This is a genomic window from Metapseudomonas cellulosilytica (assembly GCF_049334135.1).
GTDB lineage: Bacteria > Pseudomonadota > Gammaproteobacteria > Pseudomonadales > Pseudomonadaceae > Metapseudomonas.
In genome coordinates, this window is record NZ_JBHZGN010000007.1 from 54181 (window position 1) to 110485 (window position 56305).

A 56305-nucleotide genomic window follows, 5' to 3' on the forward strand; every position below is an offset into this window, starting at 1 on the left:
TCTGGTCTGCAACGACCCCGAAGCCGTGCACAAGGCCGGCATCTCCCAGTCCGGACGCATGCTCAGCGAAAACAGCGTGGCGGAGGACGATTGGGAGGACTACCTGATTTTTCGTGCGGGTTGAGCCCGGGCAGGGATCAAACCGCCGCCTTTCTAGTCTCAGGGACTGACTGTCACACCCACCAAGGAAGCCATCCTCGATGTCCGCCCGCACCCAGCTGCTGCTGTCCTCCCTCCTGCTGACCCTGAGCGCCCCGCTGTGGGCGGCCAAGCGGGTCGATCTCGACTATCAGGTGCGCTTCTTGCCCGAGAGCGACCAGGCCGAGGTCAGCCTGGTGCTGGAGAAGGGCGAGGTGGTGCGCAGCCTGCGCTTCGACCTGGGCGACAAGGGTTATTACAGCGACTTCAAGGCCAGCGGCGGCTGGACTCAGGAAGACCCGGCCCACGGCACTTGGACCCCTACCAGCGGCAAGGCCAGCCTGAGCTACAAGGTGCGCATCAGCCACCCGCGTGGCGACGGCCGCTTCGACGCGCGCATGACCCCGGACTGGGCCCTGCTGCGCGGCGACGACCTGGTGCCCAGTGCCCGCCTGGACTCGCTGGAAGGCGTCGAGCTGGTCGCCCGCCTGCAGTTCGAGCTGCCCAAGGGTTGGCAGTCGGTCGAAACCGGTTGGCCACGTATCGGCAAGAACCGCTTCCGCATCGACAATCCCGAGCGGCTGTTCGACCGCCCCACCGGCTGGATCCTGGCTGGCAAGCTGGGCAGCCGCCGCGCCAGCCTGGGCACTACCGACGTCACCGTCAGCGCGCCGGTGGGAGAGGGCATGCGTCGCATGGACATCCTCACCCTGCTGACGTTCGTCTGGCCCCACGCCCAGGAGGTCTTTCCCCGCGAGCCGGGCAAGTTGCTGATAGTCGGGGCCAACGACCCCATGTGGCGCGGCGGCCTGTCGGCGCCCAACTCCTTCTTCATGCACTCGGCGCGCCCGCTGGTGAGCGAGAACGGCACCAGTTCGCTGGTGCACGAACTGGTGCACGTGCTCAGCCGGATCAGTGACACCGACCGCAGCGACTGGATCAGCGAGGGGATCTCGGAGTACTACGCCATCGAATTGATGCGTCGCGCCGGTGGCATGGGCGACGACCGCTACGAGGCGATTCGCAAGCAACTGCGCGAGTGGAGCAAGAAGGTCGACAGCCTGCGCGGCGAGCATGCCAGCGGCGCCGTCACCGCCCGCGCGGTACTGCTGCTGCAGGACCTGGACAAGGAAATCCGCCTGCGCACCGACGGCAAGCATTCCATGGACGATGTCGCCCGCGGCCTGATGCGCCTGGACAAGGCCAGCACCAAGGACTTCATCGAGATCACCGAGAACATCATGGGCAGCGCGTCGCAAGTGCTGGATACCAAGCTGTTGAAGTAACGCGTTCAGGCCTCTTCGGAGGCCTTTCGCTTTTCTGTGGGGGCGAATTCATTCGCCAAGCAGGCCGAAGGTCTGCCAATGGGGTTCGAAGGGGGACGCTGCGCGTCCCTTGGCGAATGAATTCGCCCCTACAGGGATTCAATCACGGCCGATTGGCCTACATCTCCCCCCGCCGTCCGCTCAACAGCTCCAGCAACGCCGCCGCCGCCGGCTCGGATGATGCCGGGTTCTGGCCGGTGATCAGGTTGCCGTCGCTGACCACATGGGCTTGCCAATCCGCCACCTTGGAGTAGTGGCCGCCTTTCTCCTTGAGCGCATCCTCCAGCAGGAAGGGCACGATCTCGGCCAGGCCCACGGCGCTTTCCTCCGAGTTGGCGAAGCCTGTCACCGCATTGCCCTGGACCAGGGGCGCGCCGTCGGGGGCCTTGGCATTGAGCAGCGCCGCCGGCGCGTGGCACACGAGGCCCACCGGCTTGCCGGCGGCGTAGAAGCTTTCGACCATCACGATGGAATGCAGGTCGTCCACCAGGTCCCACATCGGGCCATGGCCGCCGGGGTAGAAGAGGGCGTCGTAGTCGCCGGGCGCCAGGCCGGCGAGCATATGGGTGTTGGCCAGGGCGCGCCGGGCTTCGTCGTCTTCATGAAAGCGGCGGGTGGCGTCGGTCTGGAACTCCGGTTCGTCGCTCTTGGGGTCCAATGGTGGTTGGCCCCCCTTGGGCGAGGCCAGCACCACCTCGGCGCCGGCGTCGCGGAAGGCGAAGTAGGGCGCGGCGAACTCTTCCAGCCAGAAGCCGGTCTTCTTGCCGGTGTCGCCCAACCGATCGTGGGAGGTCAATACCATCAGGATCTTCATCGTGATCTCCTTGCGGACTTGGCAGCGAATGGCCCGGGCGGGCTATTCATCGCGCTTCAACAGGTCGCCGATGGCGGCGAAGGCCTTGTAGGTGGCGCGTGGTGCCGACCCCGCGCCGGGTTTTTCCTCGCTGTGCCACTGCTGGTCGGTGTAGCGGGAGTGCTCGTTGTCGTGGCAATAGAGGCAGAGTAGCTCCCAGTTCGACCCGTCCGGTGGATTGTTGTCATGGTTGTGATCGCGATGGTGCACCGTGAGTTCGGACAGGCGTTTGCCACTGAACTCGCGGCCGCAGCGGGCGCAGACCCAGGGGAAGAGCTTGAGCGCCTGCTCGCGGTAGCTCTTCTCGCGGCGCTTGCGTTCGTCGGCGAGCAGCCGGTCCAGCTTGCTCGCGGGGCGTGCCGAGGGTTCCGTGCTCATTGGCTGCGCTCTCGTCCGGGGTATCGAGGAAAGTCTAGTCCGGGTGTCGGTGGCCGCCGGCATCCCGTCGTGAGAGGCACCGCACGGGCAGGGCGGGTTTAGACTGAAACCGTCTGTGAGCAGGAGGCCCGCACCATGACGATTTTCCGAATTCCCCTGCTGTTGGCGTTGGCGCTGCTGGCCGACGAGGTGGCGGCGCAGAATCCGCCGCTGTTGCGTGCGCCGCTGCAGGCGCCGGCCGGAGCGCCCGGCACCGTCACGCCCCAGCCTTATCCGCAGGTGGTGCCCCGTGCGGTCACCAGCCCGGCACCGCAGAGTGGCAGCCCGCAGCTGATGAAGCGTCCGGACCAGCAGCAGCGCCTGCGCGAATCCCTGGAGCAGCGCGACCAGCCCATCCCGGTGCTGGAGCAGCAGTTGGAGCGCAACACCCGGGGGCTTGGCACCGGCACGGGAAACCCCTGATCAGCGCTGGGGCAGGCCCAGCACCTTGAGCAGGAAGGCATATTCCAGGGCAACGTCGCGCAGCGCCTGGTAGCGGCCGCTCATGCCGCCATGGCCGGCGCCGAGGTCGGTCTTGAGCAGCAGCGGATGGGTGTCGGTCCTGCTGGCGCGCAGGCGGGCCACCCACTTGGCGGCTTCCCAGTACTGCACGCGGCTGTCGTTGTAGCCGGCCACCACCAGCATCGCCGGATAGGCCTGGGCGCGCACGTTCTCGTAGGGCGCATAGGCGCGGATGCGTTCGAACACTTCGGGATCGGACGGGTCGCCCCATTCGTCGTACTCGGTGACGGTCAGCGGCAGGTCCGGGTTCTGCATGGTGTTGAGCACGTCGACGAAAGGCACTTCGGCGATGGCCGCGGCGAAGAGCTCGGCGCGCAGGTTGAGCACCGCGCCGATCAGCAGTCCGCCGGCGCTGCCGCCGCTGATGGCCAGTTGCGTCGAACTGGTGTAGCCCTCGGCGATCAGGTGCTCGGCACAGGCGATGAAGTCGCCGAAGCTGTTGGTCTTGTGCTCCAGCTTGCCGGCGCGGTACCAGGCTTCGCCCAGTTCGCCGCCGCCGCGCACATGGGCGATGGCGAAGACGAAGCCGCGCTCCAGCAGGCTCAGGCGGGCGTGGGAGAACCAGGGATCGAGGCTCTCGCCATAGGCCCCATAGCCATAGAGATAGAGCGGTGCGGGCTGGCCGAGGGTCTCACGACGGGCCACCAGGCTGATGGGGATGCGGGTGCCGTCCGCCGCCGTGGCCCAGAGGCGCTGGCTGACATAGGCATCGGCATCGAAGGGGCCTTCCACCGGGGTTTCCTTGAGCACCTGCTGGGTGCCTGTGGCCAGCTCCAGCTGGCGCACCTGGGCCGGGCGGTTGAGGGCTTCGTAACGCAGGCGGATCACCGGGCTGTCGAACTCCAGGCTGTCCTGCACGTAGAGGCTGTAGGCGGCGTCCGGCAGTTGCAGCGGGTAGGGCGCGGCGCCCTCAGGGTGCACCTGGATGATCGGCAGGCCGCCTTCACGCAGGCTGAGGACGTAGCCTCCGGCATTCAGGCTGACACCCTCCAGCATGCGCGCCTCGTCATGGGCGAGCAGTTCGCGCCAGTGGGCGCGGCCGGGTTCGGTTTCGGTGGCCTGGTAGAGGGCGAAGTTGATGCCGGTCTGGTTGCTGCGGATCAGCCAGGTCCATTGCCCGTGCAGCTTGCCGTGGTCGGCGTAGTACTCGTGGTTCTCTTCCCGCGGCGCCAGGCAGGTCCAGGCGCCTTCGGGGGTATCGGCGTCCAGCACCCAGGTTTCGCTGGTGGTCTTGCTGTTCAGCAGCAGGATCAGCTGGCGCTCGGAACTGGCGCGGTAGCAGCTGAGGAAGAAACGGCCGTCGCCCTCCTCGAACACCAGCTCGGCACCGTCCTGGCCGAGGCGATGGCGGTAGAGGCGGTGTGGACGGTGGGTGTCGTCCAGCTCGCCGAAGAACAGGGTGGCGCTGTCGTTGGCCCAGGTCATGCTGCCGTCGCACTGGGCGAAGGGCAGGGTGTGGATTTCACCGCTGGCCAGCTCCTTGACGTAGAGCTGGTAGGTCTCGTCGCCGCTGGTGTCCAGGCTGTAGGCCAGGCGCGCATGGTCGGGGCTGATGCTGAAGGCGCCGATGGAGAGGAAGCCGCCGGCCGCCAGTTCGTTCGGGTCCAGCAGCAGTTCCTCGCGGGCTTCGTCCAGGGCCAGGGAGCCGTCGTCCGGGCGCGGGCAGCGATAGTGGCGCGGATACTCGTCGCCGGCGGTGGTGCGCTGGTAGTAGAGCCAGGGGCCCCAGGGCACCGGGAGGGACAGGTCGGTCTCGCGGATGCGGCCCTTGATCTCCTGGAACAGTGTTTCACGCAGCGCCTGCTGGTCGGCCAGTTCGGCTTCCAGCCAGGCGTTCTCCGCTTCCAGGTGGGCAAGCACTTCGGGGGCGTCGCGTTCCTCCAGCCAGCGGTAGGGGTCGTCACCGGATTGGATGCGGGCGATGGGGGCTTGGGGCATGGGCGATCTCGAAGGCTGGGCGGTGTGGCGACGGCAGGAGCGCCGGAACCGTGAAAAGCCGTTATCATAAGCGCCCTTTCGCCAGCCTTGCCACGGACGCCAATGACTGAACACGACTACCTGCTCGCCTGGGCCGCCTACGGACTCGCCGCGCTCGGCTGCCTGCTGGTCTGGTTTCGCCTCACCGGCTGGATGTGGCGCTGGCTGCGCGAGCCGTTGCGGCTGCTGGTGGCGGTACTGCTGCTGACCCCCACCATCGTCGACCCGGCCAAGGACATGTTCGCCCCGGCCGTGGCCATCACCGCGCTGGATCTGCTGTTCAAGGTCGGCAACAACGCCTGGAAGGCGACGCTCGACCTGACCATGTACAGCATCATCGCCTTCACGCTCTACCTGGTGTTCGCCAGCATCCGCTGGCCGATCGAGAAAAAGGTCAAGGCCATCCGTGCCGAGCGCGAAGCCGCCCAGAAGGCCGAAGAAGAGCCGACCCTTCGCGAAGTCGTGCGCGAGCGCAAGCCGGAAGCGGATACCCGCTACGACCAGAACGGCGACCGCCGCCTGCGCATCGAACCCCGCCTCTGACTCGCCGGGCCTTGCAGCCCGGCCCTGGGGCGTTCAGCATGAGCCGTTCCCGGCTCGGAGACGCCCCGATCCACTCCCCGGCACCCGCCCCGGCACGTCGTCCATCCCGAAAAAGCCTGACGCCAGAGTCCTGAACCATGTGTGAACTGCTCGGCATGAGCGCCAACGTCCCCACCGACATCGTCTTCAGCTTCACCGGCCTGATGCAGCGCGGCGGCGGCACCGGCCCGCACCGCGACGGCTGGGGCATCGGTTTCTACGAAGGGCGCGGACTGCGCCTGTTCCAGGACCCGTCGGCCAGTGTCGAATCCGAAGTGGCGCGCCTGGTGCAGCGTTACCCGATCAAGAGCGAGACGGTGATCGGCCATATTCGCCAGGCCAACGTCGGCAAGGTCTGCCTGTCCAATACCCATCCCTTCGTCCGTGAGCTCTGGGGCCGCAACTGGTGCTTCGCCCACAATGGCCAACTGGCCGGCTTCGAGCCGCCGAACGGCTTCTACTGGCCGGTGGGCGACACCGACAGTGAAGCGGCGTTCTGCAACCTGCTGAATCGCGTGCGCGGCGCATTTCCCGAGCCGGTCATGGCGGAAATCCTCCTGCCGGTACTGGTCCAGGCATGCGTCGAGTTTCGCCAGAAAGGCGTGTTCAACTGCCTGCTGAGTGATGGCGACTGGCTGTTCAGCTTCTGCTCCACCAAGCTGGCCCACATCACCCGGCGCGCACCTTTCGGCCCGGCACGCCTGAAGGACGCCGACCTGACGGTGGACTTCCAGTCGGAAACCACACCGAACGACGTGGTCACGGTGATCGCCACCGAGCCGCTGACCGACAACGAAACCTGGAACATCTACCAGCCGGGCGAATGGATTCTCTGGCGCCGTGGCGAGATCGTCGACCAGGGCCGCACCTGAGCCGGCTGCCGGCTGGCTCCCGTCCGGCGGGAGCGGATCAGCCGGGTATCAGATCCACTGATCGTTGCGCTTGCGCTTTACCCGCAGCAGGGTCGGCAGGATCAGCCCGGCGAGCAACCCGGCGCCGGCGATGCCGCCGCCGTAGACCATGTAGCGCATCAGCACCTGCTGGCTCTCTTCGCCCAACTGGGCCTGCACGTCGCGCAACTCGGAGCGGGCCTGGGTCAGTTCGCTATCCAGCGCGGTGCGCGCCGCCTGCAACTCGTCGATCAGCACCTTGCGCGAATCCAGCGTTTCCTGCATGCCCTGTACGCGGCTTTTCCAGGTGTTGTCGATGCCTTCCAGTTCGGCACTGAGCTCGGCCACTTTCTGCTCCAGCTGCGGCAGGCGCTCGGCCTGGCCTGGCACTTCCTGCAGGTCGCGGCTGGGAATCCATACGGTGTTGCCGTTCTCGCCACGCACCTGGCTGTAGTCCCCCTGGGTGCTCAGCAACTCGACCTTCTGCCCGGAGGTGAGGGTGCCGACGATGCGGTAACCGTCGGTCGGTCCGCTGCGCACATAGGTACTCAGGCTATCGCTCACCCAGCGCTGATTGCCGGCGGTCTCCTCGGCCTGCGCCGGGGCGGCCGCGGCCAGCAGGCCACTTAGCAGGCAGGCACCGAGCGCGCGGGACTGGAGCGGGGAAACGTGAGCGGAGAAATGGCGGGTCAGGGGCATGGGCAATCTTCACATGGCGATGGAACGGAACCCGGCAAACGGGTGCGATAAGAGCCGGCCAAGCCAACTGGCGTGGGCGGGAGCGCGATAGGCATGGATCAGGGACAGCGTAGTCGCCCAGGTGGCGAATGGCCATGCAATCCACCCGATGGGCCGACCGGAGACAGACAGCGGGTAGGCGAGAGGAGTTCACTCGGTGTTATCGGTGCTGGATGGACGGTGATGCCGACACATTCCGTTGCAGCTGGGCTCAGCGAAATCCATCGATCAAGGGCGGGCGCTCTTCGTCTGGGCGAAGCATCAGATTGGAAGAGCAGGTGATTCCCATTTTGATTTACAATGGCCGCCCTTTGATGGAGGCCAGCCTTTCATGGATGTTCTCTCATATGTCCATGAGCGTCTGGCCAAGTGGGCAATCGAGCCGGTCGCCGACCAGTTTGCTGGCATTTTCGATCCGAACGGCCGCTTCGGCGTGCTGTTTCTCTGCATTTCCTATGGCATTGCCTACGGCCTGTTCCGCTTCAGGAGGCATCGCGGGCTGACGGACGCGCCCTCGTTCTGGCGGTTCATCGGCGGCCGCCGGGTGTATTTCCATCCCTCGGCGCTGCTGGATTACCGCTACTACTTCGTGCGGGCCATCCTGAAAGTCGCCCTGGTGCTACCCATCGTCGGCCTGGTGGACCCTTACATCCTGCGCTCCGGGGATTACCTCGCCTTTTTCACCAACCTGTGGGGCGCGCGCCCGCGACTGGGTGAAAACCTCTCTCTGTCGCTGCTCTACGGGCTGGGGGTGTTTCTGCTGAAAGACTTCGTGCATTACTGGGGCCATCGAGCCTTTCATTCCAAATGGCTGTGGGCGTTTCACAAGGTCCATCACTCGGCGCCCGTCCTGGTGCCGGCGACGGCGAGCCGGGTTCACTTCCTGGAAAAGATCGTCGAGAAGCTGGCAATCGCCGTTTGCCTCGGCTTTTACGCCGGGGTCTTCTGGTATGCCTGTGGCGGGGAAGTCAGCCGTTACACCCTGTTCGGCGTGACCTACCTGGTGTTCATCTTCAACGGGCTGGCGGCAAACCTGCGTCACAGCCATGTGTGGCTTTCGTTCGGGCCGGTCATCGAACATGTGCTGAACAGCCCGGCGCAGCACCAGATTCACCACAGTGACGCGCCGCGGCACTTCAACAAGAACTTCGGTACCAACCTGTCACTCTGGGACTGGATGTTCGGTACGCTCTATGTCACCACCTCGAAGCCCGAGAGCATTCGCTTCGGTACCCGGGAAAAGGATGACGATCGCTACCTGACGATCTATAGCCTGGTCGTCACGCCCTTTGTCGAGACGGCCCGCAAGGTCATCGCGGCGAAACGTCCGCAGCCGGTTCCGTCCGCAACGTCCAAGACGCCCTTCCCGCAATGAGAACAGGCCCCGCAAGGCCCGTAGCTGACAAGGTAGGGTGCGCCGTGCGCACCAGCGCTTGAGCGAGGCGCAGGGGCTGATCCCGCGATCGGTGCGCATGGCGCACCCTACGGTCAGGCAAGTGCAGGACTTTCGCCCCAGATGAAGTTCGTGGATGGGTCGGGCTGTGCGGCAGTTGGTAGCCAGCTCCAAGATGCCCCCTTACAGGGGGCAATCCAGGTTCTACGGATGTGGATGTTTACTTGGACAGGAACTTCATTCCGTCTTCCAGCCCTTGCAGGGTCAGGGGATACATCTGGTCGTTGATCAGTTCGCGGACGATGTTGGTGGAGGCGGTGTAGTTCCAGGTGTCCTTGGGATAGGGGTTGATCCAGATGAGCTTCTTGTACTTGTCCATGAAGCGTTTCATCCAGCCGTAGCCCGGCTCCTCGTTCCAGTGCTCGACGCTGCCGCCGGCCTGGGTGATTTCGTAGGGGGCCATGGCGGCGTCGCCGACGAACACCACCTTGTAGTCCGGGCCGTACTTGTGCAGCAGGTCCAGGGTGGAGGTGCGTTCGGAGGTGCGGCGCAGGTTGTTCTTCCACACCGACTCGTAGATGAAGTTGTGGAAGTAGAAGTACTCCAGGTGCTTGAACTCGGTCTTGCAGGCCGAGAACAGCTCCTCGCAGACCTTGACGTGGGCGTCCATGGAACCGCCGATGTCCAGCAGCAGGAGCAGCTTCACGGTATTGCGGCGTTCCGGGCGCATCTGGATGTTGAGCAGGCCGGCGTCGCGGGCGGTGTGGTCGATGGTGCCGTCCAGGTCCAGCTCTTCCGCCGCGCCTTCACGGGCGAACTTGCGCAGGCGGCGCAGGGCGACCTTGATGTTGCGGGTGCCCAGTTCCACCTGGTCGTCGAGGTTCTTGTACTCGCGCTGGTCCCAGACCTTCACGGCGCGGCCCTGGCGCTTGCCGGCATCGCCCACGCGAATGCCCTCGGGGTTGAAGCCGCCGGAGCCGAAGGGGCTGGTACCGCCGGTGCCGATCCACTTGTTGCCGCCGGCGTGGCGTTCCTTCTGCTCTTCGAGGCGTTTCTTGAATTCTTCGATGAGCTTGTCCAGGCCGCCCAGGGACTGGATCTGCGCGCGCTCCTCGTCGGTGAGCATGCGCTCGAACTCCTTGCGCAGCCATTCCTCGGGAATCAGCGCCTGGAGGTAGTCGTCGAGCTTCTCCAGGCCCTTGAAGTAGGCGGAGAAAGCACGGTCGAACTTGTCGAAATGGCGCTCGTCCTTGACCAGTACCGTGCGGGCGAGGAAGTAGAACTCGTCCATGTCGGCGAACACGACGTTGTGTTTCAACGCGTTGATCAGGTCGAGCAGCTCGCGGACCGACACCGGTACCTTGGCGGCGCGCATTTCGTTGAACAGGTTGAGCAGCATGGCTGCACCCTCGTTATCTTTCGGTTCTCAGTAGCGGGCTTCCTGGGGCAGGCCGTCGGCAATGGTGTACCAGTCGGCCTTGGACTCCGCGTAGATGTGCTTCTGCGGGATTGGCCCCAGTGGCGAGTCCAGGGTGCCCAGCGCCACCGATACCCAGTCGGGGTAAGGATGGTCGGCGAACCATTGCAGGTTCGAGCCGCATTGCCGGCAGAAGGTCCGGGTCACGCCGGGAGACGAGTGAAACTCGGCCACCGAATCCAGCCCCTGGACGAAGCGGAAATGCTTGCGACGCACGTTGCCATAGCTGGCGAACGCCGCACCGTGGCCCTTGCGGCACTGGCTGCAATGGCAATGGGTGGCGGACTCGATGGGCGCGTCGATCTCGTATTTCACCGCGCCGCACAGGCAACTGCCGTGGTGCATGGCTGGGATTCTCCTGGGTGGGCCGGATTGCCCTCTCCCCCGACCCCTCTCCCGCAAGCGGGAGAGGGGAGGGAGCTTGTCAGCGGCTGGCGCGGCGGGCCATGAAGGCCAGGCGCTCCAGCAGTTGCACGTCCTGCTCGTTCTTCACCAGGGCGCCAGCCAGCGGCGGAATGGCCTTGGTGGGGTCGCGCTCGCGCAGCACGGCTTCGCCGATGTTGTCGGCCATCAGCAGCTTCAGCCAGTCCACCAGTTCGCTGGTGGAGGGCTTCTTCTTCAGGCCCGGCACCTTGCGCACGTCGAAGAACACGTCCAGCGCCTCGGATACCAGCTCGCCGCTGATGTTGGGGTAGTGCACGTCGACGATCTTCTGCAGCGTCGCGCGGTCGGGGAAGGCGATGTAGTGGAAGAAGCAGCGGCGCAGGAAGGCGTCCGGCAGTTCCTTCTCGTTGTTGGAGGTGATGATGATGATCGGGCGCTGCCTGGCCTTGATGGTCTCGTTGGTCTCGTAGACGTAGAACTCCATCTTGTCGAGTTCCTGCAACAGGTCGTTGGGGAACTCGATATCGGCCTTGTCGATTTCGTCGATCAGCAGGATCACGCGCTCGTCGGCCTCGAAGGCCTCCCACAGCTTGCCTTTCTTGATGTAGTTGCGAACGTCGTGGACCTTGTCGGAATTGAGCTGGGAATCCCGCAGGCGGCTCACTGCGTCGTATTCGTACAGACCCTGGTGCGCCTTGGTGGTGGACTTGATGTGCCAGGTGATGAGCTTGGCACCGAAGGCTTCGGCCAGTTGTTCGGCCAGCATGGTCTTGCCGGTGCCCGGTTCACCCTTGACCAGCAGCGGGCGCTGCAGGGTGATGGCGGCATTCACCGCGAGCTTGAGATCGTCGGTGGCGACGTAGGACTGGGTGCCTTCGAACTTCATCAGGGAATCCTCGGACTCAGGCGCCGGTTGGCAAACCGGACGGTTCAGTATTTGGGAAAGTGCTGACTATAACGCGCGTGCCAGTCGACTGTGAACGCAGCGGCTTCATTCAGTCACTGAATGGGCGGTCACTCATCCGTATTGGCGCAATCGCCATGGGGGCTAGTCGTCCTTTTCCGGCGGGGCCAGTTCGAAGCGGTTGGTGAAGGCTTCGATGAAGGCGTTGCGCAGTATCGCGAGGAGGGCCTGGAAAGCACTGATGTCCCGGCTATGGATGCTGCCGCGCAACTCCACGCGGGTGGCGAACTGGTCGCGTTGCTGGTTCTTCAGCAGCGATTGCCCGCCGCCCACCAGGGCCTCCCAGAGCGAGCGGAGAAAACCCTTGTCGTTGTTCTCCACGTCCTGCTGCCAGTCGAACACATCGACGTTGCGCAGCAGCGGCTTGACGTAGCCGCTGAGCTGGCCGTCGTCGGCACGGGCTTCCACCACCAGGTCGCCCTTGCCGGCCTTGAAGTCGAATCGGCCATAGGCCCGGGAGAAGTCGTTGAGTTTTGGCAGGTCGATGGCCCGGACGCGCAGACGCAATGCGAAATCTTCGAAGTCCCTGAACGGATCGAAGGTCGCTTCCACTTCGAGCGGCGTTTCGCCCAGCGCCAGCCCTTTGCCCTCGAGGCGCGCCACGCGTTCGCCGCTGCTGTCGCTGAGATTGGCCAGGTTGTACAGGTTGGCATTCACCTCGGTGGTTTCGATGTCCACCCTGGGCCTGGACTTGAAGTTGTGGAAGGCGATCCGCCCATTCACCACCCGCACCTCGTTGAGGGTGAGGGGCAGCAACCTGTCCAGTTGCTCGCGCCAGTCGGTGCCGGCACCTGTCTGGGACGCGTCCTCGTCGGCGCCGCCATCGACGAAGTTCAACGCCGGCGCCTCGAAGATCGCCCGCGCGACCACGGCGTGGTCATACCAGAGGGCGTGCCAGTCCACCACCAGGTCTATGCCTGGCGCATCCACGAACGGCACCGGCACCTTGCCGCCGACCTTGACGATGGACAGGCCGTTGACGCGACAAGCGCCTAGCCACCAGGCCAGGTCGACGTCAGCGACGTGGCCATGGTACTCGCCGATGTCGGCGAGCCCGTCGTTGAGGTAGTCGCGGATCAGCCACGGCAGGGCCAGGTGCGCCGCCGCCAGCGGCAGCACGAGGACCAGGACCGCGCCGAGGGGCCGGCTGTAGCGTCGATTCATGGGCTTTTTTGCCAGGCTGCGTCTCTTTACGGTGGACTCCCCGGCCGCGCCATGAGTTCGGCTGGACTGCGCAGCCCCGCCCGCATAGGCTGGGCAGCTTCAATCGACGCCAACCGCCAGGGACAGACCCCATGAGTCGTATCTACGCAGACAACTCGCAAGCCATCGGCAACACTCCGCTGGTGCGCATCAATCACCTGGGACCGCGCGGGGTGACCCTCCTCGCCAAGATCGAGGGCCGCAACCCCGCCTACTCGGTGAAATGCCGCATCGGCGCCAGCATGATCTGGGACGCGGAGGTCTCCGGCCGGCTCAAGCCGGGCATGACCCTGGTGGAACCCACCTCCGGCAATACCGGCATCGGCCTGGCCTTCGTCGCCGCTGCCCGGGGCTACAAGCTGATCCTCACCATGCCGGCCTCCATGAGCCTGGAGCGGCGCAAGGTGCTGAAGGCCCTGGGTGCAGAACTGGTGCTCACCGAGCCGGCCAAGGGCATGAAGGGCGCCATCGAGAAAGCCGGTGAGCTGGCGGCTGCCAACCCCGGGCAGTACCTGCTGTTGCAGCAGTTCGAGAACCCGGCCAACCCCGCCATCCACGAGAAGACCACCGGCCCGGAGATCTGGAACGACACCGAAGGCGCCATCGACGTGCTGGTGGCCGGCGTCGGCACCGGCGGTACCATTTCCGGTGTTTCCCGCTACATCAAGCAGACCTGTGGCAAGCCGATCCTCTCGGTGGCGGTGGAGCCGGTGACTTCGCCCGTGATCAGCCAGACCCTGGCCGGCGAAGAAGTGAAGCCCAGCCCGCACAAGATCCAGGGCATCGGCGCCGGCTTCGTGCCAAAGAACCTCGACCTGTCCCTGGTGGACCGCGTTGAGCAGAGCACCGACGACGAGGCCAAGGCCATGGCCCTGCGCCTGATGCGCGAGGAAGGCATCCTCTGCGGCATTTCTTCCGGCGCCGCCATGGCGGTGGCGGTGCGCATGGCCGAGCGCCCGGAAATGGAAGGCAAGACCATCGTTGTCGTCCTGCCCGACTCGGGCGAGCGTTATCTGTCCAGCATGCTGTTCGACGGGCTGTTCACCGAGCAGGAGCTGCAGCAGTAAGAGCCTGTTCATGATTCGCTGCGCGTCGGAATAACTGCGTTGAAAACGGCTTCGGAATGCTCATTTACAATTCGTAGACTCCGCTTCCTCAGCCGTTTGCGCCTTGTTCTTCTTTAGCTCGCGGCCCCTGAACCGGCTCTTGCGGTCTGTTTACCGGCCCACTCCGTGGCGAAGGCGGGGTGGGTCGTTCCTGTTTGCCTGCTTCCTCGCGGGTCCGCTGGGACTTGCCGCGCATTGTCACCGCCACCCCTGGCAGGGAAGCTGGAACGGCCCGCCATGGCGGGTCTCGAACCACAAGCAGCCAGGACACAATGACAATGAGAAGTTCCTTCGCGCCCCTCCTTCTGACGTTGGCCATGTCCACCGCCGCCCAGGCCGCCGGCACGGTGAAGATCTACAACTGGAGCGAATACATCGCGCCGGACACCGTGGCCAACTTCAGCAAGGAAACCGGCATCCAGGCCAGCTACGACGTCTACGACAGCAATGAGACCCTCGATGGCAAGCTGATGACCGGCAAATCCGGTTACGACGTGGTGGTGCCGTCCAACCACTTCATGGCCAAGCAGATCCAGGCCGGCGCCCTGAAGAAGTTGGACAAGAGCCAACTGCCGAACTGGAAGAACCTCAACCCGGTGCTGCTCAAGGCGCTGGAAGTCAACGACCCGGGCAACCAGTACGGCTTCCCCTACCTCTGGGGCAGCACCGGCATCGGCTATAACGTCGACAAGGTCAAGGCGGTGCTGGGCGACGACGCCCCGGTGGATTCCTGGGACCTGTTCTTCAAACCGGAGAATATGGAGAAGCTCGCCAAGTGCGGAGTCGCAGTGCTCGACAACGGCCCGGAGCTGCTGCCCATCACCCTCAACTACCTGGGCCTGCCGCACCACAGCAAGAAGCCGGAGGACTACAAGGCCGCCCAGGCCGAGCTGATGAAGGTGCGCCCCTACATCACCTACTTCCATTCCTCGAAGTACGTCGGCGACCTGGCCAACGGCGATGTCTGCGTGGCCGTCGGCTTTTCCGGCGACATCCTCAACGCCGCCACCCGTGCCAAGGAGGCCGGCAACGGCGTGAACATCCATTACTCGACACCTAAGGAAGGTTCGCCGCTGTGGTTCGACATGGTGGCCATGCCCGCCGATGCGCCGGACGCCGCCGCCGGTTACGCCTTCATGAACTACCTGCTGCGGCCGGAGGTAATGGCTGGTGTCAGCAATGCGGTGCACTACGCCAACGGCAATACCGCCGCCGACCCGCTGGTGGAGACCGGGATCAAGGCCGATCCGGCCATCTACCCGCCGGCCGAGGTGATGAAGAACCTGTTCGCCCTGGAAGCCATGCCGCAAAAGATCGACCGCGTGCGTACCCGCGTGTGGAATGCGGTGAAGACCGGGCGCTAGGCCCGCTCGGACTGCCCCCTCTCCCTCTGGGAGAGGGCTGGGGTGAGGGATGCCGCCGATCGCACGGGGCAATTCTCTCTATGTAGGGGCGAATTCATTCGCCAAGCAGGCCGCAGGTCTGCCAATTGGCCTCCAATGGGGCTGCTGCGCACCCCTTGGCGAATGAATTCGCTCCTACAATAAACAGGCTCCGTTCAGCCCGCCGATTTCGCTGTGGCCGGCACTCCTGCCGGCTTCAGCACCAGCCACAGCGCCAGGGCGATCAGCACGCCGCCCTGCAGGTGCGCGACGGTCACCGACTCGTCGAGCAGCAGCACGCCCCAGAACACGCCGAAGGGCGGGATCAGGAAGGTCACCGTCATGGTCCTCACCGGTCCGACGTTGGCGATCAGGCGGAAGTAGAGGATATAGGCGAAGGACGTGCAGACGAACCCCAACGCCGCCAGGGCCAGCCAGATGGTGGGTTCCAGCAGCGGCGCCAGGGGCATCGCCGGAGCATCCCAGGCGAACGTCGGCAGCAGGCAGAGGGTGGCGCCGATCTGGCAACCCAGGGCCACCATGCCGCTGTCCATGCCGCCCGCTTCGGTGATCCAGCGTTTGGTCATGAAGCCGGCGAAACCGTAGCAGGTGGTGGCTACCAGGCAGGCGGCGGCGCCCCAGAGCAGCTGGGCATCGAAGGCCACCGGGCCGGTGCGGGTGAGCACCGCCACCCCGGCCAGGCCGAGCAATACCCCGACGGCCTTGGCGCCGGTAAGCTTCTCGGCGAAGAACAGCGCGCCGATCAGCACCCCCATCAGCGGCGTGGTGGCATTGAAGATCGCCGAGTAGCCGGCCGGCAGCACCTGGGCCGCCAGGGCGTACATCGCGGCCGGCACCCCGGAGCTGACGATGCCGATCACCAGGGTTTTGCCCAGCTTGCCGCGAAAATCCCAGTCGCTGCGCAGCACGGCGAGGATCACCGCCAGGCCGATGGCCGACAGCAGCACCCGCAGGAACGCCGTGGGCAGGGCGCCGATCTGCGGGACCAGCATGCGGATGAACAGGAAGCTGGCGCCCCAGATGGCGGCGAGGCTCAGCAGGCGGGCGAGATCGGCGGGTTTCATGGTCGGCTCCGGCGGGCATGAGCCGGCAAGATGACGCCGCCCTCGGAGCGGCGCAATCTACAACTTGCTTTCAAATTGGCGGAACAGTTTTGAGGCGAGAGGCAGGTGGGGGGCGGATAGATTTCCTGTAGGGGCGAATTCATTCGCCAAGCAGGCCGAAGGTCTGCCATGGAGGCTCCATTTGGACTGCTGCGCAGCCCTTGGCGAATGAATTCGCCCCTACAGTGGATGATCGTGCGGCTGCTAGAAGCTCCTGCTCACGCTCGCCACCCAGGTCGCGCTGCAGACATCGGTGAAACCGTAGTAGCTGGCGCATTCGGCCTCGGACAGGTCGGTGTCGACATAGGCGAGTCCCCAGGTCACGCCGACGAAGTCCCGGGTCAGCTTGGCTTCCCATTCGTGGTAGTCGTCGGTGCTCTCGCCGCTGGAGGACCAGAACATCGGGTCCTTGAAGTCGTTGCGGCCGTAACGCAGCTTCAGGCCGACATCCAGGGGCAGGGCCGCTTCGTAGCTGACGTAGCTGTAGAGGATGTCCTGCTGTTCACCGAAGACGTTCTTGGCATCGTCGGAGTAGTAGGCGGCCAGTTTGAAACCGTAGGCGCCGAGGATGGCGTAGACCTCGCTCTGGTTGAACTGGCTTTCCTTCGGATAGGCGTATTTGACGTAGCCCGCATCCAGGCTCACGTCGTCGGTGGCCTGCCAGTACCAGCCGGCGTAGTAGTCCACTTCCTGGCGGGTCTTGAGGTCGAAGCCGAAGTCCACGTTGGAGGTCCAGACGCCGGCATAGAGGCCGCTGGAGTGCAGCAGGGTAGCGCCCGCCTGGGCCGCCGGGTCGTTCTGGGTCTGGGAGATGCCGCGGGTGCGGTAGTCGCTGGCCAGGGTCAGGTCGACCTGCAGGCTGAAGTCGTCGGAGAGCTGCACGGCCTGGCAGGCGAGGGGGGCCAGGGTGAGGGCGAGGAGGGTGAAGCGTTTCATCGAGTGGTTCCCGTTGTTGTGATTGTTCGGGCAGATGCGGGCAAGGCTCCGCCCGGCCCCCGCAGGGGAGCGGGAGCAGGGCGGGGAGCAGGGGCTCGTAGTTAGAGGTCGGCGTCGAAGACTTCGCGGCCGGCGAACCAGGTCTTCAGCACCTTGGTATCACGCAGGGCTTGCGGCTCGACCTGGAACACGTCGCGGTCGAGCAGGATCAGGTCGGCCTGCTTGCCGGGCTTGAGCGAGCCGATCTGCCGGTCCAGGCCGATGGTGCGGGCGGAGTTGAGGGTGTAGGCCTGGAACATGGTTTCGCGGTCGATCTCCTCGTCCGGATTCAGCACACCCTTGGGTCCCTTGCGGCTGACCGCCTGGTAGATGGCCTTCCAGGGTTCCGGCGTGGTCACCGGCCAGTCGCTGGCGCCGGAAATGGTGGCGCCGTTCTTCAGCAGCGAGCGCGCCGGGTACTGGTACTGGAAGGCCATGGCGCTGATATAGGGCTGCACCAGGTCCAGGCTGAGCTCATCGGCGCTGGCCCAGTAGAGTTGCATGGAGGCAATCACGTCCAGCGGCTTGAAGCGGGCGAATTCCTTCGGGTTGACCATCTGCAGGTGGGTGACCGAATGGGCGATGCCGCTCTGGCGGTCGCGGCGCGCCTGCTCGATGCCGTTGAGGGATTCGCGCACCGCGCGGTCGCCGATCGCGTGGACGTGCACCAGCCAGCCACGGGCATCGGCCGCGCTGACCAGCTCACCGAAATGCGCTGGGTCGATCAGCAGCTCGCCACGCTTGTTCGAGTTCTTGTAGGGCTCCAGCATGGCGGCGGTCTGCGCCGGGATTTCCGCCACGCCGTCGGCGAAGACCTTGATGCCGGGCAGGGTCAGGTTGGGCAGGCCCTGGAACTGCTGGCGCACCTGATCGAGGGTATCCAGGTCAGCCGGCGTGCTCTTCGGGTTGGCCACCAGCAGGGCGGCGACATGGGCGGTCAGCTCGCCTTTCTCGGCCAGCGCCTTGTAGGCTGGGAGTACGCCCAGGGTCCGGGCGGTGGGCTTGAAGTCGAACAGGGGTTCGCCCGGCGCGGCGTTGGCCGCCGGGTCCATCCAGGCGGTGATGCCCAGGCTGAGGTTGTAGCGCAATGCCGAGCGCGCGGCCTTCAGCAGTTGCTCGGCGGTGGCCGGCGGCAGCTGCGCCATCACCGGGTCGAGTCCCGCATCGGCGAGGAAACCATTGGGCTGGCCGTCGGGATGATGGCCGATGGTGGCCTGGGCTTCGCCCTGCAGGCCCTTCACCATGGCGGCGTCGATGCCGGCGCGTTTCAGCATGGCCCGGTTGGCCCAGCCGGTGTGGTGGTCCCAGCCGAGGAAGAAGATCGGCACATCGGCCCATTCCCCCTGGTTGAAGCGCTGTTCGAGCTCCGCCAGCTGGCTCCAGGCGGCAGACGGCACGCCGCTGACGCTGAGCGCGTCGCCATGCCGCGCCTTGCCGTTCTCGCGCCACTGGCGCAGGCGCTGCTCCAGCTCGGCCACGGGAATCAATTGGCCGCCGAGGCTGGCCGAGTCCAGCTCCAGACCACCGAAGATGGCGTGGGAGTGGGAGTCGACGAAGCCCGGCATCAGCACCTTGCCGCCCAGGTCCAGCACTCGGGTGCCGGCTTCCTTCAGGCGCAGCACCTCGGCGTCGCTGCCAACGGCGCGCAGCTTGCCGGCTTCGATGGCCACCGCCTGTTGCAGGGCCTGGCCGGGTTCGGCGGTGTAGACCTTGGCGTTGTGGAGGATGAGGTCGACGGCCGCCATGCTTTCCATCGAGGAACAGGCCAGCGCCACAGCCATCAGGGTGGGTACAAAGGTTTTCATTGGGTGTCTTCCAGTTCTTGTTGGTCTGGCGCTGAGCCTAACCAAGCCAGGCGGGCGGCAGAATGCTATGTTTCCGCACAACTTTTGTGCCGATCAGGAACAGGTCGATGGACAAACTCAGCGCGCTCACCATGTTCGTCGCCACCGCCGAATACGGCAGCTTCAGCCGTGCCGCCGAGCAGCTGGGCAAGACGCCGTCGGCGCTGACCAAGGCGGTCGGGCATCTGGAGTCGGAATTGGGCGTGCGCCTGTTCGAGCGCACCACCCGGCGCATGGCCCTCACCGAGGCTGGGCAGATCTACCTGGAAGGGGCCCGCCAGGCCTTGATGCAGCTGCAACTGGCCGGGGAGGAACTTGACCAGTTGCACCACGAACTGCGCGGCACATTGCGGCTTATCGCGCCACCGTCGTTCGGGCCCGCGTTTCTCAACGAAGTCTGTTGCCGCTTCATGGACGCCCACCCCCAGGTGCGCCTGGAGGTGCACCTGAACGACAATTTCCTGGATCTGGTCGAAGGCGGCTACGACCTCGCCCTGCGCGACGGCCCCACGGACCTGCCGGGGGTGATCGCCAGGCCGCTGACGGAAAACCGCATCCTCCTGTGCGGCAGCCCCGCCTACCTGGAGCGCAAGGGGCTGGAGGTGTCGCTGGAGACCTATCTGCAGCATGACTGGCTGACCTTCCGGCATCCCGCGCTCAATCGGCATTTCTGGTGGCTGCGATTGGATGGCGAGCGTATCCGTGTGCCGCAACCCATACCGAAACTGGCCAGTGACAACTTCGACTTCCTGCTCACCTGCCTGCTGGGCGGCCACGGGTTGCAGATCGTTCCGCAATGGAGCGCCGCGCCTTATCTGGCCAGCGGCCAACTGGTGCGCGTACTGCCTGAATACGAGATGGAACCTGACGCGTTCGGCCCCTGGGTGCATGTCCTCTACCTGGCCCACCGCCGGCGGACCCGCAAGGTGCGGGTGTTCATCGAGATGCTGGAGGGGTATCTGCGGGAGAGGGGGATTGCGTGATCCCAGGCACAGGGTTCGGGCTGTAGGGGCGAATTCATTCGCCAAGCAGGCCGAAGGCCTGCCCTTGGGACCTGAGGGGCTGCTTCGCAGCCCTTGGCGAATGAATTCGCCCCTACAACGAGGAATTTTTTCTGGCTAAGCTCGGCATTCCTCCTCCTCAGCCGAGACATCCCCATGGCGCAGCAATGGCCGGCCGAAGGCATCGCCCGACTGATCCTCGAAGGCTTCGACGATTACCGCGAGCAGTTCCGCCAGATCACCGATGGCGCCCGCGCCCGTTTCGAGCAGGCGCAGTGGCAGGCGACCCAGTTGGCCGCCGCCGAGCGGATCGCCCTCTATGAGGTGAAAGTCGGCGAGACCAGCGGGCGCCTGCAGGCAGCCTATGCCACCGAGGAACTGCTCGATGTGCAGCTCTGGCCGCTGGTGAAGAGCGCCTACATCGACCTGATCGACCTGCGCCTGGACGATGAGCTGTCCGAGACCTGGTACAACTCGATCTTCTGCAGCCTGTTCAGCCACGACCTGATCAGCGACGGCTGCATGTTCATCCATACCACGCGGCCTTCACTGCGTGCCCACGAGCGCGCACCGCAGACCCGCAGCTATCGCCCCGAGGGCCGGTTGCACGCGGCGCTGTCGGCGATCCTCGACGATTTCCGCTTCGACGTGCCCTACGACGACCGCGCCGGGGACCTGGAGCGCCTGGAGGTCCAGTTGCGCGAGCATCTTCCGGACTGGGTATGCAAGGACCGCGAGCTGTGCATCGAACTGTTCGCCTCGCCGCTCTACCGCAACAAGGGCGCCTACCTGGTGGGGCGCATCTACACGCGCGACGAGCAATGGCCCCTGGTGATCCCGCTGCTGCACCGCGAAGGCCGTGGCATCCAGGCCGACGCGGTAATCACCGATGAAGCGGAAGTGTCGATCATCTTCTCCTTCACCCGCTCCTACTTCATGGTGGACGTGGCGGTGCCGGCCGAGTTCGTCGGCTTTCTCAAGCGCATCCTGCCGGGCAAGCACATCGCCGAGCTGTACACCTCCATCGGTTTCTACAAGCACGGCAAGTCGGAGTTCTACCGTGCCCTGATCAACCACCTGGCCAATACCGACGACCGCTTCATCATGGCCCCCGGTGTGCGCGGCATGGTGATGAGCGTATTCACCCTGCCGGGCTTCAACACCGTGTTCAAGGTGATCAAGGACCGCTTCGCCCACGCCAAGACCGTGGACCGCAACACCGTGATCGAAAAGTACCGCCTGGTGAAAAACGTCGACCGGGTGGGGCGCATGGCCGATACCCAGGAGTTCGCCGACTTCCGCTTCCCGAAATCCAAGTTCGACCCGGACTGCCTGGCGGAACTGCTGGAGGTGGCGCCGTCCACCATCGCTGTAGAAGGCGACGTGGTGTTGATCCGTCACTGCTGGACCGAGCGCCGCATGACGCCGCTGAATATCTACCTGGAAAGCGCCAGCGAGGCCCAGGTGCACGAGGCGCTCTACGACTACGGCCTGGCCATCAAGCAATTGGCGGCGGCGAATATCTTCCCCGGCGACATGCTGCTGAAGAACTTCGGCGTCACCCGCCACGGCCGCGTGGTGTTCTACGACTACGACGAGATCTGCTTCCTCACCGAGGTCAACTTCCGCGTCATCCCGCCGCCCCGTTATCCGGAGGACGAGATGTCCGCCGAGCCCTGGTATTCGGTGGCGCCCAACGATGTGTTCCCCGAGGAGTTCCCGCGCTTCCTGTTCGCCGACCTCGCGCAGCGCCGGCTGTTCAACAAGCTGCATGGCGATCTCTACGACGCCGACTACTGGAAGTCCCTGCAGGCGGCCATCCGCTCCGGCAAGGTGATCGACGTTTTCCCCTACCGGCGGCAGGAACGGGAGCTGACCGAGGCCATCCAGTAAGGCGCCACCATGGTCGAACACGTATTTTCCCGCGCCACCTGGCTGAACTCGCTGCATATGTCGGCGCTGAGCGTGGCATTGCTGCAGGAGGAGGGCATAGCCGCCTGCGAAGTCCTGGCCGGCAGCGGTATCAGCGAGCAGGATCTGGTCGAGCTGCAGCGCCTGGTCAATCCCGAGCAGGAGCAGCAGGTCTACGCCAATGCCGTGCGCCTGGCGCCGCGCCCGGCCCTGGGTCTGACCCTGGGCCTGCGCACACGTATTTCCGCTTATGGCCTGGTGGGCTATGCCATGCTATCGGCACCGACCTTCGGCGAGGCGCTGCGCATCGGCCTCGCCTACCCGGTGCTGCTGGGCACTTATTTCCGCCTGGCCCTGGAGCGGGACGGCGACACCGCCTGGCTCACCGCCACCGGCTACAGCGAGGCCGAGTCGCTACGCGCGTTCAACACCGAAGTCTGCCTGGGGTCGCTCAAGGTCACCTTCGCCGACCTGCTGGGCCAGCCCCTGCCGCTGCGCGCGGTGCAACTGGACTATCCGGCCGGCAGCGGCATGGCGCGACCTTACGCCCGGGGTTTCGGCTGCCCGGTGGCATTCGGCGCAAGCCGCAGCGCCATCGGCTTCGACGCCGCCTGGCTGGACCGCCGCCTGCCCCTGGCCGACCCGGTGACCCACAAGGAAATGCTCGAACAGTGCCGCCGCCAGAACGTCGAACTCGCCGCTCGTCGGGCCTGGCTGGAACGGGTACGCGGCCTGCTTGCAGCCCGCCTGCAGGACCCGCCGGGGCTGGACGAACTGGCGAAGCAGATGAACTGCTCCTCGCGCAGCCTGCGCCGCCACCTGGCCCAGCAGCAGACCAGCTACCAGCAGTTGCTGGACGAACTGCGCTTCACCCGCGCCAAGGAAATGCTGCAGCAGGGCGACATCCCCATCTACCGCATCGCCGAAGCGCTCGGCTTCAGCGAGACCGCCAGCCTGCGCCACGCCTTCCAGCGCTGGAGCGGGCAACCGCCGAGTCATTTTCGGGGGTGAGGTTGAGGATGGTGGCGGGAATTTCTTTGTAGGGGCGAATTCATTCGCCAAGCGGATCGCAGGTTCGCCCTGCCGGGCCTCGCGGGGCAGCTGCGCTGCCCTTGGCGAATGAATTCGCCCCTACAGGATTTACGCCGCCCGGCGCGGCGCGCGCAGCGTGGGAATCACCTCGTGGGTCAGCCAGCGGCGCAGGTTGCGGTTTTCCGGGTGGTAGAAGCGGCGCAGCAGCAGGTCGTAGCTGCCCGATTCGCTGACCATCAATTCTTCCGCCACCAGGCCGCGGCCGCACTTGAGCAGGCCGGTGCGCCACTGGTCGGCGTCGAGGCCATCGTTCATCCGGACATTGGCGGAAACGCCCAGCAGACGGCCCAGGTCGCGGGCGGCGAACCAGGGCTCATGGCCGATGAGGGTGGCGCGCAGCAGGCGGCCGTGACGGAAGAAATGGAGGGTTTCGTAAAAGGTGGTGCTCATGGCGCAACTCCTTGTCGAACGATGAGGAGCCGCCACCGGGTACATCCAGAGAAGGGTGGCGGACTGTGCAAGGTTGGAACCACCGGGTACGGGAACCGGCCGGGCACATGCCCGCCTCGCACAGTCCGCCATGACTGCCAGGTGAACTTGAGTAATGCCCAGTTCACCTGCATGGCTTACCGCACTCCCGTACACCTCCGGGGTTCCAGCCCGGGCCACGACCGTAGTCGCAACGAGGCCGGATGCTGCCCAAGCGCCGTGTAGGACGGCAATGCGGTTGCGCTGTCGGACGTTTCGGATTGGCAATGCAATCCGGTTTCGTAGGATGGGTGGAGCGGAGCGATACCCATGCGGAAGGCCATGATGGGTATCGCAAGCTCCACCCATCCTACAAATGCATCATGAGCGGGTGTTCGGCCAAATAAATTGGCCATATCGATCCCCTATTGGCCGCCCCAGCCTCTGCGCAAACGTCCGTGCCGGCCACAGAATCACCTCACCAATAACAAGACCCGAATGAGGTGCCCTCCATGCTGACCGTCTACAGCGACGATCATCGTCTCCACTTCGGCCAGTCGGAACTGGTCGATGGCAAGCTCCAGCCCTGTTTCGAAATGCCCAGCCGCGCCGATACCGTGCTGGCGCGGGTTCGCCAGCAGGCAATCGGCGAGGTGATCGAGCCCAAAGACTTCGGCCTGGAGCCGATCCTGCGGGTGCATGACGCCGCCTATGTGGAGTTCCTCAAGGGCGCCTGGGAGCGTTGGGCCGCCGAAGGCCATAGCTGCGACCTGCTGCCCACCACCTTCCCGGCACGCCGCCTGCGCCGCGACGGCCCCATCCCCACCGCGCTGCACGGCCAGCTCGGTCACTACTGCTTCGATACCGAGGCGCCCATCACCGCCGGCACCTGGCAGGCCGTGTACAGCTCGGCCCAGGTGGCGCTGACCGCCCAGGACCACATGCGCCAGGGCGCCAATACCGCCTTCGCCCTCTGCCGTCCGCCGGGACACCATGCCGGCAGCGATTTCATGGGCGGCTACTGCTTCTTCAACAATGCCGCCATCGTCACCCAGGCCTTCCTCGACCAGGGCGCCAGGCGGGTGGCCATCCTCGACGTCGACTACCACCACGGCAACGGCACCCAGGAACTGTTCTACGGGCGCAGCGACGTGCTCTTCGCCTCCATCCACGGCGACCCGCTGGTGGAATACCCCTACTACCTGGGCCACGCCGACGAGCGCGGCGAAGGCGCGGGCGCCGGCTTCAACCACAACTACCCGCTGCCCCACGGCACCGGCTGGGAGGGCTGGTCCGCCGCCCTGGATGACGCCTGCCGCAAGATCGCCGCCTACGCGCCGGATGCCCTGGTGATCTCCCTGGGTGTGGACACCTACAAGGACGACCCGATTTCCAAGTTCAAGCTGGACTCGCCCGACTACGTCCGCATGGGCCAGCGCATCGCCGCCCTCGGCCTGCCCACCCTGTTCATCATGGAAGGCGGCTACGCGGTGGAAGCCATCGGCGTGAATGCGGTGAACGTTCTGCAAGGCTTTGAGGGGGCCGCGCGATGAAGGCCGGCGTCCTACTGGCGGGGGCCCTGCTGGGCGCCTCGCTGAATGCTGCCGCCGAGCCGGTGGTGCGCATCTACAACTGGTTCGACTACATCGCCCCGGACACCCTGAAGAACTTCCAGGCCGACAGCGGCATCAAGCCCCAGTACGACGTCTACGACAGCAACGAGGTGCTGGAGGCCAAGCTGCTGTCCGGCCACTCCGGCTACGACCTGGTGGTGCCCAGCGACGGCTTCCTGCCCAACTACATGAAGGCCGGCGTGTTCCAGCCGCTGGACAAGAGCAAGCTGTCCAACTGGAAGAACCTCAACCCGGCGCTGCTCAAGGTCCTGGCCGCCAAGGACCCGGGCAACCAGTACGTGATGCCCTACATGTGGGGCACCAACGGCATCGCCTACAACGTCGACAAGGTAAAGGCGGTGCTGGGCGAGAATGCGCCAGTGGATTCCTGGGAGCTGATCTTCAACCCCGACAACCTGGCCAAGCTCAAGAGCTGCGGCGTGGCCTTCCTCGATTCGCCCACCGAGGTGATACCGGAAGTGCTGCACTACCTGGGCCTGCCGCCCAACAGCCACAACCCGGACGACTACAAGAAGGCCGAGGAACTGCTGACCAGGCTGCGGCCCCATGTCAGCTACTTCAGCTCGTCGAAGTTCGTCACTGACCTCGCCAATGGCGAGGTCTGCGTGGCCCTGGCCTGGTCCGGCGGCGCCATGCAGGCGGCGGCCCGGGCGCGGGAAGCCGGCAACGGGGTGAAGGTGGAGTACCGCATTCCCAAGGAGGGCACCGCGGCCTGGTTCGATGTGCTGGCCATCCCGAAGGACGCGCAGAACGTCGAGCAGGCCCACGCCTTCCTCAACTACCTGCTTCGCCCCGAAGTGGTGGCGCCCATCTCCGACCACGTGGCCTACGCCAACCCCAACCAGGCGGCGGACAAGCTGATTTCGGCGGAGCTACGGGACAATCCCAACGTCTACCCACCGGCGGAGGTGCAGGCCAAGCTGTTCTCGGTGGAAATGCTGCCGGCGAAGCTGGAGCGCGTCCGTACCCGCACCTGGACCAAGATCAAGACCGGGACCTGATTCGGGGGCGTTCCTTGTAGGGGCGAATTCATTCGCCAGGGGCCGCGCAGCGGCCCTTTCTGTTTGTGGATCTGGCTTCAGTTCCGGCAGGGCAGACCTTCGGCCTGCTTGGCGAATGAATTCGCCCCTACAGGTTCCCCGCCCCTGGCACCGAGCATCATCCCACCCGCCAGCAGCAATCCCGCGCCGGCCACATAGAGCGCCGGCTGCAGGTCGCCCCACAGATGACTGCTCACCGCCGCCAGCAGCGGTCCCAGCAACTGCCCGAGGGCAAAGCTGGCGGTCAGCAACCCGACATTGCGCGAGTGCCCCTGCGGGTCCAGTTCCCGGGCGTACTGCATCACCAGTTGCATGCCGGCGAGGAAAGGGCCGCCGCTGAGGATCACCCCCAGGGTCAGTCCGGTCAGCCCCGGCAGGGTACAGGCGAGGGTGCCCAGGGCCTGCAGCCAGAGGGCGGCCACCAACCAGCGACGGATACTGTCGGGCCGTGGCCGACGCAGGCTCACCAGGATCACCCCGAACGCCGCGGCCAGGCCGAAGGCCGGCCAGAACAGGTCCGCCTGCCAGTGCCCGTGAAAGCGCGCGGCGGCCATCTGCGAAAGGAAAGTGGCCGGGATGATGTAGCCCAACCCCACCAGTCCATAGGCACCGAGCAGGGCGTGGAGGGCCTTCGGCCTTGCGTGGGCCGTGGTTTCCGCTTTTGGGACGGCGCCGGATGGGCAGGGCAACAGCGGCTGGGTGAGCAGGGTCAGCACCAGGGCCACGGCGCCGAAGGCCAGCCAGATGGCGGCGGAGCCCTGGCCTTGCAGGTTCAGCTCCAGGGCCAGCATCCCGGTGAGCATCACGCCGAAGGCCGGGCCGGCGAACACCAGGCTGCCCAGGCGCGGATGCCCCGCCTCGGCGGCGAGGCGCTGGCTGAGCCCGGTGGCCATCACCAGCACCCAGGCGCTGGCCACCCCCAGGCCGAAGCGCAGCAGCGCGTGGGGCCAGAAACCTTCCGCCGGGACCGAAACCAGGGTCAGCACCACGCAGGCCCAGAGGCCCCCCACCAGGCGCAGGCGGGCCTGGCCCGGGGAGCGGGCATTGAGGGCGTCGAGGGCGCCCACCAGATAGCCCAGGTAATTGGCGGCGGCCACCAGCCCGGCTGCGGCGAGGCTCACCTGGCCCTCGGCGATCAGGTGCGGCAGCTGCGGTGTCAGGGCGAAGCGACCGACGCCCATGGCGACCAGCAGGGCGAGGAAGCAGGCGAGCAGGCGGATCAGCGGGGACATGAGAAGGTTCCGGGGCAGATCATCGGAATTTCATCCTAGGCACTGGCGGTGTTCATTAAAAACGAATAAAAGAGAATGGAGTTGTTCTTTTTTGTTGAATGGTGAATCCATGGAACTCAGCCAGCTCCGCATCTTCCAGGCCGTGGCCGAGGAGGGCTCCATCACCCGCGCTGCCACCCGCCTGCACCGGGTGCCGTCCAACCTCTCCACGCGCCTCAAGCAACTGGAGGAAAGCCTGGGCGTGGAGTTGTTCCTGCGCGAACGCCAGCGCCTCACCCTGTCGCCGGCGGGCAAGGTGATGCTGGGCTACGCCGAACGCATGTTCGCCCTGCAGGCCGAGGCCGAGGCGGCGTTGCGTGGCGGTGAGCCGGCAGGGGATTTCGTCATTGGCTCGATGTTCAGCACCGCCGCCATCCACCTGCCGCCGATGCTGGTGCGCTACCACCGCACCTGGCCGGCGGTGAACCTGCAGGTGCAGACGGCGCCCAGCGGCGAATTGCTCGACGGCCTGCTCGGCGGCCGCCTGGATGCCGCGCTGGTGGACGGTCCGGTGGAATTCGCCGAGCTGGATGGTCTACCGATGTTCGAGGAGGAGATGGTACTGATCACCGAGGCTGCCCACGGACCGGTGCGCTCCGCCCAGGATGTGGCGGGGCTGGAAGTCTTCGCCTTCCGCCAGAGCTGCTCCTACCGCCGCCGGCTGGAAGGCTGGTTCGTCGCATCAAGGGTGCCGATGGCACCGCCCATGGAGATCGAGTCCTACCACAGCATGCTGGCCTGCGTGATTGCCGGCGGCGGCATCGCCCTGGTGCCGCGCTCCATGCTGGAGAGCCTGCCGGGCCGTGAAGAGGTGCGGGTGCACCAGCTGGACGCGCCCTTCAACCGTGCCACCACCTGGCTGATGTGGCGCAAGGGCATGCTCGGTGCCAACCTGCGCGCCTGGATCGACCTGCAGCAGGTTGGGCCCCAAGCATCCTGAGCGATAAGTGACGAGGATTCGTAGGGTGGATCACGCTTTACCGATCCACCGTGGGAGTTCGGCATGGCGTCGCTGGTGGACAGAAAAGCGCTGTCCACCCTACAAGGTCGATGATGATTTCCGTCATACCGTTCAGCGGTTTGACGCAGATCAGTAGGAAATTTCCGGGCGGGCATATTCTGGAACCAGCCCGGAGCAACTAAGCTCCTGACTAGGGTGGCCCAAGAAGCACGGGCCACCCGACCAATATCCCAGGAAAGGGGGGTCAAGCATGAAAAAGCGGCTAGAAGCGTGGATGTGGCAATTGGGTGTCGCGCTGGGCCTGATCGAGGCACCGCGCCTGCAACCCATTCCGGTCCGTAGTGAAGAGCAGCGCCGCCTCGCCGAGCAGCGCCGTTCGAGGTAGTAACCGGCTTACTCGTGAGCCCTGAGCCAGTTGTCCGCCAACTCGCGCAGGCGCTCACCCGAGAAGCTGGGGAAATGGCCACCATGCACGGTGCGCACCGGAAGGTCGCGCAGCCGTGCAAGGCTTTTGGCGTAGTCTTCAAGATTCGAGTGGTAGGCATTATCGATCAGCGGGCCATCGTAGATGATGTCGCCGCTGAACAGCGTCTGCGTCTTCGCTTCCCACAGGCTGATGCCACCCGGTGAATGGCCGGGGGTATGCAGCACTTCCAGCACCCGATCCCCCAGGTCCAGCACATCGCCCTCATCGATCAGCCGCGTCGCCGGTGCCGCCTTCACGTGGTACTCGGCGTAGCACAGCGGGCAGTCCGGGTGCGCCTCGAACATCTCGTCACCGACGTAATCCGTCGCGAGGGTATTGGCGCCGTCAGGGGCCGCCAGGATATCCGCTTCCGCCGGATGCACCAGGCGTTCGGGAAACTCGTGGTGGCCGGCGATATGGTCGAAGTGGGTGTGACTGGCCACCGCCAGCAGCGGCCGCTGGGTGAGCCAGTGCAATTGCTCGCGCAGGCTGACCACGCCGGAGCCCGAATCGATCAGCAGGTCGCGGTTGCGGCCCTGCACGTGCCAGAGGTTGCAGCGGTAAAAGGGCCGCACGTAGGGCTCGCTGATCAGGCTGATGCCGTCATAGCAGTGCTCGACTTCGAACCACTGGTCGCGGCTGACGATTTTCATGGGGTGTGCTCCTTGCGTAGGCCGCCTGTGAGCTGAACCTGTAGGGGCGAATTCATTCGCCAAGGGCGGCGAAGCTGCCCCCTGAGGTGTTGCAGGGCAGACCTCCGGTCTGCTTGGCGAATGAATTCGCCCCTACAAGATTAGGCCGCCAGGGGCGGCAGCCGGTGGAATGGAAATAAAAAAGCCCCGGTCGGCAAGGCCGCACCGGGGCGCAAAGCCGCCTCCGGGGAGAGGCGGCAGTGCATATCAGGCCAGGTCGGCAACTGCCTCGGTGGGGCGGGACAGCAGGCTGACCACCACGAAGCTCACCAGGCCCACAGCCAGGCTGTAGTAGATCGGGGTGTTGGCTTCCAGGCCGTCGGTGAACATGAAGACCAGCGCGGTGACGCAGCCCAGGCCCATGCTGGCGATGGCGCCCGCGGTGGTGGCGCGCTTCCAGTAGATGGCGCCCAGCAGCGGGATCAGCATGCCGCCGACCAGCAGGTTGTAGGCCAGGGTCAGGGCGCCGAGGACGTCGTTGACGATCAGGGCGATGACCAGCACGGCGACGCCGGTGAGCAGGGTAAACAGACGGGTCATGGCCAGGCTCGATTCCTTGCCGCCGCGCAGCTTGGGCAGCAGGTCTTCGGTGATGGTGGTGGAGGCGGCGAGCAGGCCGGCGCTGGCGGTGGACATCATCGCGGCCAGGGCGGCAGCGATCACAAGGCCACGGATGCCGTCCGGCAGGGAGGCCTGGACGATGGCGGCGAAGGCATTGTTGACGTTGTCCAGGTCAGGCAGCAGCACCTTGGCGCACATGCCGATCAGGGCGCCCACCAGGCCGTAGATCACGCAGTAGACACCGGCGACCGTGCCGGCGTACTTGGCTACGCCTTCGCTGCGCGCGGTGAACACACGCTGCCAGATGTCCTGGCCGATGAGGATGCCGAAGAAGTAGATCAGGAAGTAGGTGATGATCGTGTCATAACCGATGGTGGTGAAGTTGAAGGCGGTTTCCGGCAGCTTGGCCACCAGCTCATCCCAGCCACCCACGCGGTACAAGCAGATCGGCAGGAGCAGGAACATCAGGCCCACGGTCTTGATGATGAACTGCACGATGTCGGTCAGGGTCAGCGACCACATGCCGCCGATGGTGGAGTACACCACCACCACGCCGCCGCCGAGCAGCACGGATACCCAGAACGGCAGGCCGAACAGCACTTCCATGACGGTGCCGATCGCCAGGGTGGAGACCACACCGATCATCAGCGCGTAGGCGAACATGATCACCGCGCTGGCCTGGCGCGCCATCGGGTTGTAGCGGCGCTCGAGGATCTGGGTGACGGTGAAGATGCGCAGCTTCAGCAGCGGCTTGGCCAGGAACAGGTTGAGCACGATGATGCCCGCGCCCAGGGCGGCGCAGAGCCAGAAACCGGAAATGCCATGGACATAGCCCAGACGCACGGTGCCGACGGTGGAGGCGCCACCGAGCACGGTGGCGGCCATGGTGCCCATGTAGAAGGCCGGGCCGAGGTTACGGCCGGCCACCAGGAACTCCTCATGGGACTTGGCGCGGCGCATGCCGTACCAGCCGAGAAGCAGCATGCCGGCGGCATAGATCAGTACTACGAAAATATCCAAAGCCATTTCAGGTCTCTCTTTCTATTGTTGTTGCCGTGGCGGGTAAGGCCGCGACAGGTGTTGCAAGGCGCGCAACGCTTCACACTGCGCCGTTTCGAATCGGGTCCAGCGGTGGTTCAGTCCTGGTAGTCGGGGCATTCCCGCTCGAGCTTGCGCAGCCAGGCTTCCCAGACCAGCTGGCGTTGCCATTCGCTGGCCTGGAACTGTTCGCAGGCGTGCGCGCTGAGCTCGTTCGGCATCTCGCGGATGCCCCGCAGGGTCGAGGCGGCGAGCTGTATCTCGCACGCCTTGTTCAGGTAGTACATGACGTAGAAGGCATCGGCGACGCTGGCGCCGACGCTGAGCAGGCCGTGGTAGCGCAGGATCAGGGCGATGTTGTCGCCCAGCGATGCCACCAGCCGCTCGCGCTCGCCCAGGTCCAGGGCGATGCCTTCGTAGGTGTGGTAGCCGACCCGCTGGTGGAACTCGGCGCTGATCTGGTTGAGCTGGGCCAGGCCGTTGTCCGCCGCGGCCACCGCCATGCCCGCCAGGGTATGGGTGTGGATCACGCAGTGGGCGTCGGCGCGGGCCATGTGCACCGCGCTGTGGATGGTGAAGCCGGCGACGTTGTAGTCGGCGTTGCCCGCCACCACGCGGCCGTGCATGTCGACCACTATCAGGTCGCTGGCGCGGATTTCCTCGAACATCAGCCCGAAGGGGTTGATCAGGAAACGCGGCTCGACGCCCGGCAGGCGCACCGAGAAGTGGGTGTAGAGGGTGTCGTCCCAACCGAAGAGGGCGGCCAGCCGGTAGGCCGCCGCCAGGTCCCGGCGCAGGATGGCTTCGTTCTGTGCGTTCATCAGTGGCGGATCTGCGAAAGGAAAGCCCGGGTGCGCGGGTGTTTCGGGTTGTCGAAGAATTCGGCCGGAGTGGCGGTCTCCACGATCTGCCCGGCGTCCATGAACACCACGCGGTCGGCCACCTTGCGGGCGAAGCCCATCTCGTGGGTCACGCAGAGCATGGTCATGCCGTCCTGGGCCAGTTCGGTCATCACTTCCAGCACTTCGCCGACCATTTCCGGGTCCAGTGCCGAGGTGGGCTCATCGAACAGCATGACCTTGGGGTTCATGCACAAGGCGCGGGCGATGGCCACGCGCTGTTGCTGGCCGCCGGAGAGCTGGCCGGGCTTCTTGTGGGCCTGGGAGCCGATGTGCACGCGGTTGAGGTAGCGCAGCGCCAGTTCCTCGGCTGCCTTGCGCGACAGGCCACGCACTTTCATCGGCGCCAAGGTGCAGTTCTCCAGCACCGTCAGGTGGGGGAACAGGTTGAAGTTCTGGAACACCATGCCGACCTCGCGGCGCACGTGGTCGCTGCCGGTCCGGGTGGAAATGTCCTGGTCTTCCACCGTGATGGTGCCGGTGTCATGGGGGTTGAGGCGGTTGATGCAGCGGATCAGGGTGGACTTGCCGGAACCCGAGGGACCGCAGATGACGATCTTCTCGCCCTGGTGCACGGTCAGGTTGATGCCCTGCAGCACCTGGAAATCGTCATAGTGCTTGCCGACATTCTGCAGACGGATGATTTCGTTCATGTCGGGCTCCTCAGATACGGCGCATGCGGGCCAGGGTGCGTTGCACCAGGCCGACGGATTTGCTGCTGGCGCTGCCGTGGGCATCCCACGACAGGCGCCGTTCGAGGCCACTCTGCAGCCAGGTCAGGGTGTAGACCATGACGAGGTAGTAGACGAGGGCGACGGCGTAGTACTCGGAGAACTGGAAGGTGGTGGAGACCGTCTGCGAGGTCACCGCCATCAGCTCCTGCAGGGAGATGACCGAGGCCAGCGAGGTGATCTTCAACAGGGTGATGAACTCGTTGGCGGTCGGCGGTACGGCGATGCGCGCGGCCTGGGGCAGGATCACGTAGCGGAAGATATGCCAGCGCGACAGGCCCAGGGCGTGGCCGGCGGCGTACTGGCCGCGGTCGACGGATTTCAGCGCGGCGCGGTTGATCTCCACCTGGTAGGCGGCCTCGTTGATCGACAGGGCGATCCAGGCGGCGATGAAGGGGGTGAACCACTCTTCACGGAAAGCCGGGAAGAACTGCGGCAGGGCGTTCCACACGAACAGCAGCTGCAGCAGGGTGGGGGCGCCACGGAAGACGCTGAGCACTGCGCGCAGGGTGGTGCGCCAGGCAGTCGGCGGGCCATCCAGGGCCAGGGCGCAGGGAATGGAAATCAGGATGCCCACCGAGTGGGACACCAGCGCCAGCACCAGGGTGATGCAGGCGCCGCGGAAGAAGTGCCAGGACGTCAGGGCGTCCCAGAAGACAGTCACATCGAAGTTCATGTACGTGTCCTGCGTGAATGGAAGCGTGCCTTCGCACCCTCTCCCGTACACGGGAGAGGGGCGGGTGGTTGGCCTTGCTTACTGCGCGGCGGTTTCCAGGTTGGCCGGATCGAGCTTCCATTTCTCGGCGATGGCCTTGAGGGTTCCATCGGCCTTCAGTGCAGACACGGCGTCCTGTACGGCCTGCTTGTCTTCCGGGCTCGGACGCATGTAGGCGCCGAAGATGTCCTTCTCGGGGAAGGCGTAGAGGGTCCTGAACTGGCCGGGGGTCTGCAGTTCGCGGTAGGCCAGCTCGGTGTCCTGGGACAGGCCTGCGGCGGCGCGGCCTACCAGTACCTGCTGGGCGACGTCGCTGCCCTTGGGATAGGTCTGCAGGGTAGCCGGGGTCTTGCCGGCGGCCTTCAGCTGCTCGTTGAGCTTCTCCATGATGGTCACGTAGCGGGTGCCGGACTGCACCGCCACCACCTTGCCGGAGAGATCGTCCAGGCTGCTCAGCTTGAGGTCGCTCTTGCCGCTGCCGAAGACGATGGTGGCGCTGGCGAGATAGGCCACGGCATGCAGCTTCTGGGTGCGCTCGGGAGTGATCAGGGTGCCGCTGATGACCGCGTCGCAGCGCTTGGCCTCCAGACCCGGCAGCAGGCCGGTGAATTCGGTGACGATGAAGCGCGGCTTCACGCCCCAGTGCTTGGCCAGGGCGCGGATCAGATCGGTGTCGAAGCCCGAGGGCTCGCGGTCACCGGTCTTCTCGAAGAACTCCAGCGGCGGGAAGGTCGGGTCGGAACAGACCTGGAAACTTCCCGAGCTCACGAACGACGGCTTGCTGTCGGCGGCCATGGCGCCACCACAGAGGGTGGCGGCGGCGAGGCCGGCGAGGGCGAGCAGCTTCAGCGGACGATTGGTCATCGGTAACTCCTTCAAGGCGTTTTGCAGTGGTTGTTGTTGTAGGCAGTCGCAATAAAGTGGAGCTATTTCGTTGTCACGCAGCTTCAGGGGAACCCTGAAGGGATGCTTGGGAAGTCTTCGAGGGGACCCAGCGGGGGTCTTTGGGGCCGTAGACGGCGGCCGGTTCCGGGAAGATCGCCAGCAGTACCAGGTACAGCAGGGCGGCCGTGCCCAGAGTGACCGGCAGGCTGATATCGATGCCACCGGCCAGCTCGCCCAGCGGGCCGACGAACTGGCCCGGGAGGTTTACCAAGCATAGGCCCACCAGCGCGCTGGGGATCCAGGCGCCCATGCCGCGCCAGTTCCAGCCATGGGTGATCCGACAGGTGCTGGCGCCGCCGGAGGTCGGGCGAAACAGAGGTGCCGGCTCGGCATTCCGTTCGGGAGTGTGCTCGACGCCGTGGGTATCGATTCGGGTGGCTGCGTGGTCGTTGTTGTTGTTATTCAATTTCTTCTCTCCCGGGGAGCCTCACCAGGTGGGCAGCGGCTTGTCGCAGGTGTGGAAGGCGAAGCTGGCGTCCTCGCTGAACGCGGCGAAGGAGGCGTCGGAGTCGCTCGCGGCGAAGGCGGCCACCAGCGAGCTGGCGGCCTCCAGGGCTTGGCGTTCGCTCATGGCTGGACTCAGCGACGCTGTACGCCGGGCAGGATGCAGAGCATTTCGTAGAGCAGGTTGGCGCCCAGCAGCGAGGTGTTGCCGGTGGTGTCGTAGGGCGGGGAGACTTCGACCAGGTCGCAGCCGATGACGTCCAGGCCCTGGCAGCCACGGATGATTTCCATCGCCTGGATGGTGGTCAGGCCGCCGATTTCCGGGGTGCCGGTGCCGGGCGCCCAGGCCGGGTCGATGCCGTCGATGTCGAAGGACAGGTAGACCGGGCCGCCGCCGACTTTCTCGCGGACTTCGGCCATCAGGGGCGCCAGCGACTTGTGCCAGCACTCTTCGGCCTGGACCACGCGGAAGCCCTGCTTGCGGCTCCAGTTGAAGTCTTCGGCGGTGTAGCCCTGGGCGCGCAGGCCGATCTGCACCACGCGGTCGCAGTCGAGCAGGCCTTCTTCCACGGCGCGGCGGAAGGTGGTGCCGTGGGCGATTTTCTCGCCGAACATGTGGTCGTTGACGTCGGCATGGGCATCGATGTGCACCAGGCCCACCTTGCCGTGCACCTTGTTGATGGCGCGCAGGATCGGCAGGGTGATGGTGTGGTCGCCGCCCAGGGTCAGCGGCACGATGCCGTGGCCGAGGATGCGGTCGTATTCCTGCTCGATGATGCGCACGGCTTCCAGCAGGTTGAAGGTGTTGATGGCCACGTCGCCGATGTCGGCCACGTTCAGCGAATCGAAGGGGGCAGCGCCGGTCGCCATGTTGTACGGGCGGATCATCACCGATTCGGCGCGAATTTCGCGCGGGCCGAAGCGGGTACCGGAGCGCAGGGAGGTACCGATATCCAGCGGTACGCCGACGAAGGCGGCATCCAGGGCGCCGAGTTCGGCCGGGGTCTGGATATGCGGCAGGCGCATCATGGTGGCGATGCCGCCGAAGCGGGGCATTTCGTTACCACCAAGGGGCTGATGCAGTTTCTTGTCCACGGGGTGGCCTCACGGTTGTTGTGGTTGTAGGTAGTGGGGCGGATTCTGGTGACAGTGCCATCACGGAAAAATCGCTGGCCGCAAATAATTACTTCAAGGATTTCTAAACTATCGGGAGCGGGTAAGATGCCGTCTTGCCGAGCGGGCGACTGCTTTCTGTAGGGGCGAATTCATTCGCCAAGGGCCGCGCAGCGGACCCGTTCGGCTCCAGGGAAGGGGCAGGACTGCGTCCTGCTTGGCGAATGAATTCGCCCCTACACCGTTCAATTGCACCTGGAACCGTGAGTGCCCCCATGTCCACCGCCATGCCCGACCTGAAACTCCTGCGCATCTTCGCCAGCGTGGTCCGTCACCAGGGCTTCGCCGCCGCGCAGCAGGAGTTGAATCTCTCCACCTCGGCCATCAGCACCTACATGAGCCAGTTGGAGGCGCAGGTGGGGCTGACCCTCTGCCACCGGGGCCGGGCGGGCTTCCGGCTGACCAGCAAGGGCGAGCTGTACTACCAGGAAACCCTGCGTCTGTTGGGTGAACTGGAAAGCTTCGAGCGCTACTCGGCCTCCCTCAAGGGCGAGCTGCGCGGCACCCTCAACCTCGGCGTGCTCGATTCCACCGTGAGCGACCCGGCGCTGCCGCTGGCCGAAGTGATCGGCGCCTACAGCCAGGAACACGCGGCGGTGCACCTGCACCTGTCGGTGATGAGCCCCTACGACCTGCAGCTGGGTGTTCTCGACAATCGCCTGGACCTGGCCATCGGCGCCTTCTCCACGCGTATGAATGGCCTGGTCTACCAGCCGCTCTACCGTGAGCAGCACTGGCTCTACTGCAGCGAGCGCCACCCGCTGTACGGCGAGCGGCGCATCCCCGCCGAACTCATCACCCAGCAGCGCATGGTGGGGCGCGGCTACTGGAGCCAGGCGGAACTGGCACGCCACGGCTTCAAGCACAGCGCGGCGACGGTGGAGTCCATGGAGGCGCAATTGATCCTGGTGCTGTCCGGCGCCTATATCGGTTATCTGCCGGAGCACTACGCCCACCCCTGGATCGAACAGCAGCGCCTGCGCGCATTGCTGCCGGCCACCTTCGGCTACCAGGCGCCGTTCTCCATGATCCTGCGCCGCGGGCGGGCCAAGGAACCGCTGATCCTGACCTTCCGCGACCTGCTGCGCGCGCAGCTCAACCTGCGCTGAGGAGCCGCTGCCATGCCACGCCCGCACTGCCCGCGCTGCCAGCGCCCCGAAAGCCATTGCCTGTGCCCGCTGATCCCCCATCTGGCGAGCCGCACCCGTGTGCTGCTGTTGCAGCATCCCAGCGAGGTGAACCATGCCCTGAACACCGCGCGCCTGGCGGCCCTGGGGCTGGAGAATGCCGAGTTGCGGGTGGGCGAGCGCTTCGAGGATCTTGCCGGCACCCTGGTCGATCCCCGTTACCGTGCCTGCCTGCTGTTCCCGGGCGAGGAGGCCCGATCCCTGGTGGAGATGGCCGCCAGCGACCCGCGCCCGCTGCTGCTGGTGGTGCCCGACGGCACCTGGCGCAAGGCGCGCAAACTGCTGCACCTGAATCCTGAACTCAGGGCCCTGCCCAGGGTGACCCTGCCCGCGGGCCTGAGCTCCCGCTACCGCCTGCGCAAGGCGCCCATGGCCGGGGCGCTGTCCACCCTCGAAGCCGTCACCGTGGCCCTGGATATCCTCGAAGCGCCCGCGCGGTTCGATGAATTGCTACGGCCATTCGAGGCGCTGATCCAGGGGCAGATCGAGGCGATGGGGGAGGAGACCTTCAGGCGCAATCATGGCCAATGACCAGCGATGGCGGTGGGTACCGGCACGGCCTTCTTTGCGTAGGAGCGAATTCATTCGCGAAGGGCCGCGCAGCGGTCCGTGGGTCCGTATCGCGAATGGATTCGCTCCTGCAATCGCTTCACCGGGCTGTAGGGTGGAAACCGCTCTTGGTTCCACCAGAGGAGTCGGGCTGGGCATCGATGGTGGATAGAAAAGCGCTATCCACCCTACGCATCCAGTGCCCCGATCAACGCTCCCGCATGGCTTCCTGGCGTGCCTTGAGAAGTAGGGTGGATGACGCTCTTTTCATCCACCATCGGCGTCAGGCTGGGCACCGAATGGTGGAAATAAAAAGCGATTTCCACCCTACGGGAGTGCGCCGCCTTACCGCTCCCGCATCGCCTCCTGCCGAGCTTTCAGCACGGGTTTCAGCAGGTAATCCAGCACGCTTTTCTCGCCGGTGATGATGTCCACTGTCGCGACCATGCCGGGGATGATCAGCAGCGGGTGGTCGTCCTTGCCCAGGTGGCTCTTCTCGGTGCGCACCTGGATCAGGTAGAAGCTCTTGCCTTCTTCATCGGTGATGGTGTCGGCGCTGATCAGTTCGAGGTCGGCCTTGAGGCCGCCGTAGATGGTGTAGTCATAGGCGGTGAACTTGACCATCGCCTTCTGCCCCGGATGGAGGAAGGCCACGTCCTGCGGGCGGATGCGCGCCTCGATGAGCAGGCTGTCTTCCAGGGGGACCACTTCCACCAGGTCGCTGCCCGGCTGCACCACACCGCCGATGGTGTTGACCTTGAGCTGCTTGATCACGCCGTGCACCGGCGACACCACGGTGGTGCGGCTGACGCGGTCGTCGATGGCCCTGCTGGTGGAGGTGATCTTCGACAGTTCGGTGCGCGCCTCGTTGAGCTCCTTGAAGGCGTCGGAGCGGAACGACAGCTGGCTTTCCTCCATCTTCCGCTCGATCTCCGACGCCGCCGCTTCGGCACGCGGAATGGCCAGGTTGGTGGCCTCCAGCTCACCGCGGGTTTCCACCGCGCTGCGCTGCAGGCGAAGGATTTCCACCTGGGAGATGGCGCCGGCTTTCACCAGCGGCTGGGACATGTTCAGCTCCTGCTGGATCAGCCCCAGGCTGGACCGGTACTGCTGGCTCTTGGAACGGAATTCGGCCAGTTCCTGTTTCTTCTGCCGCAACTGCTCGCCGAGGATGCGCTGCTCGCTGTCCAGCCGCTGCATGCGGGCGCGGTAGAGAGACATCTCGTCCTCGGCCAGCTGCGGCGCTTCGCGGGAGATTTCCTCGGGCAGGGTCAGCTCGCGGCCTTCGGCCTCGGCGGAAAGACGTTCGACCTTCGCCAGCAGCGCCAGGCGGTCCGCCTCGGTCTCGCCGCGGTCGGAACGGAAGCGGGTGTCGTCCAGGCGCAGCAGTACGGCGCCCTTGTCGACCACCTGGCCTTCGCGCACGAGGATTTCCGAGACGATGCCGCCCTCGAGGTTCTGGATGACCTGAACCTTGCTGGAGGGGATGGCCTTGCCTTCGCCGGTGGTGACTTCTTCCAGCACCGCGAAGCGTGCCCAGACCAGCGCGACCAGCAGCAGGGTGCAGGCGACCCAGACGGTGATGCGCGTGGCCCGGGGCGAGTCTTCGAGCATGGCGCCGGCGACTTCCGGCATGAATTCGGTATCGGCCTTGCCGCTGAAGTAGTTGCGGGGAGTCTCTGCGCTGGCCATGACCTGTCTCCTCAAGCGTTGCCCTGGCCGACACGGCCCTTGCGCAGCGCGTCGATAACGCTGTCCTTGGGGCCGTCCGCGACGATCTGGCCGTTGTCCAGCACCACCAGGCGATCCACCAGCGCCAGCATCGAACTGCGGTGGGTGATGAGGATCAGCGTCTTGCCCGCCGACCAGCCCGCCAGGCGCTGGCGCAGCTGTTCCTCGCTGCTGTTGTCCATGGCGCTGGTGGGTTCGTCGAGCACCAGCAGGGGAGGGGCGAGCAACAGGGCACGGGCCAGCAGCACGGCCTGGCGCTGGCCGCTGGAGAGCAGCTGGCCACGTTCGCCCACCGGGCGGTCATAACCCTGCGGGTGCTGCCGGGCGAGATCGGCGACGCCGGTCAGCTCCGCGACTTCGAGCATGCGCTCGTCGCTGACGTAGCGTGCGCCCAGGGTCAGGTTGTCGCGCAGGCTACCGGCCAACAGCGGCAGGTCATGGCTGACGTAGCCGATCTGCTGGCGCAGGTCGCCGATATCGGTCTGGCGCAGGTCGATGCCGTCCAGCAGCAACTGGCCTTCATCCGGGGCATAGAAGCCGAGGACCAGGCGCGCCAGGGTGCTCTTGCCCGAGCCGCTACGGCCGATGATGCCGACCCGTTCCCCGGCATTCAGTTGCAGGCTGACCTTGTTCAGCGCCGAGGTCGCCTGCCCGGGGTAGCGGAACTCCACCTGGCGCAGTTCCAGGTTGCCCTTGATCGACTGCTGCGCCAGGGGCCGCTGCCCGGATTCGCGTTCCTGCGGCAGGGCCATCAGCGCGTCGGTGGACTTCATGGTCAACCGCGCCTGCTGGTAGCGGGTGATGAGCCCGGCGATCTGCCCGAGGGGCGAGAGCACCCGGCTGTTGAGCATGTAGCAGGCCACCAGGGCGCCGACGCTGAGGTTGCCATCGATGATGGCGTAGACGCCGCTGACGATCATCGCCAGGCCCGCGAACTGTTGCATGAACAGGGTGCCGTTGGTGGCCAGGGCACAGAGGAAGCGGGCGTGGCTGTCGAGGCGGGTGAGGGCGCCATGGGTGTGTTCCCAGCGGTGCTGGCGCTCGCTCTCGGCGCCGCAGGCCTTGAGGGTTTCCAGGCCGGCGAGGGTCTCGATCAACAGCGCCTGCCGTTCGGCGCCGAGGGCCAGGCTGCGCTGGACCGTGTCGCGCAGGCGCACCTGGATCAGCCAGGCGAAGATCGCGGTGAGCGGGAAGGCGAGGAGCGGGATCACCACCAGCGGACCGGCGAGCAGGCCGATCACCAGCAGCATCAGCAGCGAGAAGGGCAGGTCGATCAGGCTGGTGAGGGTCACCGCGGTGAGGAATTCCCGCAGGCCCTGGAAGTCGTGGATGCTCTGGGCGAAACCACCGATGGTGGCCGGTCGCGCCTTGAGGGACATGCCGGTGATGCGCTCGAAGAGGGTGGCCGAAAGGACGACATCGGTCTTTTTCCCGGCGCTGTCCAGCAGGTTGGCGCGCAGCACCCGCAACAGCAGGTCGAAACCGGTGCCGATCAACAGGCCGATGGTCAGCACCCAGAGGGTCGATGTGGCCTGGTTGGGCACCACGCGGTCGTAGGTCTGCATCACGAAGAGCGGCACCAGCATGCCCAGCAGGTTGATCAGCAGGCTCGCCAGCATGGCGTCGGCGTAGAGCCAGCGGGACAGCTTCAGGGTGTCGCGGAACCAGGACTGTACCCGGGGCAGCAGTGGGCTGCGGGCCTCTTCCAGCTCATGGCGCGGGCGGGCGAACAGGGCCTGGCCGGTGTATTCCAGGGCCAGCACTTCGCGGGCGACCCATTGCTCGCCACCATCGGCCTCGCAGGGCAGGATCAGCGCGCGGCCGCTGTCGTCGAAGCGGGTCAGTACCGCGCTGCGTCCACCCTTGAGCAGCAGCAGCAGGGGCAGGTTGAGCGGCGAGATGGCACCCAGTTCGCGGTTCAGCAGGCGCCCGTGGAGGCCGGCGCGGGCCGCGGCACGGGGCAACAGGTCGGCGGACAGGCGTTGGCCCGGCAGCGGCAGGCCGCTGCAGAGGCTGGCGCGGCTGGCCGCGCGGCCATGCAGCCGGCAGAGGATCAGCAGGCCGTCGAGCAGCGGGTCATCATGGCCCTGGCGCGGGTCCCTGGGACTGTCAGCCCGCTCCATGGTGGTCATGGTCATGGACTCCCATGGTGGTTCACTGCATATCCGGCAGCTGGGCTTCGCTCTTCACTTCGCTGACGGCGACGGCTTCGGCCGGGACCACGACGTTCTGGCGACGCAGCAGGTCGCCCATGGCCGAGAGCACCCGGTACATGGAGAACTCCTCGGTGTAGCGCACCTCCACATAGCGGCGGTTGGCGGTGAAGAGTTCGTTCTCGCTGTCCAGCAGGTCCAGCAGGGTGCGCTGGCCAAGGCCGAACTGCTGCTGGTAGGCCTCGCGGACGCGGGCGGTGTAGTCGGCGTAGGCACGGGCTTCGGGCGTCTGCTTGCGGGCGTTCTCCATGGCGTTCCAGGCCAGGGCGAGGTTCTCGTTGAGCACCCGCAGGGCGTTGTTGCGGATGTCCATGGACTGGTTGATTTCATGCGCGGCGGCCTGCAGCCGCGCCTTGTCGCGCATGCCGTTGAACAGGTTGTAATTCATCACCACGCCGGCCCGCCAGGTGTTGTTGTGGCCCTCTTCGCCCTGCACGTCATCGTCGGCGGTGGTCGCCAGTTCGGCGTCGAATCGCGGATAGAAGGGCGATTTGGCCGACTCGTACTGGCTTTCGGCGGCGTTGACGTCGGCCTGGGCCGATTTCAGCAGCGGGTTGGTATCCATTACACCCTGGCGCGCGGCCTGCATGTCGGTGGGCATCTCGCCCTTGATGGTGCTCGGTGTCACCAGCTCATCGGCCGGCACGCCCACGGCGCTGTAGAAACTGGCTTCGGCGTCGGCCAGGTTCACTTCCTCGGTGTAGAGGTTGTTCCGTGCCAGGGCCAGGCGCGCTTCGGCCTGGTCGAAATCGGCGGTGCTGCCCACGCCGCGTTGGCTGCGCAGGCCGATCTGGTCGTGGATGCGTTCGTGGGCCATCAGGTTGTTCTTCGCCAGGACCACCATCTCGCGGCGCTTGAGCACGTCCAGGTAGACCTCCACGGTGCGCAGCGCCAGGCTTTCGGCTGTGCCGAGGGTGAAGTAGGCGCGGGAGTTGACCACGGCCTTGGTACGTTTCACTTCGTTGGGGGTGTTGAAGCCGTCGAAGAGCATTTGCCGCAGGCGCAGTTCGGCATCGCGGAAGTTCAGGGTTTCCTTGTTGTGATCGCCGAGGGAGCGGGTCGTGGGGCTGTCGGTCCCCTCGCGACCGACACCGGTTATCAGGTCGACGGTCGGTAGGTAGCCCCCTTTGGCGACTTTCGCCTCTTCGTCGGCGACGAGCCGGTTCTGGGCGCTGGCCAGGAGTTCGGGGTGCTTGTCGAGGGTGCTCTGGATAGCGTCGGTCAGCGTCATGGCCTGGATTTGCGTAGCGGTCAAGGCCAGGAAGACTCCGCTCCACAGGGGGTTGAAGGTGCGCATTTCGGCTCGTTCTCCTTGTCAGAACTACTCTCCCTGGCGCCAGTAAATTGGCGAAAATCCAAGGCAAACCGTTTCAGGCTTGTAACAACAGAGCTAAGAACATCCTGTGGCGGAGCTAAGAAGAAATTTTCACAAGGGATATCAGGAAAAATTCTTATGCATTCGTCGGAAATCCAAGACATCTTTTCGCCAGCAAGTTGCGTTTTTCGGGGCTTTGAGCCCCGTTGCGCCGCTGCAGACTGTGGTCAGGCACAAAGAAAGGGTTTCAGGGTGGGCTTGGTCCCGGGGAGCGGTAACGCGCCTAGTCATGTGACGGTAATTTGACTGGGGGCGTTTTTGGCGTCGCTCCTATTCCTCTCGATTCTTCTTCACGTACCCGTAGTTCGGTTCGGAAGTGCTGTGACCCCTCATTGACTGGGATCGGCGCTGTCCGGCTGGCAGCACGTCGTGCGGGAGGAAGGAATCATGGCTGGATCAATCGGGGTCGTTCGTCAGGTCATTGGCGAAGTGTTTGCGGTCCGACTCGATGGTTCGCGTCGCGTGCTCACCGAAGGCGATCGTGTGTACTTCGGCGAGCAACTGGTGACCGGCAACAACGGCGCCGTGGCGGTGGCCCTGGGCAATGGCCAGGAGCTGGTGCTCGGACGCGACAGCAACCTGACGCTGGACAACACCCTGCTGGCCGGCAAGCCCGATCCGGATCGTACTGCCGACAGCGCACCGGCCGCCCCCAGCCAGCAGGACCTGACCGATGTCGCGAAGCTGCAGGCGGCCATCCAGGCGGGCGTCGACCCGACCAAGGCTGCCGAGGCCACCGCCGCAGGGCCCGGTTCGGGCGGCGCCGGCAGTGGCAATGCCGGCGGCGGTCACTCCTTCGTGCTGCTGGGCGAGACCGCCGGCTCGCTGGACCCCAGCATAGGCTTCCCCACCGGGCCGATCGGCTTCGTTCCGGAGTTCCCCAATCCGGAGATAGCCGCTCTCCCCGAAGAAAACCCCGCGCCCAATGGCGTACCCCTGGCCCGGGACGATGGGCAGACCGCCGACGAGGGCCGCCCACGGGTACTGGGCAACGTGCTGGATAACGACGACAGCGGGCCGGACCTGCCCCTCAAGTTCGTGTCGTGGCAGGCCGGCGCTGCCCTGGACGGCCCCAACGGCACTCGCCAGGTGACCACGGAGTTTGGCGTGGTGAACCTGAATCCGGACGGCACCTTCAGCTTCGAGCTGGCCAATGCCATCCCGGTGCTGAGAGCGCTGGACGACGACCAGCGCGTCGACCTCAACTTTGCCTACACCATCGAGGACAGCAACGGCGACCAGAGTTCGGCGACCCTCACCATCACCATCGTCGGCCGCAACGACGCCCCGACTGTGGAAGTCAGCTTCCCGCAGAGCGAAGGCGGCCTGGCCCAGGTATCCGAGCGCGGCCTGCCTGGCGGTTCCAGCGCCGGGGACGGCAGCACGGTGGTGAACGGCAACTTCCAGATCGCCGACGCTGATGGCCTGGATGACCTCAAGTCCATCAGCGTCGGCAGCCTCACCCTCGATCTGGCCACCAGCAGTTTCGCCGACCTGGTGGGGCAGAGCTTCGCCGCTGCCCATGGCACGGTGCTGATCACCGGCTTCGATGCCGCCAGCGGTACCTACAGCTTCAGCTACACCCTGACCGAAGCCACCCTTGATGCCGCCGGTCCGGAGACGGACGGCTTCCTTATTAATGTAAGCGACGGCCTGGCCAGCGCCTCGACCACTGTCAGCATCGAAATACTCGACGACCTGCCGCAGGCCAACCCCGATAGCGGCAGCCTGAGCGAGGACGGCATACCCGCCAGCCTCAGCGGCAATGTGCTGGACAATGACCTCTCCGGAGCCGACCAGGCCAAAGCCTTCACCAGCTGGAACGGCGTAGCCGGTGCCACGCCCGGGGCCAATGGCAGCCTGCTGGTCGATACCCCCTTCGGCCTGGTGACCCTGAATGTCGACGGCAGCTACAGCTTCGTGCTGGCCAATGGTTCGGCGGTGGTGCAGGCCCTGGACCAGGGTGAGCAGGTCAACCTGCAATACGCCTACTCCATGCGGGACGGCGATGGCGACCCCGGCGACGCCGTGCTGACCCTCACCATCACCGGCAGCAACGATGCGCCTACGCTGCAAGTCAGTTCCCCGGACACCCAGGGCGGCCTGGCCCAGGTATTCGAGCGCGGCCTTTCCGGCGGCTCCAGCGCCGGCGACGGCAGCACGGTGGTCAACGGCAGTTTCAGCGTCGGCGATTCCGATGGGCTGGACACCCTCAAGTCTCTGGCGGTCGGCAGCCTGAACCTCGACCTCACCACCAGCGGCTTCGCCAGCCTGGTGGGGCAGAGCTTCGCCGTGGCCCACGGCACGGTGCTGATCACCGGGTTTGATGCCGCCAGCGCCACCTACAGCTTCAGCTACACCTTGAGCGAAACCACCCTCGATGCCGAAGGGGCGGAGATGGACGGTTTCCTGGTGACCGTGAGCGACGGCCTGGCCAGCACATCGGCCACGGTCGGCATCGACATCGTCGACGACGTTCCGACGGCAGTGGACGACGGCGGCCACAGCACGGCGGAGGACACCCCGATCACCGTCAACGTGCTGGCCAACGACGTGCGCGGTGCGGACGCGCCGACCCTGGTGACCGGTGCGCAATTGACCAGCGGCAGCGGTACGGTGGGCTTCCTGCCGAGTGGCGAAGTGACCTTCACCCCGACGGTGGGTTTCGAGGGCGCCGCGACCATCCTCTACACCATCCGCGACGCCGACGGCGATGAATCGCAAGCCGTTCTGAGCATCACCGTGGGCCCGGACTCGACCCCGACGGTAAGCACGCCGGACCTCGATGGCGACGGCGACATGGTCTGGGAGTCGGCATTGCCCGACGGCAGCGGCGGCGGCAGCACCACTACCAGCGGCCAGTTCGCGATCGGTACCGGCAACGACAGCCTGGCCCTGCTGGAAGTGCAGGACCGTGACGGCAACTGGATCGCCATCAGCGGGCCGAACACCCTGGTCAACGGCGCTTACGGCGTGCTGGCGGTGAACCCGGATGGCAGCTGGGTCTACACCCTGAGCGACAACACCCTGGATCACACCGATGACACGCGGGACGACGGTGATGGCGACCGCGGTATCGACGATCAGGTGCTGGACCCCTTCCAGGTGCGGGTCACCGATTCGGACGGCGACCTCTCGCCCGAAGCGACGCTGACCGTCCGGGTCAACGACGATGGGCCGACTGCGCTGGATGACGGCGGCTATAGCACGGCAGAAGACACCGCAATCACGGTCAACGTACTGGCCAATGACGTGCCCGGCGCCGACAAGCCGACCCTGGTGATCGAAGCGACGCTCACCAGCGGTAGCGGCACGGTGAGCTTCCTGCCCACGGGGGCGGTGACCTTCATCCCGGCGCCGGGCTTCATGGGCGTGGCGATCATCAAGTACCACATCGAGGATGGCGACAGTGACCAGTCGCAGGCGGAGCTGCGCATTACTGTCGGAGAGGATTCGACGCCGACGGTGGAGATCGACTACGGCCCGGATGGAGGTGTGGTGGACGAAGAGGCGCTGAATCCCGGCGCCGGGGCCGACGGCGTAGCGGGCAGCAACCCGGCGAGCACCGCAGAAAGCACCAGCGGTAGCGTGCAGGTGTTCACCGGCGGCGACAGCCTGGGCAGCCTGGTGATCGGCGGCGTCGACGTGACCCATGGCGGCACGGTGGTGGGGCTGTACGGCACCCTGGTGGTGAGCGCGCCGGTGGGCAACAGCTTCAGCTGGACCTACACCCTGACCGACAACACCCTGGAGCACCCGCTGAACCCGCAGACCGGGGCGCAGGATGTGCTGCTGGATAATTTCGCAGTGGCAGCGACCGACAGCGATGGCGACCTGGCGCCGGCGACCACCCTGAGTATCCAGGTTCGCGACGACGGCCCGAGCGCAGTGGACGACGGCGGCTATTTCACAGCAGAAGACACCGCGATCACGGTCAACGTGCTGGCCAACGACGTGCGGGGTGCGGACGCGCCGACCCTGGTAACCGGTGCGCAGTTGACCAGCGGCAGCGGCACGGTGGGCTTCCTGCCGAATGGTGAGGTGACCTTCACGCCCTCGGCGGGCTTCGAGGGCGCCGCGACCATCCTCTACACCCTCCGCGATGCCGACGGCGACGAGTCGCAGGCGCTGCTGAGCATCACTGTGGGTCCGGACTCGACCCCGACGGTGAGCACGCCGGACCTCGATGGCGACGGCGACATGGTCTGGGAATCGGCGTTGCCCGACGGCAGCGGCGGCGGCAGCACTACCACCAGCGGCCAGCTCGTGATCCAGACCGGCAACGACGGCCTGGCCCTGCTGGAAGTGCAGGACAAGGACGGCGACTGGGTCGCCATCAATGCCCCCGGCACCCTGGTCAATGGTGTCTACGGCGTGCTGGCGGTGAACCCGGACGGCAGCTGGATCTACACCCTGAGCGACAACACCCTGGACCACGGCGACACCTCGCTGCTGGACGGTGACGGCGACCGTGGGCTGGCCGACCAGGTGCTGGACCCCTTCCAGGTACGGGTGACCGACTCGGACGATGATGTCTCGCCCGAAGCGACCCTGACCATCAAGGTCAACGACGACGGCCCGAGCGCGGTGAACGACGGCGGCTATGGCACGGATGAAGACACCGCGATCACGGTCAACGTGCTGGCCAACGACACCCAGGGCGCCGACCGCGCGGCGCAGGTAGTGGCGGCGCAGCTCACCGGCGGCAGTGGGATGGTGGAGGTCCTCTCGGGCGCATCGGTGAAGTTCACCCCCACAGCGGGCTTCGAGGGCGTGGCGACCATCCTCTACACCCTCCGCGATGCCGACGGCGATGAATCGCAGGCGGTACTGAGCATCACCGTGGGTCCGGACTCGACCCCGACGGTGAGCACCCCGGACCTCGATGGCGACGGCGACATGGTCTGGGAATCGGCGCTGCCCGATGGCAGCGGCGGCGGCAGCACCACCACCAGCGGCCAGTTCGCGATCCAGACCGGCAACGACGGCCTGGCCCTGCTGGAAGTGCAGGACAAGGACGGCAACTGGGTCGCCATCAATGCTCCCGGCACCCTGGTCAATGGTGTCTACGGCGTGCTGGCGGTGAACCCGGACGGCAGCTGGATCTACACCCTGAGCGACAACACCCTGGACCACGGCGACACCTCGCTGCTGGACGGTGACGGCGACCGTGGGCTGGCCGACCAGGTGCTGGACCCCTTCCAGGTACGGGTGACCGACTCGGACGATGATGTCTCGCCCGAAGCGACCCTGACCATCAAGGTCAACGACGACGGTCCGAGCGCGGTGAACGACGGCGGCTATGGCACGGATGAAGACACCGCGATCACGGTCAACGTGCTGGCCAACGACACCCAGGGCGCCGACCGCGCGGCGCAGGTAGTGGCGGCGCAGCTCACTGCCGGCAGCGGCACGGTGGGCTTCCTGCCGAATGGTGAGGTGACCTTCACGCCCACGGCGGGCTTCGAGGGCGCCGCGACCATCCTCTACACCCTCCGCGATGCCGACGGCGACGAGTCGCAGGCGGTGCTGAGCATCACTGTGGGTCCGGACTCGACCCCGACGGTGAGCACCCCGGACCTCGATGGCGACGGCGACATGGTCTGGGAATCGGCGTTGCCCGACGGCAGCGGCGGTGGCACTACCACCACCAGTGGCCAGTTCGTGATCCAGACCGGCGACGACAGCCTGGCCCTGCTGGAAGTGCAGGACAAGGACGGCAACTGGGTCGAGATCACTGCCCCGAATACCCTGGTCAATGGGAAGTACGGCGTGCTGGCGGTGAATCCGGATGGCAGCTGGGTCTACACCCTGAGCGACAACACCCTGGACCACGGCGACACCTCGCTGCTGGACGGTGACGGCGACCGCGGCCTGGCCGACCAGGTGCTGGACCCCTTCCAGGTGCGGGTAACCGATTCGGACGACGATGTCTCGCCCGAAGCGACACTGACTATCAAGGTCAACGACGATGGCCCGCAGGTGCTGGCCCGCAGTGACCTGATCTATGCCAACTCCAGCAACCCGTCCACCGGTGGCACTGGCACCTTCGACTACCTCATCGGGGCCGATAGCCGCAGCAGCTACAGCGCGCTGAATTCGGACTTTTCCGCGATCAGCCTGACTGGCACCGTCGGTTCGGCGCTGATCTCGGCCACCGCCGTAAACTGGGTTTCGGAAACCGATGCGCAGGCGGTGTTCAGCGTCCAGTTCCAATATGACGCCGACCCGCTTTCCACGACCAATGCATTGAGCCAGGCAACGGGCACCCTGACTTTCGACAAGGTGGCGGGGACCTATACGGTCAAGTTCGATGCGCCAATCGAAGGGTTCACGGTGCTGCAGACCAGCAATACCGTGTCCAGGGAGAGCTTCAACCTGGTCGGCAGCTCCGATGCCCAGCCCGAGGTCGTGGTTGCGAAGCTGTCCGGCAACTTCTACGTCAGGTTCGCCGGGGATGAGAACGCAGGTGGCATACCCCTGCAGACGACCGACAACAACCAGGCGTTTGCGAACGGCGAGACCTTCAAGGCGAGCCAGAGCTGGGTCAGCATCTCGGGGAATGCCAATGGCGTCGCCAGTGACACCCTGCAGGCTGGCGAAGTCCTCAACATGGACTTCTACACCAGCAGCCCCGGCAACAACGCGAACCCCGGACCCGGTACTGCAAGGGCCAGCGCGATGTTCCTGAAGGTCGACCAGTTGGGTGCCGACGAGGACTTCGTGGTCCTGCTGAAACTGATCGATCCGGACGACAACTCCATAACGACGCGGGCGATCGTGGTCGACAGTGAGGACATCTACAAGTCCTCGGAGTCGAACCCCTACGGCATCACCTTCGCCGATGGCAGCGACGGCGTGGTGATCATCGAGTCCAACGACTTCAATGCGTCCGGGGAGAACTACCTCATCTACGGCGCCCAACTGCTGACGTCCACCGAGGCCGTGACGGGCTTCGGGATCAACCTCAACCGGAATGTCGGCAGCCTCGGCGCGTCGTCGCTGGCCGCAGCGGCCCTGCTGGCCTTCGACGCCAACCCCGGTGCGGGTGCCCCGACCACCGACAATGATGTGATCAAGATCGTCGACATCGGCCTGGTCACCACCCAGAGCAACACCCAGAACGCCAACCTCGACTTCAGCTTCTCGCTGGTCGATGCCGACGGCGACGTGACCAGTCCCCACGTGCTGGAGGTCGCCATCGTCAATGGTTCGAGCTTCACGGGAAGCGCCGCAGACGAGGTCATCCAGGGCACGTCAGGCAATGACCTGATCGATGGCCTGGGTGGCATGGATACCGCCAGCTACCGGCATGCCAGCAGCGGCGTCACGGTAAGCCTGGAAACCCTGGCCGCCCAGAACACTGGGGGCGCGGGGACCGACACCCTGGCGAACCTCGAGAACCTCATAGGTTCGGGCCATAACGACACCCTGATCGGCAATAGCGGCAACAACCAGCTGTTCGGCCTTGCCGGCAACGACACCTTGCTCGGGGGCGATGGCGATGACTGGCTGGTGGGTGGGCTGGGAGCGGACACCCTGACCGGCGGCGCCGGCAAGGACAGCTTCGTCTGGCAGCAAGGCGGTCTGGACGCGAACGTCGATCACATCACCGACTTCCAGGTGGATACGACCGGCGCCAACTCCGATGTGCTCGACCTGTCGCAACTGCTGAGCGGCGTGGGGGAGGACCCGAACACGTTGCAGAACTACCTGGACTTCGCCTTCACCGGGACCACCACCAGCATTGCCGTGAAGACCGAGGCGGCGGGCCCCGTGGAGCAGCAGGTGGTGCTGGATAACGTGGACCTTTCGACGGTGTACGGCACCACCGACGAGGCGACGATCATCAACAACATGCTTGGAGACAACGCACTCAAGGTTGACGTCTAGGCATCCGGGCCCGGGTGTGGGGCATGGGGCGAGCGGGCCTGCGCGATCCGGCAGGGGAGGGACCATGGTTTATGTACAGCGTGACGAGAAAGGCGGGATCCTGCGGCTGGATCACGAGCCCTTCGACGGCATGACCCAGACGCTGTCGGCCAGCGACCCCGAGGTGCGGATCTGGTTTGCCGGCCGTGGCCTGCATGACCACCTGATGGCCCTGCAGCGCTCCGACCTGGAACTGGTCAGGGTGATCGACGACCTGGTGCAGGTGCTGGTGAGCCTGGGGCTGCTTAACTACACCGACCTCCCCGAGCCCGCGCGCCGCAAACTCCAGCACCGCGCCGAAGCCCGTTCCCGGGTGCGTGAACTTGGCGGTCTGCTGACCGACGAGACAGCCTTGCCCTATTGAGCGGCGGGGGCTGCTGACTCCGCCAGCAGCCCCGCGCAGGGTGATCGACTGCGGGTTCGGCCCCTGCGCCATGCCCAGCAGCGCACCAGCCGACTCACCCCATCGCTCAGGGATTCTCCAGGGCCTGCAATGCACCTTCATGCAGGGGGATGGCCAGGGCTCTTCGGGCGTTGGCCTTCGACAACTGCTCGCCCTGGATGCTGCCGGCCGCCAGCCAGTCGTTGTCCGTTGCGAAGAGCAGGCCCGTCAGCAGTTTGGCCTCGCTCGCGCTCAACGTTGCGTCGCAGAGCAGCAGGGCGCTGACCGCGAGGGTGGGCACCGGCGTCGTCTGGTTGGGGTAGGTGGCGGCGGCCACCCGGGTGGCGAAGGTGCCGGGGCGGTTGGCTTGCAGTTGGTCAATGGCCTGTTCGTCCAGCGGTACCAGGCGCAGCTGCATGGCCTCGCTGGCGGCGCGGATGCTGTCGGCGGGGGCGCCGATCACCTGCAGGGTGGCGTCCAGTTGGCCGTCGCGGATGGCGGTCAGCGCCTGTTGCAGATCGACGCTGGCGGCCTCGGCCAGGTCCTCCGGCTTGATGCCGTGGGCGGCCAGTACCGCGATGGCAGTGTCCCGCGAGGCCGAGCCCGGCTGGCCGAGGTTGACCCGCTTGCCGCGCAGGCTGGCCATGTCGGTCACCGGCCCGTCGGCGCGCGCCAGCACATGCACCATCTCCGGATAGAGGCTGGCCAGGGCACGCAGGCCGGAGTAGGGCCCGGATTCGGCAAAGGGGCCGGTGCCATTCACCGCCATCTGCGCCATATCGCTCTGGGACAGCGCCAGCACCACATCGCCGCGGCGCAGCATGCGCAGGTTGTCCAGGCCGCCTTCGGTGGTCAGCGGCGTCAGTTGCAGGCCCTTGGGACGCAGCAGGCTGGTCATGGCCTGGGCCAGCCGCGCGTACTGCCCGGCAGGCGGCCCGCCGGCCAGGGGAAAGCCCTTCTGCAGGCGGCTCAGGCGGCCCTGGATATTGTTCAGGGAACGGTTCAGCTCGTCGGAGATGATGTCCCGCTCCTTTGCCCCGGTGCCGCCGGGGGCGAGGTTCAGCGCGGTGCTCATGGCCGCCAGCAGTTGCTCGCGCGTCTGGCCCACGCCGGGCTCGACGGTTTCCGGCGCGGGCGGGGCCTTGAATCCCTGGGGCACCACGGCTTCCCAGCCGCCGTCGGTCTGGCGGTAGATCAGGCTGCCGTGGGCGTTCAGCAGGTCACCCTTCCTGTTGCCTTCGTTGCGGATGCCGGACAGCCCGCGTGGCCCGGCGCCGAGGGCGCTGATCAGGCTGGCGACGCCGGGGGAGTCCCAGGAACCGAAGTCCTGGTCGCGTTCCACTTTCAAGGTGCTGTCGAAGTAGATCACCAGGCGCTTCTCGCCTTGTGGTGCGTTGGCGTCGCTGGCCGAACCGCGGCGGTCCAGTTCGCTGAGGCTGAGTACGCCGGTGCCGAAGGCCTGTTGCAGGCGTTGCTGCACTTCGGCTTCCAGGGTGGCCTGGTCGGGTCCCCTGGAACAGGCGGCCAGGGTCAGGGCCAGCAGGGCGACGAGGAGGGTGCGCAGCATGGTCAACCTCCCATTCCCGGCAACGCGAGGAAGCCCGTGAGCACCAGCGCATTGAGCAGGTCGATGAGGAAGGCGCCCACCAGCGGCGCGACGATGAAGGCCTCCGGCGCCGGACCGTACTTGTGGGCGATGGCCTGCATGTTGGCGACGGCGGTGGCCGTGGCGCCGATGGCGAAGCCGCAGAAGGCCGCCGAGAGCACGGCGCTTTCGTAGTCGCGGCCGGTGAAGCGGTACACCACCCAGGCGCCGAAGACCATGGCCAGGGCCGATTGCGCGATCAGCATGACGAACAGCGGCCCGGCGACCATGGCCACGTGGCCCAGGCTCAGCGCCATCATGGTGATCACCAGGAACAGCGACAGGGTCACCGAGGCCAGCAGGTCGATGGCGCCGTCGTTCAGCCGCACACCCACCAGGGGCAGGCTGTTGCGGATGGTCACGCCCAGCAGCAGGCACCAGATGAAGCTCGGCAGGGTCACCGCGCCTTCGCCGAACTGCTCGGCGAGGAACTGGCCGACCACCAGGGCGGCCATGGTGGCGGCCAGCACATTGAGGAAGTTGGTGGTGGTTACCGGCGGTGCCGACTCGCCGGTGATCTCATGGTGCTCGCCCCGGGGACCGCTGCCGGCCAGCTTGTGGCGCTTGATCAGCCACTGGGCCAGGGGACCGCCGATGATGCCGCCGGCCACCAGGCCGAGGGTGGCGCCGGTCATCGACAGCTCCATGATGGACTGGAGGTTGTTCACCTCGGCGAAGCGTTCGGCGTAGGCCGCGCCCGTGCCGTGGCCGCCCACCAGGGTGATGGTGCCACCCACCAGGCCCATCAGCGGGTGCATGTCCAGGCCCCAGGCGACCAGGATGCCCAGGATGTTCTGCAGGAACAGGAAGGGGATCAGGGTGATGACGAAGAGCACCAGCCGCTTGCCGCCGTGCTTGAGCATGGCCAGGTCCGCCGACAACCCCACGGCGGAGAAGAAGGCCAGCAGCAGCGCGGGTTTCATGGTGGTGTCGAACTCCACGCGGAAATCGCTGAACGCGCCGGCCACCGACAGGGCGATGGCGAACAGCAGGCCGCCGGTGATCGGCTCGGGGATGTTGTAGCGCGACAGCACGGGAATCAGGCGGTTGACCCAGCGCCCGAGGATCAGGGCGAGGGCGGCCAGGAGGAGGGTTACGAGGGGATTGAGCGTCACGTCTGTGCTTCCTGCCAGGACTGCCCCGCGCCGGCGGGACGACATATCTGGAGGTCTAGCCAAGACTGGCGGGCTTGTCGAACCGGCTCTCAGAGGCGGGTTTCGAGGGCGTGGGGGCCCTGGGTCAGGTGTTCCTTGAGGAAGTCGATGCAGAGCTTCACCTTGGCCGAGCCCGAGGCCCGCGCGGCAGTGACGGCCCAGACATCGGCCGTCTGCTGGTAGGCCGGCAGCAGCCGTACCAGCCTGCCGGCCCTGACGCTCGGGGCCGCGTCCCAGACCGAGGCCATGATCACCCCATGGCCTTCGTGGGCCCACTGGCGCACCACGTCGCTGTGGTTGGAGGCCATGGGGCCGGTGACCTTCACCGTTTCCTCGCCATTGGGGCCGCCGAGGCGCCAGACGCCGAAGCCCAGTTCGCGCTCGCGGAACAGCAGGCAGTCGTGCTGCGCGAGTTCCGCCAGGGTGCGTGGCTGGCCGCGACGCGCGATGTAGGCGGGGGCGGCGTAGAGCATCCGCTGGCTCTCGGCGATCCTGTGGGCGATCAGGTGCGGTTCGTGGACTTCGCCCACCCGCAGGTCGATGTCGAAGTTCTCGCCGATCAGGTCCACCCGCCGATCCAGCAGCTCCAGCCAGACCTCCAGGCCCGGATGGCGCTGGCGCAGCAGGGACAGCACCGGCGATACATGGTCGCGACCCAGGCGCAGGCTGGTGGCGATGCGCAGCACGCCGCGGGGCTCGCCGTGCCGCCCGGACAGCGACTCCAGCATGCCTTCCACGTCTTCGAGGATTTTCTGCGCCCAGACGAAGGCGGCCTCGCCATCGGCGGTGATGTTCACCCGCCGCGTGGTGCGATTGAAGAGTTTGACCCCGAGGGACTCCTCCAGCATGGCGATGCGTTTGCTGACATGGGCCGGGGAGATGCCCAGTTCGGTTGCTCCGGCGATGAAACTGGAGCGCCGAGCCACGGTGCAGAACAGCAACAGGTCGCGCAGGAAGGGATCATTGTTCGCTAATAGCGCATTCTGATTTTTCATGAGGACTGATTATAGATTGAATGGTGAATATTAGTCTTTCGATCAGCTCCTGCCCGGCGCAGGGGTGGGCCGGCCACTCGGGTGGCCGGGTGACCTCCCGACAAGAACAGATCGAACGATATGAGCAGCCTTCGCATCGCCATTGCCGGCGCCGGCCTGATCGGCCAGCGCCACCTCGAACTCATCCAGGCCAGCCCCCTCTGTGAACCGGCGGCGCTGGTGGACCCATCGCCTGCTGCCGCGGCGGTGGCCGAGCGCGCCGGGGTGACCCTGTTCCACTCCCTCGAGGCGCTGTTCCAGCGGGAGCGTCCGGACGGCATCATCCTGGCCACTCCCAACCAGCTGCATGTGCAGCAGGCGCTCACCTGCCTGCAGGCAGGCGTGCCCGCGCTGATCGAGAAACCCGTGGCCCACACGCTGGAGGAGGGTGAGCGGCTGCTGGCCGCGTCGTCGGATTCCCGAGTGCCCTTGCTGGTGGGCCACCACCGTGCCCACAGCCCGATCCTCGGACTGGCGCGGGAAATCATCCGTGAGGGTCGCCTGGGCGACCTGGTGGCGGTGATGGGCAGCGCGCTGTTCTACAAACCCGACGACTACTTCGACGCCGCGCCCTGGCGCCGCCAGCCTGGTGGAGGCCCGGTGCTGATCAACCTGATCCACGAGATCGGCAACCTGCGCTCGCTGTGCGGCGAAATCGTTGCCGTGCAGGCCCTGGCATCCAGCGCCACCCGTGGTTTCCCGGTGGAGGACACGGTGTCCATCGGCCTGCGTTTCGCCAATGGCGCCCTGGGCAGCTTCCTGCTCTCCGATACCGCGGCTTCCGCCCGCAGCTGGGAACAGACCTCCCGGGAAAACCGTGATTACCC

46 protein-coding genes and 2 pseudogenes (2 of these 48 running past the window's edge) are annotated in these 56305 nt (G+C 65.8%); 20 read left to right on the forward strand and 28 right to left on the reverse strand.

Annotated features, from left to right (window positions below):
* On the forward strand, window positions 1–124 hold the 3' end of the coding sequence (locus ACFW0H_RS10935) for a YcgN family cysteine cluster protein (RefSeq protein WP_422913924.1). The gene continues 326 nt to the left of window position 1, outside the view; 124 of the gene's 450 nt are visible here — the last part of the coding sequence; the start codon falls outside the window, past its left edge; its stop codon occupies window positions 122–124.
* Between the two features lie 76 nt (window positions 125–200).
* Window positions 201–1424 carry a M61 metallopeptidase family protein gene (locus ACFW0H_RS10940; protein ID WP_422913925.1) on the forward strand — a complete coding sequence of 408 codons (1224 nt, stop codon included), beginning with the start codon at window positions 201–203 and terminating at the stop codon, window positions 1422–1424.
* 157 nt (window positions 1425–1581) lie between these two features.
* Here ACFW0H_RS10940 and ACFW0H_RS10945 read toward each other — a convergent pair whose 3' ends face one another.
* Both ACFW0H_RS10945 and ACFW0H_RS10950 read right to left on the reverse strand, forming a co-directional pair.
* The gene (locus ACFW0H_RS10945; protein WP_422913926.1) at window positions 1582–2277 is read right to left on the reverse strand and encodes a type 1 glutamine amidotransferase domain-containing protein; all 696 of its coding nucleotides are present in this window, start codon (window positions 2275–2277) and stop codon (window positions 1582–1584) included.
* A 42-nt stretch (window positions 2278–2319) separates the two neighbouring features.
* Window positions 2320–2694: a YajD family HNH nuclease gene (locus ACFW0H_RS10950; protein ID WP_422913927.1), complete on the reverse strand. Its 375-nt coding sequence runs from the start codon at window positions 2692–2694 to the stop codon at window positions 2320–2322.
* A gap of 135 nt (window positions 2695–2829) precedes the next feature.
* On the opposite strand from ACFW0H_RS10950, the gene ACFW0H_RS10955 reads away from it, so the two are divergent.
* Window positions 2830–3156 (forward strand): hypothetical protein, encoded by a 327-nt coding sequence (locus ACFW0H_RS10955; protein WP_422913928.1) that lies wholly within the window; start codon window positions 2830–2832, stop codon window positions 3154–3156.
* On the opposite strand, the gene ACFW0H_RS10960 is transcribed toward ACFW0H_RS10955, so the two are convergent.
* Window positions 3157–5193, reverse strand: coding sequence for a S9 family peptidase (locus ACFW0H_RS10960; protein WP_422913929.1), 2037 nt, complete (start codon window positions 5191–5193; stop codon window positions 3157–3159).
* A gap of 102 nt (window positions 5194–5295) precedes the next feature.
* Between ACFW0H_RS10960 and ACFW0H_RS10965 the strand changes: the two genes are divergently transcribed.
* Together ACFW0H_RS10965 and ACFW0H_RS10970 are read left to right on the forward strand one after the other, a co-directional pair.
* On the forward strand, window positions 5296–5775 hold the full coding sequence (locus ACFW0H_RS10965; RefSeq protein WP_422913930.1) for an MFS transporter: 480 nt from the start codon (window positions 5296–5298) through the stop codon (window positions 5773–5775).
* 137 nt (window positions 5776–5912) lie between these two features.
* Entirely contained in the window at window positions 5913–6686 is a 774-nt protein-coding gene (locus tag ACFW0H_RS10970) for a class II glutamine amidotransferase (RefSeq protein WP_422913931.1), read from the forward strand.
* Between the two features lie 48 nt (window positions 6687–6734).
* On the opposite strand, the gene ACFW0H_RS10975 is transcribed toward ACFW0H_RS10970, so the two are convergent.
* The gene (locus ACFW0H_RS10975) at window positions 6735–7403 is read right to left on the reverse strand and encodes a TIGR04211 family SH3 domain-containing protein (protein ID WP_422913932.1); all 669 of its coding nucleotides are present in this window, start codon (window positions 7401–7403) and stop codon (window positions 6735–6737) included.
* 370 nt (window positions 7404–7773) lie between these two features.
* Between ACFW0H_RS10975 and ACFW0H_RS10980 the strand changes: the two genes are divergently transcribed.
* Entirely contained in the window at window positions 7774–8817 is a 1044-nt protein-coding gene (locus ACFW0H_RS10980) for a sterol desaturase family protein (protein ID WP_422913933.1), read from the forward strand.
* A 238-nt stretch (window positions 8818–9055) separates the two neighbouring features.
* On the opposite strand, the gene ACFW0H_RS10985 is transcribed toward ACFW0H_RS10980, so the two are convergent.
* The 4 genes from ACFW0H_RS10985 to ACFW0H_RS11000 form a co-directional block, all read right to left on the reverse strand.
* Window positions 9056–10234 carry a vWA domain-containing protein gene (locus tag ACFW0H_RS10985; RefSeq protein WP_422913934.1) on the reverse strand — a complete coding sequence of 393 codons (1179 nt, stop codon included), beginning with the start codon at window positions 10232–10234 and terminating at the stop codon, window positions 9056–9058.
* Between the two features lie 27 nt (window positions 10235–10261).
* Window positions 10262–10657 carry a GFA family protein gene (locus ACFW0H_RS10990; protein ID WP_422913935.1) on the reverse strand — a complete coding sequence of 132 codons (396 nt, stop codon included), beginning with the start codon at window positions 10655–10657 and terminating at the stop codon, window positions 10262–10264.
* Between the two features lie 79 nt (window positions 10658–10736).
* Window positions 10737–11582 carry an AAA family ATPase gene (locus tag ACFW0H_RS10995; protein ID WP_422913936.1) on the reverse strand — a complete coding sequence of 282 codons (846 nt, stop codon included), beginning with the start codon at window positions 11580–11582 and terminating at the stop codon, window positions 10737–10739.
* A 162-nt stretch (window positions 11583–11744) separates the two neighbouring features.
* A complete protein-coding gene (locus ACFW0H_RS11000; protein ID WP_422913937.1) occupies window positions 11745–12824 on the reverse strand; it encodes an AsmA family protein in 1080 nt (359 codons plus the stop codon).
* Window positions 12825–12955: 131 nt separating this feature from the next.
* Between ACFW0H_RS11000 and cysK the strand changes: the two genes are divergently transcribed.
* Window positions 12956–13930, forward strand: a complete 975-nt coding sequence (cysK, locus tag ACFW0H_RS11005) for a cysteine synthase A (RefSeq protein WP_422913938.1) — start codon at window positions 12956–12958, stop codon at window positions 13928–13930.
* 317 nt (window positions 13931–14247) lie between these two features.
* On the forward strand, window positions 14248–15333 hold the full coding sequence (locus ACFW0H_RS11010) for a polyamine ABC transporter substrate-binding protein (protein ID WP_422913939.1): 1086 nt from the start codon (window positions 14248–14250) through the stop codon (window positions 15331–15333).
* A 194-nt stretch (window positions 15334–15527) separates the two neighbouring features.
* On the opposite strand, the gene ACFW0H_RS11015 is transcribed toward ACFW0H_RS11010, so the two are convergent.
* The 3 genes from ACFW0H_RS11015 to ACFW0H_RS11025 form a co-directional block, all read right to left on the reverse strand.
* Complete coding sequence (locus ACFW0H_RS11015) at window positions 15528–16436, reverse strand: DMT family transporter (protein WP_422913940.1); 909 nt, start codon at window positions 16434–16436, stop codon at window positions 15528–15530.
* Window positions 16437–16679: 243 nt separating this feature from the next.
* The gene (locus ACFW0H_RS11020; RefSeq protein ID WP_422913941.1) at window positions 16680–17411 is read right to left on the reverse strand and encodes a TorF family putative porin; all 732 of its coding nucleotides are present in this window, start codon (window positions 17409–17411) and stop codon (window positions 16680–16682) included.
* A gap of 101 nt (window positions 17412–17512) precedes the next feature.
* Complete coding sequence (locus tag ACFW0H_RS11025; protein ID WP_422913942.1) at window positions 17513–19255, reverse strand: amidohydrolase; 1743 nt, start codon at window positions 19253–19255, stop codon at window positions 17513–17515.
* A gap of 107 nt (window positions 19256–19362) precedes the next feature.
* On the opposite strand from ACFW0H_RS11025, the gene ACFW0H_RS11030 reads away from it, so the two are divergent.
* The 3 genes from ACFW0H_RS11030 (at window position 19363) to ACFW0H_RS11040 (ending at window position 23217) form a co-directional block, all read left to right on the forward strand.
* Window positions 19363–20277 carry a LysR family transcriptional regulator gene (locus ACFW0H_RS11030; protein WP_422913943.1) on the forward strand — a complete coding sequence of 305 codons (915 nt, stop codon included), beginning with the start codon at window positions 19363–19365 and terminating at the stop codon, window positions 20275–20277.
* Between the two features lie 174 nt (window positions 20278–20451).
* Window positions 20452–22188: a bifunctional isocitrate dehydrogenase kinase/phosphatase gene (gene aceK, locus ACFW0H_RS11035; protein ID WP_422913944.1), complete on the forward strand. Its 1737-nt coding sequence runs from the start codon at window positions 20452–20454 to the stop codon at window positions 22186–22188.
* A gap of 9 nt (window positions 22189–22197) precedes the next feature.
* Window positions 22198–23217 (forward strand): AraC family transcriptional regulator, encoded by a 1020-nt coding sequence (locus tag ACFW0H_RS11040; protein WP_422913945.1) that lies wholly within the window; start codon window positions 22198–22200, stop codon window positions 23215–23217.
* Window positions 23218–23346: 129 nt separating this feature from the next.
* Here the strand turns inward: ACFW0H_RS11040 and ACFW0H_RS11045 are convergent, their stop codons facing one another.
* The gene (locus tag ACFW0H_RS11045) at window positions 23347–23688 is read right to left on the reverse strand and encodes a BRO-N domain-containing protein (protein WP_422913946.1); all 342 of its coding nucleotides are present in this window, start codon (window positions 23686–23688) and stop codon (window positions 23347–23349) included.
* A gap of 530 nt (window positions 23689–24218) precedes the next feature.
* Here ACFW0H_RS11045 and ACFW0H_RS11050 point away from each other — a divergent pair.
* Together ACFW0H_RS11050 and ACFW0H_RS11055 are read left to right on the forward strand one after the other, a co-directional pair.
* Complete coding sequence (locus ACFW0H_RS11050) at window positions 24219–25259, forward strand: histone deacetylase family protein (protein ID WP_422913947.1); 1041 nt, start codon at window positions 24219–24221, stop codon at window positions 25257–25259.
* Complete coding sequence (locus ACFW0H_RS11055; RefSeq protein WP_422913948.1) at window positions 25256–26341, forward strand: extracellular solute-binding protein; 1086 nt, start codon at window positions 25256–25258, stop codon at window positions 26339–26341. The genes ACFW0H_RS11050 and ACFW0H_RS11055 overlap by 4 nt, the downstream gene beginning before the upstream one ends.
* A 77-nt stretch (window positions 26342–26418) precedes the next feature.
* On the opposite strand, the gene ACFW0H_RS11060 is transcribed toward ACFW0H_RS11055, so the two are convergent.
* On the reverse strand, window positions 26419–27612 hold the full coding sequence (locus ACFW0H_RS11060) for a YbfB/YjiJ family MFS transporter (RefSeq protein WP_422913949.1): 1194 nt from the start codon (window positions 27610–27612) through the stop codon (window positions 26419–26421).
* A 109-nt stretch (window positions 27613–27721) separates the two neighbouring features.
* Between ACFW0H_RS11060 and ptrR the strand changes: the two genes are divergently transcribed.
* Together ptrR and ACFW0H_RS11070 are read left to right on the forward strand one after the other, a co-directional pair.
* Complete coding sequence (gene ptrR / locus ACFW0H_RS11065; RefSeq protein WP_422913950.1) at window positions 27722–28591, forward strand: putrescine utilization regulator PtrR; 870 nt, start codon at window positions 27722–27724, stop codon at window positions 28589–28591.
* A gap of 271 nt (window positions 28592–28862) precedes the next feature.
* Window positions 28863–28997: a PA1414 family protein gene (locus ACFW0H_RS11070; protein ID WP_422913951.1), complete on the forward strand. Its 135-nt coding sequence runs from the start codon at window positions 28863–28865 to the stop codon at window positions 28995–28997.
* Window positions 28998–29005: 8 nt separating this feature from the next.
* Here ACFW0H_RS11070 and ACFW0H_RS11075 read toward each other — a convergent pair whose 3' ends face one another.
* The 9 genes and pseudogenes from ACFW0H_RS11075 to speB all read right to left on the reverse strand — a co-directional run bounded on the left by ACFW0H_RS11075 (window position 29006) and on the right by speB (window position 36198).
* Window positions 29006–29731, reverse strand: coding sequence for an MBL fold metallo-hydrolase (locus ACFW0H_RS11075; protein ID WP_422913952.1), 726 nt, complete (start codon window positions 29729–29731; stop codon window positions 29006–29008).
* A gap of 246 nt (window positions 29732–29977) precedes the next feature.
* The gene (locus ACFW0H_RS11080; RefSeq protein ID WP_422913953.1) at window positions 29978–31357 is read right to left on the reverse strand and encodes a sodium:solute symporter family protein; all 1380 of its coding nucleotides are present in this window, start codon (window positions 31355–31357) and stop codon (window positions 29978–29980) included.
* A gap of 110 nt (window positions 31358–31467) precedes the next feature.
* A complete protein-coding gene (locus tag ACFW0H_RS11085) occupies window positions 31468–32190 on the reverse strand; it encodes a class II aldolase/adducin family protein (RefSeq protein WP_422913954.1) in 723 nt (240 codons plus the stop codon).
* Window positions 32190–32921 (reverse strand): amino acid ABC transporter ATP-binding protein, encoded by a 732-nt coding sequence (locus ACFW0H_RS11090; RefSeq protein ID WP_422913955.1) that lies wholly within the window; start codon window positions 32919–32921, stop codon window positions 32190–32192. The genes ACFW0H_RS11085 and ACFW0H_RS11090 overlap by 1 nt, the downstream gene beginning before the upstream one ends.
* Before the next feature lie 10 nt (window positions 32922–32931).
* Window positions 32932–33675 carry an amino acid ABC transporter permease gene (locus tag ACFW0H_RS11095; protein WP_422913956.1) on the reverse strand — a complete coding sequence of 248 codons (744 nt, stop codon included), beginning with the start codon at window positions 33673–33675 and terminating at the stop codon, window positions 32932–32934.
* A 78-nt stretch (window positions 33676–33753) separates the two neighbouring features.
* On the reverse strand, window positions 33754–34578 hold the full coding sequence (locus ACFW0H_RS11100; RefSeq protein ID WP_422913957.1) for a transporter substrate-binding domain-containing protein: 825 nt from the start codon (window positions 34576–34578) through the stop codon (window positions 33754–33756).
* Window positions 34579–34651: 73 nt separating this feature from the next.
* A pseudogene (locus tag ACFW0H_RS11105) lies at window positions 34652–34930 on the reverse strand (cytosine permease); the annotation flags it as partial.
* 168 nt (window positions 34931–35098) lie between these two features.
* A pseudogene (locus tag ACFW0H_RS11110) lies at window positions 35099–35230 on the reverse strand (DUF4440 domain-containing protein); the annotation flags it as partial.
* An 8-nt stretch (window positions 35231–35238) separates the two neighbouring features.
* The gene (gene speB / locus ACFW0H_RS11115) at window positions 35239–36198 is read right to left on the reverse strand and encodes an agmatinase (RefSeq protein ID WP_422913958.1); all 960 of its coding nucleotides are present in this window, start codon (window positions 36196–36198) and stop codon (window positions 35239–35241) included.
* 293 nt (window positions 36199–36491) lie between these two features.
* On the opposite strand from speB, the gene ACFW0H_RS11120 reads away from it, so the two are divergent.
* Both ACFW0H_RS11120 and ACFW0H_RS11125 read left to right on the forward strand, forming a co-directional pair.
* Window positions 36492–37385 carry a LysR family transcriptional regulator gene (locus ACFW0H_RS11120; protein ID WP_422913959.1) on the forward strand — a complete coding sequence of 298 codons (894 nt, stop codon included), beginning with the start codon at window positions 36492–36494 and terminating at the stop codon, window positions 37383–37385.
* Between the two features lie 12 nt (window positions 37386–37397).
* A complete protein-coding gene (locus ACFW0H_RS11125) occupies window positions 37398–37994 on the forward strand; it encodes a tRNA-uridine aminocarboxypropyltransferase (protein ID WP_422913960.1) in 597 nt (198 codons plus the stop codon).
* Window positions 37995–38357: 363 nt separating this feature from the next.
* Here ACFW0H_RS11125 and ACFW0H_RS11130 read toward each other — a convergent pair whose 3' ends face one another.
* The 3 genes from ACFW0H_RS11130 to ACFW0H_RS11140 are packed head-to-tail and all read right to left on the reverse strand — an operon-like array spanning window position 38358 to window position 43253.
* The gene (locus ACFW0H_RS11130) at window positions 38358–39704 is read right to left on the reverse strand and encodes an HlyD family type I secretion periplasmic adaptor subunit (protein WP_422913961.1); all 1347 of its coding nucleotides are present in this window, start codon (window positions 39702–39704) and stop codon (window positions 38358–38360) included.
* An 11-nt stretch (window positions 39705–39715) separates the two neighbouring features.
* Complete coding sequence (locus ACFW0H_RS11135; protein ID WP_422914098.1) at window positions 39716–41875, reverse strand: type I secretion system permease/ATPase; 2160 nt, start codon at window positions 41873–41875, stop codon at window positions 39716–39718.
* 22 nt (window positions 41876–41897) lie between these two features.
* A complete protein-coding gene (locus ACFW0H_RS11140; RefSeq protein ID WP_422913962.1) occupies window positions 41898–43253 on the reverse strand; it encodes a TolC family outer membrane protein in 1356 nt (451 codons plus the stop codon).
* A gap of 465 nt (window positions 43254–43718) precedes the next feature.
* Between ACFW0H_RS11140 and ACFW0H_RS11145 the strand changes: the two genes are divergently transcribed.
* Together ACFW0H_RS11145 and ACFW0H_RS11150 are read left to right on the forward strand one after the other, a co-directional pair.
* Window positions 43719–51224 carry a retention module-containing protein gene (locus tag ACFW0H_RS11145; RefSeq protein WP_422913963.1) on the forward strand — a complete coding sequence of 2502 codons (7506 nt, stop codon included), beginning with the start codon at window positions 43719–43721 and terminating at the stop codon, window positions 51222–51224.
* 64 nt (window positions 51225–51288) lie between these two features.
* A complete protein-coding gene (locus tag ACFW0H_RS11150) occupies window positions 51289–51627 on the forward strand; it encodes a tryptophan synthase subunit beta (RefSeq protein ID WP_422913964.1) in 339 nt (112 codons plus the stop codon).
* Between the two features lie 106 nt (window positions 51628–51733).
* Here ACFW0H_RS11150 and ACFW0H_RS11155 read toward each other — a convergent pair whose 3' ends face one another.
* The 3 genes from ACFW0H_RS11155 to ACFW0H_RS11165 all read right to left on the reverse strand — a co-directional run bounded on the left by ACFW0H_RS11155 (window position 51734) and on the right by ACFW0H_RS11165 (window position 55439).
* The gene (locus ACFW0H_RS11155; RefSeq protein ID WP_422913965.1) at window positions 51734–53212 is read right to left on the reverse strand and encodes a TAXI family TRAP transporter solute-binding subunit; all 1479 of its coding nucleotides are present in this window, start codon (window positions 53210–53212) and stop codon (window positions 51734–51736) included.
* A gap of 2 nt (window positions 53213–53214) precedes the next feature.
* Window positions 53215–54405: a sodium/glutamate symporter gene (gene gltS, locus ACFW0H_RS11160; RefSeq protein WP_422913966.1), complete on the reverse strand. Its 1191-nt coding sequence runs from the start codon at window positions 54403–54405 to the stop codon at window positions 53215–53217.
* 89 nt (window positions 54406–54494) lie between these two features.
* Window positions 54495–55439: a LysR family transcriptional regulator gene (locus ACFW0H_RS11165; protein WP_422913967.1), complete on the reverse strand. Its 945-nt coding sequence runs from the start codon at window positions 55437–55439 to the stop codon at window positions 54495–54497.
* Window positions 55440–55559: 120 nt separating this feature from the next.
* Between ACFW0H_RS11165 and ACFW0H_RS11170 the strand changes: the two genes are divergently transcribed.
* Window positions 55560–56305, forward strand: partial view of a Gfo/Idh/MocA family protein gene (locus ACFW0H_RS11170; protein WP_422913968.1) — the 5' portion only. The gene runs 322 nt beyond the window's last position; the window shows 746 of its 1068 coding nt (coding positions 1–746); the start codon lies at window positions 55560–55562; its stop codon lies off the right edge, out of view.

What these genes read in the sequence shown, in the direction of transcription:
- ACFW0H_RS10940 (WP_422913925.1), top strand. Translation starts at nt 201, where the DNA reads ATGTCCGCCCGCACCCAGCTGCTGCTGTCCTCCCTCCTGCTGACCCTG.
- ACFW0H_RS10945 (WP_422913926.1), bottom strand. Translation starts at nt 2,277, where the DNA reads ATGAAGATCCTGATGGTATTGACCTCCCACGATCGGTTGGGCGACACC.
- ACFW0H_RS10950 (WP_422913927.1), bottom strand. Translation starts at nt 2,694, where the DNA reads ATGAGCACGGAACCCTCGGCACGCCCCGCGAGCAAGCTGGACCGGCTG.
- ACFW0H_RS10955 (WP_422913928.1), top strand. Translation starts at nt 2,830, where the DNA reads ATGACGATTTTCCGAATTCCCCTGCTGTTGGCGTTGGCGCTGCTGGCC.
- ACFW0H_RS10960 (WP_422913929.1), bottom strand. Translation starts at nt 5,193, where the DNA reads ATGCCCCAAGCCCCCATCGCCCGCATCCAATCCGGTGACGACCCCTAC.
- ACFW0H_RS10965 (WP_422913930.1), top strand. Translation starts at nt 5,296, where the DNA reads ATGACTGAACACGACTACCTGCTCGCCTGGGCCGCCTACGGACTCGCC.
- ACFW0H_RS10970 (WP_422913931.1), top strand. Translation starts at nt 5,913, where the DNA reads ATGTGTGAACTGCTCGGCATGAGCGCCAACGTCCCCACCGACATCGTC.
- ACFW0H_RS10975 (WP_422913932.1), bottom strand. Translation starts at nt 7,403, where the DNA reads ATGCCCCTGACCCGCCATTTCTCCGCTCACGTTTCCCCGCTCCAGTCC.
- ACFW0H_RS10980 (WP_422913933.1), top strand. Translation starts at nt 7,774, where the DNA reads ATGGATGTTCTCTCATATGTCCATGAGCGTCTGGCCAAGTGGGCAATC.
- ACFW0H_RS10985 (WP_422913934.1), bottom strand. Translation starts at nt 10,234, where the DNA reads ATGCTGCTCAACCTGTTCAACGAAATGCGCGCCGCCAAGGTACCGGTG.
- ACFW0H_RS10990 (WP_422913935.1), bottom strand. Translation starts at nt 10,657, where the DNA reads ATGCACCACGGCAGTTGCCTGTGCGGCGCGGTGAAATACGAGATCGAC.
- ACFW0H_RS10995 (WP_422913936.1), bottom strand. Translation starts at nt 11,582, where the DNA reads ATGAAGTTCGAAGGCACCCAGTCCTACGTCGCCACCGACGATCTCAAG.
- ACFW0H_RS11000 (WP_422913937.1), bottom strand. Translation starts at nt 12,824, where the DNA reads ATGAATCGACGCTACAGCCGGCCCCTCGGCGCGGTCCTGGTCCTCGTG.
- cysK (WP_422913938.1), top strand. Translation starts at nt 12,956, where the DNA reads ATGAGTCGTATCTACGCAGACAACTCGCAAGCCATCGGCAACACTCCG.
- ACFW0H_RS11010 (WP_422913939.1), top strand. Translation starts at nt 14,248, where the DNA reads ATGAGAAGTTCCTTCGCGCCCCTCCTTCTGACGTTGGCCATGTCCACC.
- ACFW0H_RS11015 (WP_422913940.1), bottom strand. Translation starts at nt 16,436, where the DNA reads ATGAAACCCGCCGATCTCGCCCGCCTGCTGAGCCTCGCCGCCATCTGG.
- ACFW0H_RS11020 (WP_422913941.1), bottom strand. Translation starts at nt 17,411, where the DNA reads ATGAAACGCTTCACCCTCCTCGCCCTCACCCTGGCCCCCCTCGCCTGC.
- ACFW0H_RS11025 (WP_422913942.1), bottom strand. Translation starts at nt 19,255, where the DNA reads ATGAAAACCTTTGTACCCACCCTGATGGCTGTGGCGCTGGCCTGTTCC.
- ACFW0H_RS11030 (WP_422913943.1), top strand. Translation starts at nt 19,363, where the DNA reads ATGGACAAACTCAGCGCGCTCACCATGTTCGTCGCCACCGCCGAATAC.
- aceK (WP_422913944.1), top strand. Translation starts at nt 20,452, where the DNA reads ATGGCGCAGCAATGGCCGGCCGAAGGCATCGCCCGACTGATCCTCGAA.
- ACFW0H_RS11040 (WP_422913945.1), top strand. Translation starts at nt 22,198, where the DNA reads ATGGTCGAACACGTATTTTCCCGCGCCACCTGGCTGAACTCGCTGCAT.
- ACFW0H_RS11045 (WP_422913946.1), bottom strand. Translation starts at nt 23,688, where the DNA reads ATGAGCACCACCTTTTACGAAACCCTCCATTTCTTCCGTCACGGCCGC.
- ACFW0H_RS11050 (WP_422913947.1), top strand. Translation starts at nt 24,219, where the DNA reads ATGCTGACCGTCTACAGCGACGATCATCGTCTCCACTTCGGCCAGTCG.
- ACFW0H_RS11055 (WP_422913948.1), top strand. Translation starts at nt 25,256, where the DNA reads ATGAAGGCCGGCGTCCTACTGGCGGGGGCCCTGCTGGGCGCCTCGCTG.
- ACFW0H_RS11060 (WP_422913949.1), bottom strand. Translation starts at nt 27,612, where the DNA reads ATGTCCCCGCTGATCCGCCTGCTCGCCTGCTTCCTCGCCCTGCTGGTC.
- ptrR (WP_422913950.1), top strand. Translation starts at nt 27,722, where the DNA reads ATGGAACTCAGCCAGCTCCGCATCTTCCAGGCCGTGGCCGAGGAGGGC.
- ACFW0H_RS11070 (WP_422913951.1), top strand. Translation starts at nt 28,863, where the DNA reads ATGAAAAAGCGGCTAGAAGCGTGGATGTGGCAATTGGGTGTCGCGCTG.
- ACFW0H_RS11075 (WP_422913952.1), bottom strand. Translation starts at nt 29,731, where the DNA reads ATGAAAATCGTCAGCCGCGACCAGTGGTTCGAAGTCGAGCACTGCTAT.
- ACFW0H_RS11080 (WP_422913953.1), bottom strand. Translation starts at nt 31,357, where the DNA reads ATGGCTTTGGATATTTTCGTAGTACTGATCTATGCCGCCGGCATGCTG.
- ACFW0H_RS11085 (WP_422913954.1), bottom strand. Translation starts at nt 32,190, where the DNA reads ATGAACGCACAGAACGAAGCCATCCTGCGCCGGGACCTGGCGGCGGCC.
- ACFW0H_RS11090 (WP_422913955.1), bottom strand. Translation starts at nt 32,921, where the DNA reads ATGAACGAAATCATCCGTCTGCAGAATGTCGGCAAGCACTATGACGAT.
- ACFW0H_RS11095 (WP_422913956.1), bottom strand. Translation starts at nt 33,675, where the DNA reads ATGAACTTCGATGTGACTGTCTTCTGGGACGCCCTGACGTCCTGGCAC.
- ACFW0H_RS11100 (WP_422913957.1), bottom strand. Translation starts at nt 34,578, where the DNA reads ATGACCAATCGTCCGCTGAAGCTGCTCGCCCTCGCCGGCCTCGCCGCC.
- ACFW0H_RS11120 (WP_422913959.1), top strand. Translation starts at nt 36,492, where the DNA reads ATGTCCACCGCCATGCCCGACCTGAAACTCCTGCGCATCTTCGCCAGC.
- ACFW0H_RS11125 (WP_422913960.1), top strand. Translation starts at nt 37,398, where the DNA reads ATGCCACGCCCGCACTGCCCGCGCTGCCAGCGCCCCGAAAGCCATTGC.
- ACFW0H_RS11130 (WP_422913961.1), bottom strand. Translation starts at nt 39,704, where the DNA reads ATGGCCAGCGCAGAGACTCCCCGCAACTACTTCAGCGGCAAGGCCGAT.
- ACFW0H_RS11135 (WP_422914098.1), bottom strand. Translation starts at nt 41,875, where the DNA reads ATGACCACCATGGAGCGGGCTGACAGTCCCAGGGACCCGCGCCAGGGC.
- ACFW0H_RS11140 (WP_422913962.1), bottom strand. Translation starts at nt 43,253, where the DNA reads ATGCGCACCTTCAACCCCCTGTGGAGCGGAGTCTTCCTGGCCTTGACC.
- ACFW0H_RS11145 (WP_422913963.1), top strand. Translation starts at nt 43,719, where the DNA reads ATGGCTGGATCAATCGGGGTCGTTCGTCAGGTCATTGGCGAAGTGTTT.
- ACFW0H_RS11150 (WP_422913964.1), top strand. Translation starts at nt 51,289, where the DNA reads ATGGTTTATGTACAGCGTGACGAGAAAGGCGGGATCCTGCGGCTGGAT.
- ACFW0H_RS11155 (WP_422913965.1), bottom strand. Translation starts at nt 53,212, where the DNA reads ATGCTGCGCACCCTCCTCGTCGCCCTGCTGGCCCTGACCCTGGCCGCC.
- ACFW0H_RS11165 (WP_422913967.1), bottom strand. Translation starts at nt 55,439, where the DNA reads ATGAAAAATCAGAATGCGCTATTAGCGAACAATGATCCCTTCCTGCGC.